47 protein-coding genes (2 of these 47 only partly in view) are annotated in these 57,222 nt (G+C 69.3%); 29 read left to right on the top strand and 18 right to left on the bottom strand.

What is annotated here, in order from left to right; translation table 11 throughout:
* The 10 genes in view from ACAD63_RS24530 to ACAD63_RS24485 are tightly spaced (at most 13 nt apart) and all read left to right on the top strand, a layout consistent with a single transcriptional unit that may run on beyond the window.
* Positions 1-435, top strand: partial view of a hypothetical protein gene (locus tag ACAD63_RS24530; RefSeq protein WP_434034480.1) — the 3' portion only. The gene continues 2,052 nt to the left of window position 1, outside the view; the window shows 435 of its 2,487 coding nt (coding positions 2,053-2,487); its start codon lies beyond the left edge, outside the window; it ends in the stop codon at positions 433-435.
* Positions 436-448: 13 nt separating this feature from the next.
* A complete protein-coding gene (locus tag ACAD63_RS24525; protein WP_434034479.1) occupies positions 449-2,437 on the top strand; it encodes a hypothetical protein in 1,989 nt (662 codons plus the stop codon).
* Positions 2,438-2,449: 12 nt separating this feature from the next.
* Positions 2,450-4,714 (top strand): hypothetical protein, encoded by a 2,265-nt coding sequence (locus tag ACAD63_RS24520; RefSeq protein WP_434034478.1) that lies wholly within the window; start codon positions 2,450-2,452, stop codon positions 4,712-4,714.
* A gap of 11 nt (positions 4,715-4,725) precedes the next feature.
* Positions 4,726-4,974 carry a hypothetical protein gene (locus ACAD63_RS24515; protein WP_434034477.1) on the top strand — a complete coding sequence of 83 codons (249 nt, stop codon included), beginning with the start codon at positions 4,726-4,728 and terminating at the stop codon, positions 4,972-4,974.
* A gap of 2 nt (positions 4,975-4,976) precedes the next feature.
* Positions 4,977-6,725, top strand: coding sequence for a hypothetical protein (locus ACAD63_RS24510; RefSeq protein ID WP_434034476.1), 1,749 nt, complete (start codon positions 4,977-4,979; stop codon positions 6,723-6,725).
* A gap of 4 nt (positions 6,726-6,729) precedes the next feature.
* A complete protein-coding gene (locus tag ACAD63_RS24505) occupies positions 6,730-8,865 on the top strand; it encodes an ATP-binding protein (protein ID WP_135703033.1) in 2,136 nt (711 codons plus the stop codon).
* A gap of 11 nt (positions 8,866-8,876) precedes the next feature.
* Positions 8,877-10,883, top strand: coding sequence for an eCIS core domain-containing protein (locus ACAD63_RS24500; RefSeq protein ID WP_434034475.1), 2,007 nt, complete (start codon positions 8,877-8,879; stop codon positions 10,881-10,883).
* Complete coding sequence (locus ACAD63_RS24495; protein WP_434034474.1) at positions 10,771-12,480, top strand: hypothetical protein; 1,710 nt, start codon at positions 10,771-10,773, stop codon at positions 12,478-12,480. Before ACAD63_RS24500 ends, ACAD63_RS24495 begins: the two co-directional genes overlap by 113 nt.
* Positions 12,477-15,302 carry an eCIS core domain-containing protein gene (locus ACAD63_RS24490; RefSeq protein WP_434034473.1) on the top strand — a complete coding sequence of 942 codons (2,826 nt, stop codon included), beginning with the start codon at positions 12,477-12,479 and terminating at the stop codon, positions 15,300-15,302. Before ACAD63_RS24495 ends, ACAD63_RS24490 begins: the two co-directional genes overlap by 4 nt.
* A complete protein-coding gene (locus ACAD63_RS24485; protein ID WP_133095701.1) occupies positions 15,299-15,763 on the top strand; it encodes a hypothetical protein in 465 nt (154 codons plus the stop codon). Before ACAD63_RS24490 ends, ACAD63_RS24485 begins: the two co-directional genes overlap by 4 nt.
* A 47-nt stretch (positions 15,764-15,810) precedes the next feature.
* Here ACAD63_RS24485 and ACAD63_RS24480 read toward each other — a convergent pair whose 3' ends face one another.
* A complete protein-coding gene (locus ACAD63_RS24480; RefSeq protein WP_434034472.1) occupies positions 15,811-16,854 on the bottom strand; it encodes a sigma-54 interaction domain-containing protein in 1,044 nt (347 codons plus the stop codon).
* Positions 16,855-17,159: 305 nt separating this feature from the next.
* Between ACAD63_RS24480 and ACAD63_RS24475 the strand changes: the two genes are divergently transcribed.
* The 4 genes from ACAD63_RS24475 to ACAD63_RS24460 all read left to right on the top strand — a co-directional run bounded on the left by ACAD63_RS24475 (position 17,160) and on the right by ACAD63_RS24460 (position 22,970).
* Complete coding sequence (locus tag ACAD63_RS24475; RefSeq protein WP_434034471.1) at positions 17,160-19,646, top strand: GcvT family protein; 2,487 nt, start codon at positions 17,160-17,162, stop codon at positions 19,644-19,646.
* A gap of 249 nt (positions 19,647-19,895) precedes the next feature.
* Positions 19,896-21,416, top strand: a complete 1,521-nt coding sequence (gene adh, locus ACAD63_RS24470) for an aldehyde dehydrogenase (RefSeq protein ID WP_135703037.1) — start codon at positions 19,896-19,898, stop codon at positions 21,414-21,416.
* A gap of 115 nt (positions 21,417-21,531) precedes the next feature.
* The gene (gene adhP, locus ACAD63_RS24465; protein WP_135703038.1) at positions 21,532-22,560 is read left to right on the top strand and encodes an alcohol dehydrogenase AdhP; all 1,029 of its coding nucleotides are present in this window, start codon (positions 21,532-21,534) and stop codon (positions 22,558-22,560) included.
* A 14-nt stretch (positions 22,561-22,574) separates the two neighbouring features.
* Positions 22,575-22,970 carry a DUF779 domain-containing protein gene (locus ACAD63_RS24460; RefSeq protein WP_434034470.1) on the top strand — a complete coding sequence of 132 codons (396 nt, stop codon included), beginning with the start codon at positions 22,575-22,577 and terminating at the stop codon, positions 22,968-22,970.
* A 6-nt stretch (positions 22,971-22,976) separates the two neighbouring features.
* Here the strand turns inward: ACAD63_RS24460 and ACAD63_RS24455 are convergent, their stop codons facing one another.
* Positions 22,977-24,938 carry a sigma-54-dependent Fis family transcriptional regulator gene (locus ACAD63_RS24455; RefSeq protein ID WP_195426946.1) on the bottom strand — a complete coding sequence of 654 codons (1,962 nt, stop codon included), beginning with the start codon at positions 24,936-24,938 and terminating at the stop codon, positions 22,977-22,979.
* A 179-nt stretch (positions 24,939-25,117) separates the two neighbouring features.
* Positions 25,118-25,360 (bottom strand): hypothetical protein, encoded by a 243-nt coding sequence (locus ACAD63_RS24450; protein ID WP_133095706.1) that lies wholly within the window; start codon positions 25,358-25,360, stop codon positions 25,118-25,120.
* Between the two features lie 206 nt (positions 25,361-25,566).
* On the opposite strand from ACAD63_RS24450, the gene ACAD63_RS24445 reads away from it, so the two are divergent.
* Genes ACAD63_RS24445 through ACAD63_RS24435 form a run of 3 tightly spaced genes read left to right on the top strand, consistent with a single transcriptional unit; the run spans position 25,567 to position 30,052 of the window.
* Positions 25,567-26,541 (top strand): alpha/beta hydrolase, encoded by a 975-nt coding sequence (locus ACAD63_RS24445; RefSeq protein ID WP_434034469.1) that lies wholly within the window; start codon positions 25,567-25,569, stop codon positions 26,539-26,541.
* 55 nt (positions 26,542-26,596) lie between these two features.
* Positions 26,597-28,753 carry a penicillin-binding protein 1A gene (locus ACAD63_RS24440; RefSeq protein ID WP_434034468.1) on the top strand — a complete coding sequence of 719 codons (2,157 nt, stop codon included), beginning with the start codon at positions 26,597-26,599 and terminating at the stop codon, positions 28,751-28,753.
* A 45-nt stretch (positions 28,754-28,798) separates the two neighbouring features.
* Positions 28,799-30,052 carry an arsenic transporter gene (locus ACAD63_RS24435; protein ID WP_133095709.1) on the top strand — a complete coding sequence of 418 codons (1,254 nt, stop codon included), beginning with the start codon at positions 28,799-28,801 and terminating at the stop codon, positions 30,050-30,052.
* 44 nt (positions 30,053-30,096) lie between these two features.
* Here the strand turns inward: ACAD63_RS24435 and ACAD63_RS24430 are convergent, their stop codons facing one another.
* Complete coding sequence (locus ACAD63_RS24430; RefSeq protein ID WP_240745822.1) at positions 30,097-30,294, bottom strand: arsenite efflux pump ArsB; 198 nt, start codon at positions 30,292-30,294, stop codon at positions 30,097-30,099.
* Between the two features lie 323 nt (positions 30,295-30,617).
* Here ACAD63_RS24430 and folE point away from each other — a divergent pair, with 323 nt between their 5' ends.
* Both folE and ACAD63_RS24420 read left to right on the top strand, forming a co-directional pair.
* A complete protein-coding gene (folE, locus tag ACAD63_RS24425; protein ID WP_133095710.1) occupies positions 30,618-31,367 on the top strand; it encodes a GTP cyclohydrolase I in 750 nt (249 codons plus the stop codon).
* Between the two features lie 56 nt (positions 31,368-31,423).
* The gene (locus tag ACAD63_RS24420; RefSeq protein ID WP_133095711.1) at positions 31,424-31,867 is read left to right on the top strand and encodes a BLUF domain-containing protein; all 444 of its coding nucleotides are present in this window, start codon (positions 31,424-31,426) and stop codon (positions 31,865-31,867) included.
* A 57-nt stretch (positions 31,868-31,924) separates the two neighbouring features.
* Here ACAD63_RS24420 and ACAD63_RS24415 read toward each other — a convergent pair whose 3' ends face one another.
* Both ACAD63_RS24415 and ACAD63_RS24410 read right to left on the bottom strand, forming a co-directional pair.
* Positions 31,925-32,176 (bottom strand): hypothetical protein, encoded by a 252-nt coding sequence (locus ACAD63_RS24415; protein WP_135703042.1) that lies wholly within the window; start codon positions 32,174-32,176, stop codon positions 31,925-31,927.
* A gap of 181 nt (positions 32,177-32,357) precedes the next feature.
* Positions 32,358-32,615, bottom strand: a complete 258-nt coding sequence (locus ACAD63_RS24410) for an FmdB family zinc ribbon protein (RefSeq protein ID WP_371704464.1) — start codon at positions 32,613-32,615, stop codon at positions 32,358-32,360.
* 375 nt (positions 32,616-32,990) lie between these two features.
* On the opposite strand from ACAD63_RS24410, the gene ACAD63_RS24405 reads away from it, so the two are divergent.
* The 3 genes from ACAD63_RS24405 (at position 32,991) to ACAD63_RS24395 (ending at position 38,672) form a co-directional block, all read left to right on the top strand.
* Positions 32,991-33,638 (top strand): response regulator transcription factor, encoded by a 648-nt coding sequence (locus tag ACAD63_RS24405; RefSeq protein WP_133095713.1) that lies wholly within the window; start codon positions 32,991-32,993, stop codon positions 33,636-33,638.
* A gap of 26 nt (positions 33,639-33,664) precedes the next feature.
* Positions 33,665-37,132 (top strand): ATP-binding protein, encoded by a 3,468-nt coding sequence (locus ACAD63_RS24400; RefSeq protein ID WP_434034467.1) that lies wholly within the window; start codon positions 33,665-33,667, stop codon positions 37,130-37,132.
* Positions 37,133-37,280: 148 nt separating this feature from the next.
* Entirely contained in the window at positions 37,281-38,672 is a 1,392-nt protein-coding gene (locus ACAD63_RS24395; protein WP_133096023.1) for an MFS transporter, read from the top strand.
* Between the two features lie 23 nt (positions 38,673-38,695).
* Here ACAD63_RS24395 and ACAD63_RS24390 read toward each other — a convergent pair whose 3' ends face one another.
* The 3 genes from ACAD63_RS24390 to ACAD63_RS24380 all read right to left on the bottom strand — a co-directional run bounded on the left by ACAD63_RS24390 (position 38,696) and on the right by ACAD63_RS24380 (position 41,701).
* Positions 38,696-39,508 carry an SDR family oxidoreductase gene (locus ACAD63_RS24390; RefSeq protein ID WP_133095715.1) on the bottom strand — a complete coding sequence of 271 codons (813 nt, stop codon included), beginning with the start codon at positions 39,506-39,508 and terminating at the stop codon, positions 38,696-38,698.
* Positions 39,509-39,553: 45 nt separating this feature from the next.
* The gene (locus ACAD63_RS24385; protein ID WP_240745823.1) at positions 39,554-40,486 is read right to left on the bottom strand and encodes an IclR family transcriptional regulator; all 933 of its coding nucleotides are present in this window, start codon (positions 40,484-40,486) and stop codon (positions 39,554-39,556) included.
* A 186-nt stretch (positions 40,487-40,672) separates the two neighbouring features.
* Positions 40,673-41,701, bottom strand: coding sequence for a YeiH family protein (locus ACAD63_RS24380; protein ID WP_135703045.1), 1,029 nt, complete (start codon positions 41,699-41,701; stop codon positions 40,673-40,675).
* A gap of 459 nt (positions 41,702-42,160) precedes the next feature.
* Here ACAD63_RS24380 and ACAD63_RS24375 point away from each other — a divergent pair, with 459 nt between their 5' ends.
* Entirely contained in the window at positions 42,161-42,838 is a 678-nt protein-coding gene (locus ACAD63_RS24375) for a hypothetical protein (RefSeq protein WP_135703046.1), read from the top strand.
* Positions 42,839-42,855: 17 nt separating this feature from the next.
* Entirely contained in the window at positions 42,856-43,521 is a 666-nt protein-coding gene (locus ACAD63_RS24370; protein ID WP_255519635.1) for a hypothetical protein, read from the top strand.
* A 60-nt stretch (positions 43,522-43,581) separates the two neighbouring features.
* On the opposite strand, the gene ACAD63_RS24365 is transcribed toward ACAD63_RS24370, so the two are convergent.
* The 6 genes from ACAD63_RS24365 to ACAD63_RS24340 form a co-directional block, all read right to left on the bottom strand.
* Entirely contained in the window at positions 43,582-44,118 is a 537-nt protein-coding gene (locus ACAD63_RS24365; protein WP_195426937.1) for a GNAT family N-acetyltransferase, read from the bottom strand.
* A 62-nt stretch (positions 44,119-44,180) separates the two neighbouring features.
* The gene (locus ACAD63_RS24360; RefSeq protein ID WP_133095719.1) at positions 44,181-44,447 is read right to left on the bottom strand and encodes a hypothetical protein; all 267 of its coding nucleotides are present in this window, start codon (positions 44,445-44,447) and stop codon (positions 44,181-44,183) included.
* A gap of 93 nt (positions 44,448-44,540) precedes the next feature.
* Positions 44,541-45,743 (bottom strand): acetate/propionate family kinase, encoded by a 1,203-nt coding sequence (locus ACAD63_RS24355; RefSeq protein ID WP_434034466.1) that lies wholly within the window; start codon positions 45,741-45,743, stop codon positions 44,541-44,543.
* A 4-nt stretch (positions 45,744-45,747) separates the two neighbouring features.
* Positions 45,748-46,710 (bottom strand): phosphate acetyltransferase, encoded by a 963-nt coding sequence (locus ACAD63_RS24350; RefSeq protein WP_218959454.1) that lies wholly within the window; start codon positions 46,708-46,710, stop codon positions 45,748-45,750.
* Between the two features lie 36 nt (positions 46,711-46,746).
* Positions 46,747-49,068 (bottom strand): DUF3141 domain-containing protein, encoded by a 2,322-nt coding sequence (locus ACAD63_RS24345; protein ID WP_434034465.1) that lies wholly within the window; start codon positions 49,066-49,068, stop codon positions 46,747-46,749.
* Positions 49,069-49,224: 156 nt separating this feature from the next.
* Positions 49,225-49,812 (bottom strand): hypothetical protein, encoded by a 588-nt coding sequence (locus tag ACAD63_RS24340; RefSeq protein ID WP_135703050.1) that lies wholly within the window; start codon positions 49,810-49,812, stop codon positions 49,225-49,227.
* A 421-nt stretch (positions 49,813-50,233) separates the two neighbouring features.
* Here ACAD63_RS24340 and ACAD63_RS24335 point away from each other — a divergent pair, with 421 nt between their 5' ends.
* A complete protein-coding gene (locus ACAD63_RS24335) occupies positions 50,234-50,755 on the top strand; it encodes a hypothetical protein (protein ID WP_133095724.1) in 522 nt (173 codons plus the stop codon).
* Between the two features lie 107 nt (positions 50,756-50,862).
* On the opposite strand, the gene ACAD63_RS24330 is transcribed toward ACAD63_RS24335, so the two are convergent.
* Positions 50,863-51,546 (bottom strand): nitroreductase, encoded by a 684-nt coding sequence (locus ACAD63_RS24330; RefSeq protein WP_133096025.1) that lies wholly within the window; start codon positions 51,544-51,546, stop codon positions 50,863-50,865.
* Between the two features lie 257 nt (positions 51,547-51,803).
* Here ACAD63_RS24330 and ACAD63_RS24325 point away from each other — a divergent pair, with 257 nt between their 5' ends.
* From ACAD63_RS24325 to ACAD63_RS24310, 4 genes are all read left to right on the top strand, one after another.
* On the top strand, positions 51,804-52,949 hold the full coding sequence (locus ACAD63_RS24325) for an iron-containing alcohol dehydrogenase (RefSeq protein WP_434034464.1): 1,146 nt from the start codon (positions 51,804-51,806) through the stop codon (positions 52,947-52,949).
* Positions 52,949-54,370 (top strand): amidase, encoded by a 1,422-nt coding sequence (locus ACAD63_RS24320; RefSeq protein WP_434034463.1) that lies wholly within the window; start codon positions 52,949-52,951, stop codon positions 54,368-54,370. Before ACAD63_RS24325 ends, ACAD63_RS24320 begins: the two co-directional genes overlap by 1 nt.
* Complete coding sequence (locus ACAD63_RS24315) at positions 54,367-55,275, top strand: tryptophan 2,3-dioxygenase (RefSeq protein WP_135703053.1); 909 nt, start codon at positions 54,367-54,369, stop codon at positions 55,273-55,275. Before ACAD63_RS24320 ends, ACAD63_RS24315 begins: the two co-directional genes overlap by 4 nt.
* 104 nt (positions 55,276-55,379) lie before the next feature.
* On the top strand, positions 55,380-56,351 hold the full coding sequence (locus tag ACAD63_RS24310) for a glutathione S-transferase family protein (protein WP_368671090.1): 972 nt from the start codon (positions 55,380-55,382) through the stop codon (positions 56,349-56,351).
* Positions 56,352-56,442: 91 nt separating this feature from the next.
* Here ACAD63_RS24310 and wrbA read toward each other — a convergent pair whose 3' ends face one another.
* Together wrbA and ACAD63_RS24300 are read right to left on the bottom strand one after the other, a co-directional pair.
* On the bottom strand, positions 56,443-57,069 hold the full coding sequence (gene wrbA / locus ACAD63_RS24305; RefSeq protein ID WP_135703055.1) for an NAD(P)H:quinone oxidoreductase: 627 nt from the start codon (positions 57,067-57,069) through the stop codon (positions 56,443-56,445).
* A gap of 17 nt (positions 57,070-57,086) precedes the next feature.
* On the bottom strand, positions 57,087-57,222 hold the end of the coding sequence (locus ACAD63_RS24300) for a ring-cleaving dioxygenase (protein ID WP_135703056.1). Its footprint extends 815 nt past the window's final position; 136 of the gene's 951 nt are visible here — the last part of the coding sequence; the start codon falls outside the window, past its right edge; it ends in the stop codon at positions 57,087-57,089.

The following is a 57,222-nucleotide window of genomic DNA, read 5'->3' as shown; positions in this document are numbered from 1 at the left end:
GGCCGCCTGGTCGAACTGCCACTGCAATGCTGGTGCGACCTGCCACTGTCGCGCGAAGACCTGGAACCCGGCCGGCTGGAACGCGACTGCGATGCGCAGACCCAGTTCGACCCCGGCGTCGACGCCAACGGCATGGCCACCGCGGTGCGCATCGGCCAGCAGGTCCTGCCAAAGCTGTTTGGGGCCATGCAGGGCAAGCCGGTCAAGCTGCGGCTGCTGGTCAACGGAGACTTTATCCGCGGGCTGCACCATGACACCAAGCAGCTGCGCGCGCTCGACGCCGACCACATCCCCAAGCTGGTCCCGCCGTCGCCGCCCAATCCGCCGCAGCCCGGCGCAGTGCCGGAGTGGCTGCAGCCTCAGGACGAACGCGTCAGCGGCGACGGCATCGAGGGCGGCACCTTCGAAAGCTGGTTCACCATAGAGCAACGATAGGGAGCACCAGGCCATGAACACCGTGAACGACCTCTATCGCAAACGGCAGGGGCAGAGCCCCACCGCCTGCCCGCCCGAACCCTGCGTCTGCGGCACTTGCGGCATGCTGGAATGCCTGTGCCGGCCGCGCTTCTTCGCCGGCCAGGTGCTGACCGCCGACGACCTCAACCGGCTCGACGGCTATATCCGCGGCAAGCACCGGCTGCACAACCGGCAGCTGCACGGCTGGGGCGTGGTCAACGGGCTGGAAGTCACCTGCAACCCGTGCGGCGACGGCGTCGCGGTCGGCTGCGGCTATGCGCTCACCCCCTGCGGCGACGACATCGTGGTGTGCGAGGCGGTCAGCGTCGATGTGTGCGAGCTGATCCGCCGCTGCAAGGACGCGGAGCACCGCTGGCAGCAGTGCGAGCCGATGAAGCATCCGCCGCCGCAGCAGTGCGATGCCGGCGAGGAGGAGTGGATCCTGGCGATCCGCTACGCCGAGGCGCCGGCGCGCGGGGTCAAGCCGCTGCGCCCGGCGCCGGACTGCACCGCCAACAGCTGTGCCTGCGGCGGCAATGGCGGCAAGTGCGGCTGTGGCGGTGCCTGCGGCGGCATGAAGTGCGGCTGCAACGGCGCCACGCTGGCCAGGCCGCGCGGCGCGCCGGTGCAGTGCGAGCCCACCGTGATCTGCGAGGGCTTTGCCTTCGAGGTCTACCGCAAGCCGCCCGACAAGGCCCCGGACCCGGTCGGGACCAGCGACAGCACCGTCGGGGGCGCGGCTGGCAACAACCAGGCCTTCAACCCGGACTCCGAACTGATGCAGCGCTTCCGCTGCTGCGTCGAGCTGCTGGTCACGCAGATGCCCAAGCTGCCCGGCGCGCTCAAGGTCCCCGCCACCGCTGCCGAAGCGCTGGCGTGGTACCAGTGGCTCGGCGCGGCGCGCATGCAGCTGCGGCGCTATTTCGGCAGCCACGGCAGCTACAACTGCGACCTGATGGCACAGTTCAATGCCATCTCCTACCCCGCCGCGGGCACGCTCGCCAATGCGGGCGCCATCTACCTGGCGGTGGTGCTGCTGATGATCGTGTGGCTGGACGCCATGCTCGCCTGCTTCTGCTCGGCGCTGCTGCCGCCGTGCCCGGCGCCGACGCGCGAGGTGCGCGTGCCGCTGGCGTCGCTGCATGTCGCCGGCGGCTGCGGGGCCCAGTCCTGCCGCGTGCTGCGCGTGTGCAACTGGACCGTGCACCGCAAGTTCGCCACCACCTTCCCGTCGCTGCAGTACTGGCTCGGCATCCTGCCATTCGGGAAGCAGTTGCGGCAGTTGCTGGAGAACCTGTGCTGCTTCGATATCGGCGGCATCCTGCCCGACAACCGCCTGCAGGACAGCGCGGCGGGCGCGCAGCCCGGGCTCTTCGCGATGCGCGCGGAGGTGGTGCCCGATATAGCCCCGAACATGGCGCCTGACAACGCGGCCGGGAATGGCAACGGCAATGGCAACGGCAGCGGCAGCGCCGACATCAAGCTGGCCGATGCGGCCTACCAGCGCGCCAACGACCTGCTGAACCCGGCCGTGGCCGAACCCGAACGCATCGCCGGCGCCACCGGGCTGCTGCGCGCCGCGCTGGCGCGCACCGGCAAGACGCTGGAGTTCAGCACGCTGGCCGAGAGCATGATGGGGCCCGGCAGCCCCGGCAATGGCCGGGACCGGCTGTCCCCCGCGGAGACGGCCAACCTGCCCCAGTTCGTGATCGCCAACCAACTGATGCGTCCGAGCGTCGCGGCCGCGATCGCACCGCTGCTCGACGCCGCGCTGGGCCTGTCGCTGCGCGCCACGGCCTTTGCCGGGGCAGCGCCGGAGACGGCCGCCCCCGATGCCATGGCCATCCTGCGCGCCGACATGGACGCGTTGCGCGACAGCGTCAAGGCGCAGGCCGCCGAGATCGAACGGCTCAAGGCAGCGGCCAGACCTGCGCCCAAGCCCGCGCCTGCCACCAAGCGCGGCGGCCGCAAACCCGGCTAGGAGGAGTGCGCCATGACCACCGAATTTGCCGAGCGTCCGCGCTTCTTCGAGGGCCAGTATCTCGGCGCCGAGGACCTGCAGGCGCTGCTGCGCTACTTCAGCACACAGCTGGCGCGCCACCACCTGGGCAGCCACAGCTGGGGCATCGCCTCCGGCATCGAGCTGGTCTACCAGGATTCGCCGCAGGGCGCGGTCGAGGCTTACCTGACGCCGGGGCTGGCCACCGACGGCTATGGCCGCGCCATCGTGGTGGCCGAGCCCTTCCCGCTCGACGCCGGCCTGTTCGCGGGGCAGCCGGCCGGGCTGGTCAACGTATGGATCCGCTATGACGAGGCCGCCGGCCAGGGCGTGCGCCCCGGCTTCGAGGTATGCGGCGCCACCGATGCCTATGCCCGCGTGGTGGAGTCCTTCCTGGTCGAGGTCGGCGAGCGCAAGACCATCGAAACCCGCCAGGGCGGCGTGGCGCTGGGCGACGACAGCTACGGCGACGCGCGCGAGGCGCCGGGTGCGCTGCTGCCGCTGCAGCCGCTCGCGCCGGATGGTTCGGTGCCGGCGCAGCGCTTTCCCGGCGACGACGATCCCAGCCTGTGGCTGATCCCGGTCGGGCGCGTGCTGTGGCAAGGCGGCACGCTACAGAAACCGACGCCCGCCAGCGCCACCCAGTCGCGCCTGTTCCGCCGGCATTCCGGCTGGATCGGCGAGGCGCTGCACGGCACCGGCGGCCTGCTGCGGCTGCGCGGCCGCTGGATCCCGCGCGCGGGCGCCACGCCGGTCGAGCAACTGTGCGAGGCCGACCAGCCCGCCGCCGCCGACCTGGTGTTCTGCGCCAGCGACCCCGACACGCCGCACTTCCGCGAACCGGTCTGGCTCGACGCCGACACGCGCGCGCGCGGCCACCTGCGCTACTACGGCACGCGCGCCGAGTGGGTCGATGCCGGCGGCACCGACTACCTGGCACAGGGCACCGTCACCGCGCTCCAGCGCGCCGCGCCCAGTGCCGTCGACGGGGTCGACCTGCGGGTGCTGCTGGGCCAGCCGCAAGGCAGCGCCGGCCCGACCCGGCTCACCCTCGGCGCCGCCACCCCGACCGGCACCGATCCCTGCGCGATCGGATTCAGCTATACCGCCGGCGTGGCGATCCAGCACGACGGCCGTGTCGGCATCGGCAGCACCGACAAGGCGCTGGCCTTGCCGCTGACAATACGCGCGCTCGCGGCCAATGGCGGCCTGGTCGGGCTGGAAGGCACCGGCGGCGCGCTGGCGTGGCAGATCAACATGGGCCCGGCAAAGAACGGCCTGAACCTGACCCAGTCGGATCCGACGCTGAGCAACCTGTTTATCGAGGCGGCCAGCGGCAACGTCGGCATCGGCACGCTGACGCCGGGCGCACGGCTCGACATCCAGGGCGTGCCGTCGCCGCAGGGCAATGCGGTGGGCAACGGCAAGTGGCTGCAGATGGGCAGCAGCACCGCCCCCGATGCCGGCCAGGCCTGGTTCCAGTACGGCCCGCAACTGGCGCCGCTGCTGGTGCTGAGCGACTTCGACGATCCGCCCCGGGTGCAGTTCCAGCAGGTCGGCAACGGTAACGAGGCGGCCGCGCAATTCTCCAGCTGGATCGGCCAGGCCCGTGGCAACTCGTCCGACCTGGCATTGTTCGGCGGCAGCGTCGGCATCGGCACGCTGACGCCGTCGCGCACGCTGCACGTGCTCGGCAGCGAGATCCACAGCGGCGGCGGCGGCGCCGGGTTTTCGTTCGAGAACCGCGAGACCGGCGCCTTTATCGGCAACCCCGGCAACGGCGAGCGCTGGGTCTGGTACGCCAGCGGCGGCAATGCGCGGCTGTGGAGCAACGGCGACAAGCTGACCGTGACCCCGGCCGGGCGCATGGGCCTGGGCACCGCTGCGCCCGCCAGCACGCTGGAAGTGCGCGGCGCGATCCGGCTCGGCGACAACGGCGACTACTTCGCGGTAGGCGGCCTGGCCGAGATGCGCATTGTAGCCGGGCAGGCCAGCGCGGGTGGCGGCTCCGCCGGCACAGGGTGGAGCGCGACGCGCACCGGCACAGGCCAGTACACCGTGAGCTTCGCGCCGGCCTTCACCGCGACGCCGGTCATCGTCGCCAGCCTGGTCGACTCGGCCAACGACGACCAGGTCTGCACCGTGCGCAACGTCGGCCCCGGCGGCTTCACGCTGATCGCCCGCGACGTCACGCCGCCGTCGGAAGGCAGCTTCGTCGACAACGCCTTCCACTTCGTCGCCTACGGGCCCCGCACCTGAAAGGAGCCGCCATGGACCACCCCACCGCCAATGCGCCCGCGGCATCCGCCGCGCCCATCGAACGCAGCCTGCTGCAGGCGCGCCTGGCCACGCTGCGCGGCGAATACAGCGCGGGCCAGCGCCTGCTGGCCGAGGCCGAGGCGCGCGCCGCCACGTTGCGCGAGCAGCTGCTGCGCATCGGCGGCGCCGCGCAGGTGCTGGAAGAACTGCTGGCCGTCGATGCGCAGCCGCCTGCAGCGGCCGTCACTGCGCAGGCTTAGCCATGGCCCACCTGCGCATCCGCCAGTGGCACAACGCATATGCGGTGCCTGCCGCGCACCCCGCGCCGGCCGCGCTCGGCCACCAGCTCGACGCGCTGGCGCCGCAGCTGGCGCAGGCGCTGGCGGATCAGCTCGACGCACTCGGGCTGGATGACGACGCCGTGGTGCTGCTGCCGCGGCTGGAGATCGCCTGCGAGATCGATACCGCGTGCCCCGCCGGGCAGATCGTGCGGCACTGGTCGCGCCAGCTGGCGCTGGCCTTTGCGCGCGCGCTGGCGGATCCAGCCGGCGACGCCATCAGGATGCCCTCGCGCGCGGCTTACCATGCGCGCTTTATCGAACGGCTGCTGCGCGGCGACGGCTGGGACAGCTGGCTCTTCCACCGCTTCGCCGGCCTGCGCATGCTGCCGGCGGGCGCTGCCATCCGCACCCTGCTGACGGAAGACGCCGCCACGGGACGCGCCACGCTGGCGCTGCTGGACAGGGCAAGCTGGCCCATGCTGCTGGCGGCGCTGGGCGAGCGCGAGGCGGTGCGCATCCTGTCCCGCTGGCACGAACAGGAGAGCGAGGCCACCGACGTGGGCCCGTTGGAGCCTGCCGCCAGCGCATGGCGGCAGGCGTCGCCCGGCCGCGTCGCGCCCGCGCTGCTGGCACTGTGGCTGCTCGCGCATGGCGGCGCGGCGCAGCCGGCTGGCATCGGCGCGCTGTGCTGGCTGGCGGCGTTGCTGTCGATGCCTGAGGACATGCCTGCCACCGTGCTGGCGCGTCTTGCCGCGCACGGCGTCATCGATGGCAAACCTGCCTGCGCCACGGATCCCGACTGGCTGGTGCTGCTCGCCACCACGCCGCAGCCTGTGCGTGCGGCAATGGCATCGCTGGCGGCACAGGCCAGGCAGGTGCAGCAAGAGCGCGCGCCATCCACACCCGATGCCGCTGCGGAACCGCTTGACGCGCCATTCGGCGGCCTCGCGTGGCTGCTGCCTGCCCTGCATGACCTGTTCGACGGCGGCTGGGCCAGCGCACTGCCCGCGCCGTCGGCCGGGGCCGGCAGCGCGCGCGACGTTGCCGCGCTGCTGGCGCTGGCGATCGCCGCCGGCCATCGTGGCGAACGGGTGTGGCGCGACCCGTTCTGGCGCACCTTCCTGCAGGTGGCGCCAGCCTTTTCACTGCCAGCGCTGCACGACTGGCTGGCCGCCACGGACGCCGAAGCGCCGGCCCTGGCACTCGCCGCCTCGTTGCGCCGCTGCGCCTTCACCGGCGTCGCGCGGCTGCGGGTGCCAGCCGGGGCGATCCGCACCGAGGTATGGATCGAACCCGGCAGCGCCTGCCGCCTGCATGCCACGACGCCACCGGCTGGCCTGGCCGAGTCCGCGCCGCTGCCGTTCGCCATGCGGCTGCGCCTGACACGGTTGCTGCGCCAGGATCTTGCGCTGCTGGGTGCCAGCCCGGTGCTGGCGGCGCTGCCGCCGGCCTGGCGGGACATCTTCGCCACGCTGGCGCAGGCCGCGCTGCGGCGCATCGCCTTCCGCATTCCGGGCGCGGCCTGTTGCACCTTGCCGTACCTGTTCGCCAACGTGCTCGATACACGCGGCGAGGCCCACCGCGGCGGTGCCGGCGCCGCAACCGGGACCGCCTGGACCCTCTCGCTGCGGCGCCCGCCGCTGCACGTGCTGCTGAGCCTGAACGGCATGGCGCGGCTGCGCGTGGCCTGGCCGGGCCGGCGCGAGCTGAGCCTGCACTGCACGGAGTGAACGCATGCGCCGCGATCTCGACCCGCTCATCGCCGGTGGCCGGCAAGCACCGATGCCGGCGCCATGGCCGCAGGCGCATCCCTTCGGCAACGAACGGCTGTGGCTGGACTGCCTGGTCGAGCGCGAGATCCTGCGCCTGCGCGCACGCTACGAACTGTCGCTCGACGAACTGCGCGGCCTCTACATCTCCGACCGCCAGGTCGATGCGCTGCTGCGCCAGCAGGCCGGGCAGCTCGGCCAACCCGATGCCGATCCCGCCGGCGCGCTGACGCGCCAGGCCGCGCAGTGGCGCGAGCATTTCAACGCGGGCTCGCCGCTGGCGCTGCTGGGCGAGCGGCTGGCGCTGGCGCCGGACGATCTGGAGTTGCTGTTCGTGGTGCTCGCGCCTGAACTCGACCTGCGCTACGAAACGCTCTACGCCTACCTGAACAACGACATCGCGCGCAAGGTCGCCACCGTCGACATGGTGTGCCGGCTGCTCGGCGCCGACGTGGTCCCGCATGACGCCGCCGCGCTGCGCGGCCGCGTCCGCGCGCTGGCCGCGGCCGGCATCCTGGTGCTGGCCGACAGTGACGAACAACGCAGCACGCTCGGGCAAAGCCTGGCGCTGGCGCCGCCGGTCGCGCAATTCCTGCTCGGCATCCCGCCCGCCGCGCAGGAGACGGCAGACGCGGACGAACCCTGGCTGGAAGCCGTAGCCGACGCCGTCGGCGCGCCAACCGCCTGCAGCGAGTTGATCGCCTGCCGCAGCGACGACCCCGAACGCCAGGCCGGCTGGGCGCGCCGCCTGCTGGCCCGCCGCGGCCGCCACGCGCTGCACCTGGCGCCGCACGCCCTGCTGGCCGGCACATCGCCGCTGCTGGCCGCCCGGCTCGCGCACGCCGCGCTGGTGCTGCATGATGCCGCCGGCACCAGCCGCGACGCCGCCGCGGACGAACGCCTGGCCGCCGCGCTGCGGCGCACGCTCGACGGCGGCCTCGACGTGCTGTGGCTGGTGCCGCCGAACTGGCGCCCCCTGCCCGCGCTGTCGCGCCTGCCGCTGACCACCTTCACGCTGCCGGCCGCCACCGGCGCCGAGCGCGCACGGGAATGGGCCGATGCCATCCGCGACGCCCGGCTGGCCGATGCGGGACAGCCGGCCGCGAGCCTGGCCGACACGCTCGCCGCCCGCTTCTCGCTGTCCGGCACCCGCATCCGGCAGGCGGTGCGCGCCGCGCAGGCATTGTGGGCGGCCGACCCGGCCATCGCCAGCGGCCACGAGGCCCTCGACCGCGCCGCGCGCCAGCTCGCCGCGCAGGGGCTGGCACAGGTGGCCGAGCTGGCCACGCGCCCGCACCGCTGGCCGCAACTGGTGCTGCCCGCCACCACGCTGCAGCTGCTGCATGAAATCGGCGCCGCCATCGCCTGCCGCGAGCAGGTGTTCCGCGACTGGAACATGCAGGGCCGCACCGGCCGCAGCGCGGGACTGATGCTGCTGTTCGCCGGCGCCTCCGGCACCGGCAAGACCATGGCCGCCTCGGTGCTGGCCAACCACGCCGGGCTGGACCTGTTCCGCGTCGACCTGGCCAGCGTGGTGTCGAAGTACATCGGCGAGACCGAGAAAAACCTGGAGCGCATCTTCAGCGCGGCGCAGGATGCCGACGCGATCCTGCTGTTCGACGAGGCCGACGCCCTGCTCGGCAAGCGCGCCGAGGTCAGGGACGCGCACGACCGCTACGCCAATATCGAGGTGGCCTACCTGCTGCAGCGCATGGAAACGCACGACGGCGTGGTGATCCTGGCCAGCAACCTGCCCAAGAACCTCGACCCTGCCTTTGCGCGGCGCATGCACTACACGGTGGAGTTCGGCCGCCCCAACGCAGTGTTGCGCGAGCAGCTCTGGCGCGGCATGTTCCCGGCCGAGGTGCCGCTGGCGGGCGATATTGACTATGCCTTTATCGCCGAGCAGTTCGAGCTGACCGGCGGGGACATCCAGGCCATTGCGCTGGAAGCCGCGTTCCTGGCGGCCGGCGAAGGCAGTGCGGTGGGCATGGCGCAGCTGATGCGGGCGCTGTCGCGGCGGCAGACCAAGCATGGCGACGCGGGCACGGCAGCGCGTTTTCGCGCGCACCAGGACGCCGCCGAACACAGGCGTGCCTGACGGTGGTAGCCATGAAGACACGCAACAGCCGCAAGGCCGCGCCGCATCCCGACGCCAGCCGGACCAGGCAGCCGGACGGTAGCGCAGGTGCGGGCAAGGGTGCAGGCCATCACGGCCCGGCCTCGCTGGCGGTGCTCGGCAACCAGGCAGTGCAACACTTGCTGGCCCCGCCGCCAGTCAGCGCCACCGTCAGCGCGACCGCCATCCCCGCAGCCAGCGCGGCCCGGCCGGATGACGGGCTCGAGGCCGCCGCGGCACAGGCATCAACGGTATCCGGCCAGTCGCTGCCTGCAGCGATGCGCAATGCCGCCGAGGGAACGCTGGGACTGTCGCTCGGCCATGTCCGCCTGCATCACGGCAGCGCCGCCGCCGAACTGACGGCGGGCAGCCGCGCGGATGCGCTGACCTGGCGCAATCACGTCTTTGTCCGGCCCGAACAGTGGGCACCGGATACCCGGGCCGGCCGCGCCCTGCTCGGGCACGAGCTGGTGCATGTCGCGCAAAACCAGGCGTTCGGCCCTGGGCGCCTGCGCAGCCTGAGCCGCCACGACGATGCCGCCGAACGCGAGGCGCATGCGCTGGGCCCGCGCGTCCTGGACGGTGCGCGCGGCGCGGCGCGCCCGGCCAGCGGTCAGGTCGCCGCCATCGGCCGGCAGGAGACCAGCACGCCGGACACGCCGTCCAGCATGCCGCCGCCAGCATTCTGCTCATCCGACGACGCAAGCGGGGGGACGGTCGCCACGTCCTCGTCCTCGTCCTCGTCCTCGTCATCGTCATCGTCATCGACCTCGCCGGCATCCTCCGCGGTCCCGTCGGCGCCTGCCGCGTTCGATCCGGCCAATGCCGATGTGCGCACGCTGACCAATGCCGACCTGATCGCTCGCGATCTGGAGGCGTCCACGTTCCTCGCGCAAGCCACCGCCACCAGCCCGCGAACCGCCGGCTGGCAACGGCTGCAGCGCGCGATCGCGGCGGAGCGGACACGGCGCATCGCGCGCGGCTTTGTGTTCCTGGCTGAACGGACCGACACCACGCCTGCGGCGCTCTACCAGATGCGCGGCAGCGCGGCGCCCGGCATCATCGAGATTGTCACTACCAACGCCGCGGCGGCGATGGGCGCTGCGGATGTCACGCTGGGCGGCGCAATCATGACGCAGCGGCAAGTGCGCGCCTACGTGGCGACCCTGGGCTACCGCACCATCAGCGGTCCGCAGGCTGACGGGATGATCGCCAACCGCGCCGACCTGATCCAGCGCGCGATCGCCGCCGAGCGGCAACGTGGCCTGTCGCTGCCGACGCAGGGCGGGATCGGCCGTACGCCGTTTCTCGACTACCGCCTGGCAGGGGGGTTTCATCCCTATGGCCCGGGCACGGCCCCGGGACAGCTGCCGCTGGGCCTGGCCGACGCCAATTTCCGCGGGCGCATCGGCGAGATCGGCATGGGCAGCGACTGGCGCACCGGCTGGGGCACCGGCCTGCAGGACCTGAACCGCGTATCCTGGGTCGATGTGACCGGCCGCACGCAGACCGGCAACTTCCCCGTGGTGGATTTCGGTCCGGGCGAGGGACGGGTACCGCGCATCCTGGATATCCAGCCGATCTCCGTGACCACCAGCGGTGCCGCGGACTATGACACGCGGCAGCAGCAATACACCATGAAGATCGAGGCGCTGCTGGACGTGGCAGGCCGGCGCGCGACCTCGCCCGCCAGCACGGACCTGGTGCTGCGCCACCTTCAGCAGGCGAGCGGCGATGCCACGCTGGCGCCCGGCACGGCCGCGTACCAGCAGGCGCAGGCGCGCTTCCTGTCTGACACCATGTTTGCCGTGCCCGACGCCGACCTGGCCAGCCTGCGCAGCGCCATTGCCAACCCCAACGCCGCGCCGCCCGGGGGGGGCCAACCGGATGATCGCGCGCCCCGGCGGCTTGCGCGCGCTGTACACCGACGCGCTGCGCGCTGCGCCGGTCCGGCTCACGCTGCGCGATGGCAGCACGGTGATGTGCAGCAGCCTGGCTGAACTGGCGGCACGCGCGCCGGCGGCATCCAGCTTTAGCGTGGCGGGATCAAGCCTGTCCTACCCGCCGAACCAGCGTATCTCCACCGCCGAGTTCAACCGGGCCATGGCCGAGCTGGGCCGCACCGCCGCCAGCCGCATCGTGCCGATCGGCAGCGCGCCGGCCATGGCTGCCGCCGCGGACGCGGCACGCCCGCCCCCCGTCGGCCCCACCATTGCCACGCCGACTCGCATCCTGGAGATCGACAGCCACGATCTTGGCTACATCGGCGAGCGCATCGGCCAGGGCCTGGCGGACGCGCGCACGGCCGGCGCGCCAGGCAGCGGCGGCGCCCGCTGGACCACCGCGGCGCAAGCCGACCCGGTGCTTTCGGCCGTGCGTGCCATGACCGGCAATCCGTCCCTGCAGCGCGGCACGCCGGAATTCGACGCGGCGCGCCAGCAGGTCCTCGGCAACGCCCTGCTGGCGATCAATGCCGACGATGTGCGCGCCTTCCAGGCGACGCTGCACAGCGACGCGGCCTGGGACGGCCGGCTGCGCACCAGCTTCGGCGCCGCCATGGCGGACAGTCCCGTCACCGTCACGACCGCTTCCGGCCCGCGCACGTTCCACTCCCCCGCGGAACTGGACGCGGCGCGCGCGTCCATGACGCCGGAGCAGTACAACCAGGCGCGCGCGCAGGCGCAGGGCCTGGTCGCCGGCCGCGTCACCGGCAGCGGCGTGACCACCGCCCAGCTCAACCGGCTGGAGGGATTCCGCGACGTCGCAACCGTGGCGCTGGGCGACCAGGCCGGCACGGTGCTGCAGCCGGATGTGCTGTCCCACGTCCGGCTCGGCTCTGCCCGGGCTACCGCCGAGAGCTTTGGCCGGGGCGGCCTCGGCGGCATGATCGTCGGTGTGGTGACCACCGCCGGCACGATCTACGTCGACACCCAGGAACACCCTGACTGGGCGCAGGAACTGGCGCTGGCCGGCGGCCGCGATTTTGCGCTGTCGGGCACCCAGTCGGCACTGGAGAGCCGGCTGACGTACTACATGGCACAGCGCGCCATCGCCACTGGCGCACCGCTGAGCGGGCTGGCCCGCTTTGGCGCGCGCGCCGGGCCTACTGCGCTGTTCTCGGGCGGCATCGAGATCTACAACATCAGCCAGGAACAGCGCCCGCATAGCGGGCTCGAGGTCACCACGCGGGTCGGCCGCGCGGTGGGCATCGCCATCGTCTCGATGGAAATCGGGGCGGCGGCAGGCTCTGTCGTGCCGGGCGCCGGCACCGCGGCCGGTGCGGTGGTGGGCTTCATCGTCGGCGCGATTGCGGGCGGCGTCTCCGCCTACATCCTCGACCAGGTGGTGCCGGGCAGCGCGGAATCCTGGAATGCCGACGCCGCGGCCGCCGAGGCGCGCCGCGCACGGGAAGCCGAAGCGCTGCGGCAAGCCATGGCGCCGCGCGTGGTCGCCACCATCGGCGAAACCACCACGCTCGAGCCGATGATGTCATCGTCGGAGATCTCCACGGAAGAGCAGCAGGCCATCGCCCGCTGGGTCACGCTGCTGACCATGGCGCGGCGCGAGCCTCCGCCCGCGGCCGGGAGCGGGCCATGAGCCCGACCTCACGCAAGCCGCCCGCGCCGGTCCGTGACGCCGACTGCCCCGATGCGCCTGCCAGGGGAAGCGGCCGCGCGCACGGGGGGCGCGAGCCGCAACGGCAAGCGGGGAATCTGGCGATGCAGGCGCTTTGCGCGCGCGGTGCGATCCGTGCCAAGCCGGTGCTTGGCGTCGCGTCCGACACCGCCGAGCTGCAGGCCGACCAGATGGCCGAAGCCGCCGTCAGCGGCGCGCAGCCTGTCCCCGCAGGCTGTACCTGCACATCGGGCGAGCCCCCCTGTTCCGCGTGCCAGGCCAGCGCCGGCGCCACCTTGCGGCGCAAGCCGCGCGGCCGGGACTGGCTGGCCGAGACCCCGGACCTCGCGCCGGGTCCCGGGCGTGCGCTGGATGACGGCACGCGCCGCTTCTTCGAGAGCCGCTACCAGGCAGACTTGTCGGCAGTGCGCGTTCATGACACTGCGCAGGCGGCCGCCAGCGCTGCACGGCTGGATGCGCACGCGTTCGCCATCGGCTCGAGCATCGTCTTTGGTGCCGGCGAGTACCAGCCACACACCAGCGCAGGCAAACGGCTGATCGGGCACGAACTGGCCCATGTACTGCAGGACGACGCGCAAGCCGGGCCCACGCTGCGGCGCGATCCCCTGTCTTCATCCACATCGTCCGCATCCACCGGTTCCGCGTCCTCCCTGCTAAGCCTGGCCCCCGCCGACGACGCGTCCCAGGTCTGCAGGGCCGAGGAGCCGGCCGAGCCGCAGATGTGCATGGCGGCGCCGGATCCTGCCAACCCGACCGTCCTAGACCTCACCGGCTCGCTGGACGAGCGTGTCGCGTCGTTCAAGGAGCTCGTAAAGACCACGGCAATCCACCGGCTGCTGTCGAACAAACGCAATCTCGGCATGTGGGCAGTCCTGGTCGAGGACATGATCCCCAGCGAGGACATCGCCGCGCTGGGCATGACGCAATCCGGCGCGTCGCGGCCCTACTTCGAGCTTCAGGACATGCGCGACCCGCAGATGCGGGAGCTGCGCGCGCGGCAGGCCTTTGGCCAGTTCCGCGCCTGCACCGGTTGCCATCTGGAAACCCAGATTTCCGCGTCGCGCACCGAACGCGAGGCACTGAGCCCCTATGGCTGGGCCACGCCCAACGAAATGCGCGCCGGTATCCGCCCGCCTTCGCGCTTCGAAACACTGGCCCGCTTCAGCAGCCCGCCGGACCTGGCCGGGCCCTATGGGCTTGCGCCGGCGGCGCATCCGGCCATGGAACTCGCGCGGCCGGGCCTGTACCGGCCGCCGGCCGGCACTGCCGAAGCCGAGCTGCACCAGCTGTTCCCCGATCCCGAGGCAACCCGGCAGGCGCTGGCACGGGTCGGGCCGATCATCGGCGCGCTTGGACCATCGGGCTACAAGGTGCTGCCCGAAGGGATGCTCAACACGTTGCGCACCGGCACCGCGCAGGATATCCGCGGGCAGATCCTGTCGGCGATCACCACGCGCAAGGGCAACTACGACGAACTGATGGCCAAGATCCGGGCCAACGAAGTTGGCTATGAGCACTTCGGCCCGGTCATCAGAAGCCTGTTGCCTCTCGCCGACGAGACGGTCCGTACCGCCATCCAGGACGAGATGGACAGCAACGCGTTCTGGGACAAGGTTGAATCCGTGGTGGTCGCGGCGCTGTCGGCGCTGGCATTGCTGCTGACCATCTTCCCGCCCACCTCCGCCGCGGGCATTGCGTTCTTTGCCGCGCTGGAGATCTCGCTTGGCTACTACAGCGTGCAAAAGGGCCAGGAAGCCATGCGCATTGGTTCCGCCTACCGGCTGGGTATCGGCGCACACGATGTCTTCACGCCTGAGCAACAGCAGGCTGGCGACGCGATGGTGCTCAACGGCTTCGTCAGCGTGGCCACCGGTTACCTGGGCATGTTCAGCGGTGCCCTGCGCGCCGGCACCGCCATGCCGCGCGCGGCGCCGCTGACACAGGGTGGACTGGCGCTGTCGGGCCGTGGCGCCACCGCCGCACGCACCCTCGAACACGGCGAGTATGTCATCACCATCGGCGAGGACGGCGCCATGTTCGTGACCGTTGCCTCGCGTCCGGACCTGGTGATCATGGTGCGGGGAGAAACCGCAACCTTGTACCAACTGCTCGAAGGCGGCGGCATGCGGGTGGCCGCCAGTGCCACCGTGCCATCGCGCGGCGCCGGCAGTGCGCCGTTGATGCTGGAGGCCGGCAGCGGCACCGGGGCGGCAAGCACGGCGCTGGTCCCGGTGGGCCCGCAAGCGCTGGTGCCGTTCTCGCCCACGGCGCCGGGGTCGACGCTGGCGCCGCTGTCGACGGGCAGCCAGCCGGCGCGTGTGCTGATCACGCCGCCGCCGCGCGAGCCGCTGATGCTCGGGCCGGGCAATGCCACCACGTACACCTGGGACGAAATCAGCCGCATGCGCCAGCCCATGCTGTGGCAAGAGCGCGAGACATACCTGCAGCAAGTGTACGGCGCGCCGGGACAACAGCACTTCCCGGTGCCGAATACCGGCGGGCGCTACGTGGACGTACCCGTGCCGCAGGCCGGCGGCGGCGTGCTGGCGGGCGAGGCAAAATCGTACACGCGCTGGATCGGCGTGCCCGGACAGCGCGGCGGGATTCCGAACCAGGTCGAACTCACCGACCGCATCCGCGAACAGATCCAGCGCGATGTCTGGCTGCGCAACAACGTCCCGGGCTATGATCCACGCTGGATGTTCACCGACGCCCCACCCTCTGCAGCGTTGCGGCAGGCGCTGCGGGACGAGGGCATCGTCTTTATCGAGTACAGCTTTTGACCGAGCCCGCCCAACCCCTCCCTTCGCTGGCCGCCCGCCGCGCCTGGCTGGACACGCTCAAGGCGCGCCAGCGCGACATGCTGGACGAACTCGCGCAGGTCGCCGGCATCGTGCCCCACAGCGCCCTGTCGGACGACCCGCAGGGCCAGTTCGCGCGGCTCGCGGCCTTTGTCGATCGCACCGACCTGCAGGCGGCGACGGACGACGCGCGCACCTGGCTGCTGAACCGGCTCGGCCTTTACCTGGCGCACTACGTGATGGCCCGCCACGGCGGCCAGCTCACGGTGCAGGACAATCCGCAGCAGCGCTTCTATCTTGCCTTTGTGGTCACCGGCATGGACGCGCCGGTGCCGGCCGGGGCCAGGCTTGACCCGTTCGCGCTCGCATACGACGCGATCCACGCACTGCCGCGCATCCCGCTCGGCACGCTGCTTGCCACCGCCGAACACGAGCTGGCCTGAATCGGCCCCCTGAATCGGCCCGTATCGCAAGCGCGCCTGCAAGCCGGCTAGGAGAACTCGGCCCGATCGATGCCGTGCTTCTTCAGCAACCTTCCGAAGACCCGTCGCTCCTTGCCCGCCTCACGCGCCGCCGCTGACACGTTGCCGTGGCTGCGCGCCAGCGCCGAGCGCAGGTAGGCCGCCTCGAATGCCGCCAGGGCCTGGTCGCGCGCCTCCTTGAATGGCTGAATGCCGGGCGCAGCCTCGCTGGCCAGGTCGACCGTGCAGGGCGTCGCCGGGCAGCCTTCGGCATGCACCACGCGCCCGTCGCACGACAGCAGGCAGCGCTGCACGAAGTTCTCCAGCTCACGCACGTTGCCCCGCCACGGCTGTGCCAGCATCCACGCCAGCGAGGCCTGGTCGAACCGGCAGCCGGGCCAGCCATAGCGGGCACAGAAGCGCGACGCAAACAGCTCGACCAGCGGCGGGATGTCTTCGGGACGCTCCCTCAGGCTGGGCATGCGCACGTTGGCCACGTTGAGCCGATAGAGCAGGTCTTCGCGGAACCAGCCATCCTGGGCGCCCTGCTTCAGCTCGCGGTTGGTGGCGGCGACGATGCGCACGTCGGCCTTGCGGCTGTGCGGGGCACCCAGCGGCCGGTAGCGGAAGTCCTGCAGGAAGCGCAGCAGCGACGCCTGGCTGCGCAGGGACAGCGCATGGATTTCGTCGAAGAAGAGCGTGCCCCCTTCTGCCTGCGCGACCAGGCCGGCGGCATCGCGGCGCGCATCGGTATAGGCGCCGCGCACGTGGCCGAAGAGTTCGCCTTCGAACAGCGTTTCGGGCAACGCGCCGCAATCCACGGGGACGAAGGGCCGGTCGCGGCGCCCGCCGCGATAGTGCAGGCTGCGCGCCACCAGCTCCTTGCCGGTGCCGGTCTCGCCCAGGATCAGCACGGGCACGTCGACGCGGGCCAGCCGGGCCACCACCGCCATCGCCTCCCGGAACACCTGGCTGGATCCCAGCAACCCGCCGGGGTCCTCGCCGTCCGGCATGACGCCGTCCTCCCCTGCCTGCGCGATGCCGGCAGGCGCGAATTCTTGCTTCGGAGACATCTTTCCCTCCCCCGGCGCCCGGCAGCGCAGCGACAAGCATCGCGCGTCACGGGCCCAAATGCCTCACCCGGCGCCTTTGTGCAGGGCAGCAGCAAGCGGCGGGATGGCTACACACTAGCCCATGGCGGCCGAAACGCAATTAAGTTTGCCGCAGATCAGCTTTCACACGGCATTTGCAGCTTGTATTCAAGGATTTAGGCGTTTCGCAGGGCGACGCGAAAGCGCATTTTTGTTGCATTTTGTGTTGTTTATTGGCATTTTGTGGAATAACATCAAGCCTCGATCCGCGCCCCTCGAGTCCCGCCATGCCTATCCCCCTCCCCGCCCAAACCCGCGTCGTCATCATCGGCGGCGGCATCATCGGCTGCAGCGTCGCCTACCACCTGACGAAGCTGGGCTGGAAGGATGTGGTGCTGCTCGAGCAGGGCCAGCTGTCGTGCGGCACCACCTGGCACGCCGCCGGGCTGGTCGGCCAGCTGCGCTCGCAGGAAAGCATGACGAAGCTGATCCGCTACTCCACGCAGCTCTACAGCGAACTGGAAGCGGAAACCGGCCTCGGCACCGGCTGGAAACAATGCGGCTCCCTGTCCGTGGCGCGCACCGCCGAGCGCATGACGCAGCTGCGCCGCACCGCGGCGGTGGCGCGCGCCTATGGCGTGGCGTGCGAGGTCATCTCCCCTTCGCAGGCCGGCGAGCTGTGGCCGGCGATGCGTACCGACGACCTGCGCGGCGCGGTCTGGCTGCCCGGCGACGGCAAGGCCAATCCCACCGACCTGACGCAGGCGCTGGCGCGCGGCGCGCGCAGCCGCGCCGCCATCATCGCGCAGGACACGAAGATCACCGCGATCCATAGCGCCGACGGCCGCGCCACCGGCGTCAGCTGGCGCAACAAGAACGGGGACGAGGGGCGGCTGCAGGCCGAGATCGTGGTCAACTGCGCCGGCCAGTGGGCGCGGCAGGTAGGCCTGATGTGCGGCGTGACCGTGCCGCTGCATTCGGCCGAGCACTACTACATCGTCACCGAGCGCATCGCCGGCGTGCACCCCGACCTGCCGGTGATGCGCGACCCGGACGGCTTCATCTACTTCAAGGAGGAAGTCGGCGGGCTGGTGATGGGCGGCTTCGAGCCTGACGCCAAGCCTTGGGGCATGCAGGGCATTCCCGAGCCGTTCGAGTTCCAGCTGCTGCCCGACGACTGGGACCAGTTCCAGGTCCTGATGGAAAACGCGCTGGTGCGCGTGCCCGCGCTCGAAACGGCGCAGGTCAAGCAGTTCTACAACGGCCCGGAATCCTTCACGCCGGACAACAACTTCATCCTCGGCGAGGCGCCGGAGCTGCGCAATTTCTACGTCGGCGCGGGCTTCAACTCGATGGGCATCGCCTCCGCCGGCGGCGCCGGCATGGCGCTGGCGGAATGGATCGTGGCGGGCGAACCCACCATGGACCTGTGGCCCGTCGATATCCGCCGCTTCGCCGGCTTCAACGGCAACCAGAACTGGCTGCACGACCGCGTCAAGGAAACGCTCGGCCTGCACTACGCGATGCCGTGGCCGAACCGTGAGCTGGAGACCGCGCGCCCGTTCCGCCGCTCGCCGCTGTACGCGCACCTGCGCGATGCCGGCGCGAGTTTCGGCAGCAAGATGGGCTGGGAGCGGCCCAGCTTCTTCGCGCCGCCGGGCGCATCGCCGCGGATCGAATATGCCTTCGGCCGGCAGAACTGGCTGCCGTGGAGCGGTGCCGAGCACCGTGCCTGCCGCGAAGGCGTGGCGCTGTTCGACATGAGCTCGTTCTCCAAGTACCTGGTCAAGGGTGCCGATGCCGAAGCGGTGCTGCAGTACGTGATGAGCAACGAGGTGGCGGTGCCGCCGGGGCAGGCCGTCTATACCGCGATGCTCAACCAACGCGGCACCTATGAGTCCGACCTGACCGTGACGCGGCTGGCACACGACCAGTACCTGGTGGTGACCGGGTCGGCGCAGGCCACGCGCGACTTCAGCTATATCGAGCGGCTGATCCCCTCCGAGAAGCGCTGCGTGATCGTCGACATCACCGGCCAGTACGCGGTGCTGGCGGTGATGGGGCCACGCTCGCGCGAGCTGCTGCAGCAGGTGTCGCGCGCGGACTTCTCCAACGAAGGCTTTCCCTTCGGCAGTTCGCGCGAGATCGATCTCGGCTATGCCTCCGTGCGCGCGACCCGCCTGACCTACGTGGGCGAGCTGGGCTGGGAACTGTACGTGCCGGTGGAATTCGCCGTGGGCGTCTACGAGACCCTGCACGAAGCCGGGCGCACCCTCGGGCTCATCAATGCCGGCTACTACGCGATTGAATCGCTGCGGCTGGAAAAGGGCTACCGCGCCTGGGGCCGCGAGCTGTCGCCGTCGGTCAACCCGTTCGAGGCGGGACTGTCGTTCGCCTGCAAGCTGGCCAGCGGCATCGACTTCCGCGGCCGGCAAGCCCTGCTGCAACTGCGGCAGGCGGGCGCGCCCACGCGGCGCATGGTGGTCGTGACGATGGATGGCGCGAGCGACGCCATGCTGTGGGGCGCAGAGGCCGTGCTGCGCACCGGCCCCGACGGCAGCGTGCGCGCAGTGGGATCGCTCAGTTCTGCCGCATTCGGCCACACGCTGGGCTGCCCGGTCGGCATGGCCTTGCTGGCGCGCGAGGATGGGCCGGCCGATGCGGCGTGGCTTGAAGCCGGCACGTACCACGTCGACCTGGCCGGCGAACTGCTGCCCGCACGCGTACACCTGCGCGCGCCCTACGATCCGGCATCCGCGCGCCCGAAGGCTTGAACAGGGCCGGGGGAACAAGGGCGACCTGCTGCGACGAGAATAGGTGTTCCAATCTGGAACAACCGCTGTCACGCGCTGGCACACCGCCGCCGGCGCGTGACACATTCCTGGCTCATTTCCGCGGATATTCCTCCCAATTCCCCCGCGTTTCCGTCTTATCGCGCCCCGGCACACCTCTTGCGATCTGCTCCCGTGCGCACGGTCCCACGCCGTGACGACACGACACAAATCCTTCGAACGGAGCGAGACATGAACATGGCGGAAATCGCCCAGCTGGGCGTCAGCAACCCCTACAAGCAGCAGTACGAGAACTACATCGGCGGCCAGTGGGTGCCGCCCGCCGGCGGCGAGTACTTCGAGTCGGTCACGCCGATCACCGGCAAGCCGTTCACGCGCGTGCCGCGCTCCAACCAGCAGGACGTCGATGCCGCGCTCGACGCCGCGCACGCCGCCAAGGCCGCATGGGCACGCACCTCAACCACCGAGCGCGCCAACATCCTGAACCGCATCGCCGACCGCATCGAGGCCAACCTGACGCTGCTGGCGGTGGCCGAGACCATCGACAACGGCAAGCCCGTGCGCGAGACCACCGCCGCCGACCTCCCGCTGGCGGTCGACCACTTCCGCTACTTTGCCGGCTGCATCCGCTCGCAGGAAGGCGGCATCTCCGAGATCGACGGCGACACTATCGCCTACCACTTCCATGAGCCGCTGGGCGTGGTCGGCCAGATCATCCCGTGGAACTTCCCGCTGCTGATGGCCACCTGGAAGCTGGCGCCGGCGCTGGCCGCCGGCAACTGCGTGGTGCTCAAGCCGGCCGAGCAGACGCCCGCGTCGATCCTGGTGCTGATGGAGGTGATCGGCGACCTGCTGCCGCCGGGCGTGGTCAACGTGATCAACGGCTTCGGGCTGGAGGCGGGCAAGCCGCTGGCGTCGAGCCCGCGCATCAGCAAGGTGGCCTTCACCGGCGAAACCACCACCGGCCGGCTGATCATGCAATACGCGTCGCAGAACCTCATCCCGGTGACGCTGGAGCTGGGCGGCAAGTCGCCCAACATCTTCTTCGAAGACGTGCTGGCCGCCGACGACGCTTACTTCGACAAGGCGCTCGAAGGCTTTGCCATGTTCGCGCTGAACCAGGGCGAGGTCTGCACCTGCCCGTCGCGCGCGCTGATCCAGGAATCGATCTACGAGCGCTTCATGGAACGCGCGCTCAAGCGCGTGGCGGCGATCCGCCAGGGCCATCCTCTCGACAAGGGCACCATGATCGGTGCGCAGGCATCGGCGGAACAGCTCGAGAAGATCCTGTCGTACATCGACCTGGGCCGCAAGGAAGGCGCGCAGTGCCTGGCGGGCGGAGAGCGCAATGCGCTGGACGGCGACCTGGCGGGTGGCTACTACGTCAAGCCGACCGTGTTCGCGGGGCACAACAAGATGCGCATCTTCCAGGAAGAGATCTTCGGGCCGGTGGTGTCGGTCACTACCTTCAAGGATGAGGAAGAGGCGCTCGCCATCGCCAACGACACGCTCTACGGCCTCGGCGCCGGCGTGTGGACGCGTGACGGCGCGCGCGCATTCCGCATGGGCCGCGGCATCCAGGCGGGCCGCGTGTGGACCAACTGCTACCACGCTTATCCCGCGCATGCCGCATTCGGGGGATACAAGCAGTCCGGCATCGGCCGCGAGAACCATCGCATGATGCTTGACCACTACCAGCAGACCAAGAACCTGCTGGTCAGCTACAGCCCCAACGCACTCGGGTTTTTCTGACGACGCTCAAGGCATGGCGCAATGGCCGCCTATTGCGGCCCTGCCCGTGCCATGATCCGGTTGTGCCCCGCGGACGCGGGGCCATCCCGGACAAGGAGTCATTGAAGGAGTCGAGATGCCTGCAACCATGAAAGCTGCCGTGGTGCGCGAATTCGGCGCGCCGCTCACGATCGACGAAGTTCCTGTTCCCCAACCCGGCCCCGGCCAGATCCAGGTAAAGATCGAGGCCTCCGGTGTCTGCCATACCGACCTGCACGCCGCCGACGGCGACTGGCCGGTCAAACCCACCCTGCCCTTTATCCCCGGCCACGAAGGCGTCGGCTACGTTTCCGCCGTGGGCAGCGGCGTGACCCGCGTGAAAGAAGGCGACCGCGTCGGCGTGCCCTGGCTCTACAGCGCCTGCGGCTATTGCGAACACTGCCTGCAAGGCTGGGAAACGCTGTGCGAGAAGCAGCAGAACACCGGCTATTCCGTCAACGGCGGCTACGGCGAATATGTCGTCGCCAATCCCAACTACGTGGGCCTGCTGCCCGACAAGGTCGGCTTTGTAGAGATTGCGCCGATCCTGTGCGCGGGCGTGACGGTCTACAAGGGTCTGAAGGTGACCGATACGCGGCCGGGCCAGTGGGTGGTGATTTCCGGCATCGGCGGCCTCGGCCACGTGGCCGTGCAGTACGCGCGTGCCATGGGTCTGCGCGTGGCCGCGGTCGATATCGATGACGGCAAGCTCGCGCTGGCGCGCAAGCTCGGCGCAGAAGCCACCGTCAACGCACGCACCACCGATCCCGCCGCGTGGCTGCAGAAGGAAATCGGCGGCGCGCATGGCGTGCTGGTCACCGCGGTGTCGCCGATTGCATTTTCGCAGGCGATCGGCATGGTGCGCCGCGGCGGCACCATCGCGCTCAACGGGCTGCCGCCGGGCGAGTTCGGCACGCCGATCTTCGACGTGGTGCTCAAGGGCATCACCATCCGCGGCTCGATCGTCGGCACGCGCAGCGACCTGCAGGAATCGCTGGACTTTGCCGCGCATGGCGACGTGAAGGCGACGGTGTCCACCGCGAAGCTCGACGACATCAACAATGTGTTCGGGCGCCTGCGCGACGGCAAGATCGAAGGCCGGGTCGTGCTGGACTTCAACGCCTGACGAGGAGTGGGGTCATGCCGGCTTCCGCATCTGCCGTCCCGTCCGTCGCCCGCGTGGTGGCAACGCCCGCCGCGCTGGCGCTGATCGCGCAGCTGGCCGCGCGGCATGGCCCGCTGATGTTCCACCAGTCCGGCGGCTGCTGCGACGGCAGCGCGCCGATGTGCTACCCCGACGGCGAGCTGCTGGTCGGCCCGGCCGATGTCCGGCTGGGCGAGATCGGCGGCGCGGCGTTCTACATGACGCGCGCGCAGTTCGAGTACTGGCAGCACACGCGGCTGGTGATCGACGTGGTGCCGGGCGCGGGCGGGATGTTTTCGCTGGAGGGGCGGACGGGTCAGCGGTTCCTGACGCGGTCGGAGTTGTTCAGCGATGAAGAGGCGGCGTGGCTGGCGGCGCAGCCGGCTCCGTGATGCGTCTCAGGTATCGCCCAGGTCTTTCAAGCGCCTGTAGATCGTGTTGCGCGACACACCCAGTTCGCGCGCAGCGTGGCTGACATTGCCCTTGTGCCGTGCCAGCGCCTCGCGGATGACCCCGACCTCCCAGCCACGCAAGTCGCGACCATGGCTTTCACGTGAGGCAGGTGCTGCCGCGGCGGTCGCGGACGGCGCCCCTTCCACCGGCCCGCCGCACTCCTGCTCAAACCCCTCCGGCAGGTGCTCGCACCCGATCTCCGCCTCGCCCTCGGCCAGTATCGCCGCCGTGCGCAACACATTGGCGAGCTGCCGGATATTCCCCGGCCACGGATGGCTGCGCAGCAACGCCAGCACCTGCGCGCTGACCTGGACCGGTGATCCGGGCCCGGCCTCTTCCCGCTGCCGTTGCAGGATCCGCTCCACCAGCACCGGCAGGTCGCTGCGCTCGCACAGCGCCGGCAGCGTCACCACCAGTGCATTGATGCGGTAATACAGGTCTTCGCGGAAGGTGCCGTCGGCGATCATGGCGCGCAGGTCGCGGTGGGTGGCGCAGACCACGCGCACATCGACCGGCACCGCGTGCGACGCGCCCAGCGGCGTCACCGCGCGCTCCTGCAGCACGCGCATCAGCCGCACCTGCTGCGCCAGCGGCATGTCGCCGATTTCATCGAGGAACAGCGTGCCGCCATGCGCCTGCGCCAGCTTGCCGGCGCAGCCGCGGCGGCGCGCGCCGGTGAAGGCGCCTTCTTCATAGCCGAACAGCTCGGCTTCGATCAGCGTTTCGGGGATGGCCGCGCAATTGACGGCGACAAAGGGACCCCTGGCGCGCGGCGAAGCGGCGTGGATGGCGCGTGCGAGCCACTCCTTGCCCGCGCCGGTGCGGCCCTGGACCAGGATCGGGATATCGCGGCCGCTGACCTTGCGCACGCGGCGCAATACGGCCGCCACGGCGGCGTCGCCGGTGTCGAGCGCGGCCAGCGCGGGCGGCAGCGGCTCGTCCGGCAGCGGCTGGCGCACGCTGACCGGCACGGCGCGGTATTCGATGCGCGCGAACACCTGCACGCGGCTGGGCAGCGTCAGCACGTGCAGCGTTCCGGCCGCGCGCGCCTGCATCGCCATGCGCACCGGCTGGCCGAACAGCTCGGCAAAGCCTGACAGCGCCAGCGCGTGCGGCGCCAGCCCGAGCTGGAACAGCCCGCTGCGGTTGGCGGCCAGGAAGGCGCCGTCGGGCGTGAATGCCGCCATGCCCTCGAACAGCGTGCCGACGAATTCCGGCCGCGCATGGAAGCGCACCAGCACGGCTTCGGGGAAATGGTTGGCGAACAGGTGGTTCTCGATCATCTGCGCCGACATCCGCACCAGCGCCATGGTGTGGCGATGGAAGCCGCGGTGGTCGCCGCTGACGTCGAGCGCGCCCAGGATCTCGCCGGTGGGGCCGGCAATCGGCGCGCACGAGCAGGTGAGCTGGTGGTTGGCCTGCAGGAAGTGCTCGCCGGCGTGGACGATGGTGGGGCGCGCCTCGGCCAGCGCGGTGCCGATGGCGTTGGTGCCCTTGCTGGGTTCTGACCATGACACGCCCGGCGCCAGCGCCACGCGGCGGGCGCGCGCGACGAAATCGCCGTCGCCCAGGCTGTGCAGGATCACGCCGCTGCTGTCGGTCAGCAGCACCATGCTGTCGGTGTTGGCGATCTGCGCGTGCAGGGTTTCCATCACCGGCAGCGCGTGGCGGTACAGGTCGCGGCTGGCGTCGACCAGCTCTCCCAGGGCGCGTGCGGCAAGGGCCTCGTAGCCCGGCGCGTGGCCGGCATCGAGCCCGAAGCCGGCCGAGCGCGCATGCGCGCGCGCGATCAGCGCGGCGCGATCGGTGTCATCCGGATTTGCGCCTGCTTCGGCGCCGTGGCGCTGGACGCCGGAAAGCGCTAGGTCTGCGGCGGGATCTGCAGCGGGATGGGCGGCACGGTGCATGACGGCGGGTCTCCAGTGGCGGCTGGCGGCTCGCGTGGCGGCCGCTGCCTTGCCGTCCCCTTGCACACATCGTGCAGGCCGCGCAGGCGGACGCTGCGGTAGGCCGGGCGGCTGTTGTCCGGCAACCTTATCACAGCGGACTGGCCGTGTACGGGATCCGCGCCGCCCAGGGCGCCGGGTCAGCGTTTTTCGTCGAGCAGGTCGTTCAGGATCTCGTCGAACGCCGCCTGGGCGTCTTCCAGCGCCTGCAGCGCCGCATCGAAGGTCTGCAGCGCGAGCTTGGATGGCTTGCCGCTGCCTTGCGGCGGATAGTGACCCTGCAGCGCGGTGAATGCCACCTGTACCTGGCGCGTGGCCGCGACCACGCGCTCCATGGCCTGCGCCTCTTCGGCGCGGAACTGCTCGTCTTTCTGCTCGCTCATGTGGTTTGCTCCCTGGGCGCGCCGTCGGCCGGGATGCCGGTGGGGGTGGGCGCGCGTGTGCGTGTATGAGGCATATCGTACAAGAACTGCGCGGCCCGGCTTGCGCCGCGCGGCCGCGCCTGTCAAAAATGAGGTAGGCTGCGCAGCTTGGGCGGCATGGCCGGCGCCCCCCGGCGCCACGCCCGCCGCGCACCTGAAGACTTGCCATGCGATTCAAGACCCGCCACGCGCTGGCCGCCGCGCTGATGACTGCCAGCGGCTTCGCCTGCTACTGGACCTACCTGACGCTGAACCAGGACCGCCTGCTGTTCGACGCGCGCCGGCGTCCGCCGCGCGACCTGCCGGACGGCATCATCGGGTATTCGCACAGGATTCCCGGCGGGGTGGTGCGTGGCTACATCTACCAGGCGCCCGGCGACAGCGTGGGCGACCTGCTGTTCTATCTGCCCGGACGTGGCGAGGATGTGCTGAAAACGCTGCAATTCGCACGCTGGCTGCCGGCAGGCATGGCCTTCGCCACCTATGACTACCGCGGGCTGGGCCATTCCGACGGCCGTCCGTCCGAGGCAGGGGCCGTCGCCGATGCCAGCCAGTTCCTGCTGCATGTCCGGCGCGTGTTTCCCGACACCCGCGTGCACGTGGTCGGGCGCAGCCTCGGCACCGGCGTCGCGATCCAGCTGGCCGACCTGCAGGAATTCGAGAGCCTGCAGCTGATCACGCCCTACGACTCAATGCTGGAACTGGTGCGCAAGCGCTTCCCGCTGGTGCCGCTGCGGCAGCTGATGCGCCACCATTTCGATTCGATCTTGCACTGCAAAAAGGTCGTGCAGAGCACCAAGGTGCTGCTGGCGGAGTCGGACGAGGTCGTGCCGCATGCCTGCTCGGAGCGGCTGATGGCAGCATGGCCCGGGCCGGTCGCGCTGCAGACCATGCCCGGCACGGACCACTTCACCATCATCGAACAGCAGCAGACCTGGCTGTCGCTGTTCGAGTTCGCGCGCCAGCACAGCGAGGCCCGGCTGCGCATGGCCGAAGCCGCGCCGGCGCAGCCGGAACCGGACAACGCCGCCGCTACCGCGCCGGCGCTCCATGCCGTGCCCGACGCCATGCCGGACGCCATCGCCCCGCCCGCCGAGCGGGACGACGACGGCAGCCCGCTGCCGCTGGCAGCCACCCGATGACCGCCCCGCCGGTTCGGCGACCCGGAGCAGGTAGCGGAGCAGGTAGAATGCGCGCATGAAAAAAATCGCAGTCAAGGCAGGCGGCGCCATACTGGCGCTGGCTGCGGCCGCCAGCCTGCTCGCCGGCTTTGCCGCGGTGCTGAGCCTGCGGCAGCTTCCACCGGTCGACGCCCTGCGCGACTATCGCCCCGATGTCCCGCTGCGGATCTACACCAGCGACAACGTGCAGATCGGCGAATTCGGCAGCGAGCACCGCGAATTCATCCCCTTCGAGCAGATTCCCCCGCGCATGGTCCAGGCCCTGCTGGCGGCCGAGGACGACCAGTTCTACCAGCACGAGGGCGTCGACATCCCCGGGCTGTTCCGCGCCGCGCTGGCCAACCTCGGCCAGGGCTACGCACAGGGCGCGTCGACCATCACCATGCAGGTCGCGCGCAATTTCTACCTGTCGCGCGAGAAGACGCTGGCGCGCAAGTGGTATGAAATGCTGCTGGCATGGCGCATCGACCAGTCGCTGCCCAAGGACCGCATCCTCGAGCTGTACATGAACCAGGTCTACCTGGGCGAGCATGCCTATGGCTTCGGCAGCGCGGCGCATGCGTATTTCGGCAAGCCGCTGGCGGCGCTGTCGCTGGCCGAGAGCGCGATGCTGGCGGGGCTGCCCAAGGCGCCGTCGACCATGAACCCGGTGGCCAACCTGCCGCGCGCCAAGCGCCGCCAGGAATACGTGCTGGGCCGCATGCTGGCGCTGGGCATGATCAGCCAGGACGACTACCGCGCGGCCCGCGCCGAGCGCCTGGCCATCTCCGGCGAAACGCCGGGCAGCTTCGCCGGCCATGCCGAATACGTGGCCGAACTGGCGCGCCAGCTGGCGCGCGAGCGCTTTGGCGACGAGGCCTACACGCGCGGACTGAACGTCTACACCACGGTGTCGTCGGTGCGGCAGACGCTGGCCCACGATGCCGTGAGCGGCGGACTGCAGCGCTATGCGCGCCGCCACCGCAAGGCCGTGCCTGAGCTGGCGCAGGGGCCGCAGGCGGCGCTGGTGTCGCTCGACGCCAGTACCGGCGCGATCGAGGCGATGGTGGGTGGCGCGGACTTCGGGACCAGCCGCTTCAACCACGCCACGCAGGCGCTGCGGCAGCCGGGCTCGACCTTCAAGCCCTTCGTTTATGCCGCCGCGCTGGAACGCGGCGTGTCGCCGGGCACGGTCATCAACGATACGCCGCTGGCCAATTCGTCGCGCTGGCAGCCGACCAACGACGACGGCCGCTTTGTCGGCCCCGTCACCGTGCGCCAGGCGCTGGCCGAATCGCGCAACCTGCCGGCAATCCGCACGCTGCAGGCGATCGGCATCCCCTATGCGGTGGAGTTCGCCAGCCGCTTCGGCTTCTCGCCCAGGCGGCTGCCGCGCTACCTGCCGCTGGCGCTGGGCACCGGCACCACCTCGCCGCTGCGCCTGGCCGCGGCCTACGGCGTGTTCGCCAACGGCGGCCATCGCGTGGAGCCCTACCTGATCGAGCGCATCACCGACAGCGAGGGCAACGTGCTGTTTGAAGCAAGCCACACCAGCGCCAATGGCGCCGCGGCGCCGACGCGCGTGATCAGCGCGCGCAATGCCTTCGTAATGGACAGCCTGCTGCGCAGCGTGGTCGACGAAGGCACCGGCGCGGGCGTGCGCCGCTACCTGCGCCGCGACGACGTGGCCGGCAAGACCGGCACCACCAACGAAGCCATGGACGGCTGGTTCGCCGGCTACGCCGGCGGCGTGGTCACGGTGGCGTGGATGGGCTACGACGACAACCGCAGCCTGGGCGAGCATGAGTTCGGCGCCACCACGGCGCTGCCGGTGTGGGCAGCGTACATGGAAGGGCGGCTGGCCGGCGTCCCCGAGGCGCAGCCGGATGCCCCGGCCGGCCTGGTGCGCGCGAACAACGACTGGGTGTATGCGGAATATGCGGACGGCAGCCGTGGCATCGCCTCGCTCGGCTTCCCGCTGCCGCCGGCGGATGCGCCGGTGACGCCGGCAGCCGATCCGGTCGTGGCGCCGGTGGCAAGCAACGCCGCCAGCCCGGCCACCCCGGCCACCCCGGCCAGCCCCGCCACATCCCCGGCGCCGCCGGCCGCGGGCACGCAGCTTCCCGCCACCGCCATGCCGGCGCCCGCCGCCGTGGCCGCGCCCGGCGTTTCCATCAGCCGGGACGGCCTGTAGACTCCTCGCTTTCCCGCCGCCTCACCCCACTTCGAGCCCATCCCGATGTCCAGCCACAGCCCGCTGCTGATCTGGTCGGTCGCCGCGCTGACCACCGCCGGCGTCCTGTTCCGCCCCTTCCGCCTGCCCGAGGCATTCTGGGCCGCCGCCGGCGCCCTGCTGCTGTGCGCCACCGGACTGCTGGCGCTGCCCGACGCATTCGCCGCGGTCATGCGTGGCTACGACGTCTACCTGTTCCTGGCCGGCATGATGCTGATCTCCGAACTGGCCCGCAAGACCGGCCTGTTCGACCACGTCGCCGCGCTGGCGGTGCGCCAGGCGCGCGGCTCGGCGCTGCGGCTGTTCCTGCTGGTGTATGGCTTCGGCACGCTGGTTACGGCATTCATGTCGAACGATGCCACCGCGGTGGTGCTCACGCCCGCGGTGCTGGCCGCCACGCGTGCGGCGCGCGTGCGCCATCCGCTGCCCTACCTGTACGCGTGCGCGTTCATCGCCAACGCGGCCAGCTTCGTGCTGCCGATCTCGAATCCTGCCAACCTGGTGATCTTCGGCGAGCGCATGCCGCCGCTGGCGGGATGGCTGGCGAGCTTCGCGCTGCCGTCGCTGGCCGCGATACTGGCGACGCTGGCCGCGCTGTGGTGGACCCAGCGCCATGCGTTGGCCGAGCCGATCGGCAGCGACGTCCCGGTGCCGCCGCTGTCGCTGCAGGCCTGGCTGACCGCGCTGGGCATCGTGCTGACCGGCATCACGCTGCTGGTGGCGTCGCTGCGCGGCAGTGAGCTGGGCTGGCCCACCTGCGCCGCGGGCGTGGCCACGCTGCTGCTGGTCTGCGCCACCCGGCGCGACCTGCTGCTGCCGGCGCTGGGCGAAGTCTCGTGGAGCGTGCTGCCGATGGTGGCCGGCCTGTTCGTGCTGGTGGCCGCGCTGGAACAGACGTCGGTGATCGGCTACCTGGCCGATGCGGTCGCGGCCGCCTCGCGCGATGGCGGTGCGCTGGCGCTGCTGGCGGTGGGCGGGCTGGTGACGCTGGCGGGCAATATCGCCAACAACCTGCCGGCGGGGCTGATCGCGGCGTCGGCGCTGTCCGCGGGCGATGCGTCGCACGCGGTCACCGGCGCGGTGCTGATCGGCATCGACCTGGGCCCGAACCTGTCGGTGACCGGCTCGCTGGCCACGCTGCTGTGGCTCACCGCGCTGCGCCGCGAGGGGCATATGGTCAGCGCCGGCCAGTTCCTGCGCCTGGGCGCGATCGTCATGCCGGCCGCGATGGTCCCGGCGCTGGCGCTGCTGCTCTGGTAGGTGTTGCGGGGCGCCTGAACGGGTCCGGCACGCTGCCGCGCGCCTCAGCCGGTGGTGGTACGCCCGCCGGTCGGCACGCGTGCGCCCACGGCGATCGGCCGCCGCAAGCCGGGCTTGCCCGCACGGGCCGCGCTGGCGTGATGCTCCGCCACACCCGTTTCCACCGGCGTTGCCGGCAGCGGTACCGTCACGACATGGATCAGCATCAGGCTGCTGCACGGAAAGGCGATCGGCAAGGTCACGTTGTTCCCGACAAAAAGTAAGGCCGCAACTTGCGGTACGCCCGCCATCGAGGTGGCGGGCGGCCCATGTTTGCGGACATTATGTGCGTTTGTCGGCGTCGCGCGGGACGACGTTGAGCGTTGTCACGAACTATTCACGGAGGCACGCGGGAGTGTGCGCTATGCGGCGCGTCCGGCAGTGGGCAACGGTCCTCGGGACGCGCGGCAGCGTAGGTTGTCGGGCCACCGCATCTGCCATATAGTGAATCCGGCACACCCGCCGGCGCCCATGCCGGAACACTCCGGGACCACTCCGGAATCCATCCGCAACCACCACGCTACCCATGAACAGCAAGGACGCGGCACGCCGCGCGCATGATCTCCACCCGGCCGACGCGGCGGCCGGCGACCCGGCCTCCTCCGTCTCGGAGCGGATCCGCGCGCGCCTGCTGGCGGCGCAGGAACGCTACCACGCCAACGACAATATCGCCCGCTATATCGAGCCGGGCGAGCTGGAGCAGCTGCAGGCCGAGGTCCAGTCCCGCATCGAAGGCGTGCTGCGCGCACTGGTAATCGACGTCGACAACGACCACAACACGCAGGAAACCGCGCGGCGCGTGGCCAAGATGTACCTGAAGGAAATCTTCGCCGGCCGCTACGCGAAGCCCCCGGCAGTGACCGAGTTTCCCAACGTCGGCCAGCTCAACGAGCTGATGATCGTGGGCCCGCTGCGCGTGCGCAGTGCCTGCTCGCACCACTTGTGCCCGATCCTCGGCAAGCTGTGGATCGGGGTCATGCCCAACCAGCATTCCAACCTGATCGGCCTGTCCAAGTACGCGCGGCTGGCGGAGTGGATCATGTGCCGGCCGCAGATCCAGGAAGAAGCCGTGGCGCAGGTGGCCGACCTGCTGCAGGAAAAGATGAATCCCGACGGCCTTGCCATCGTGATGGAGGCCGAGCACTTCTGCATGCACTGGCGCGGCGTGCGCGACACCGACGCCAAGATGACCAACAGCGTGATGCGCGGCTCCTTCCTGAAGGACGACAGCCTGCGGCGCGAATTCCTCACGCTGCTGAACAACAACCGCGGCTAGGTGCCCCGTCTCCGCACCAGCCTCCGCCCCTTCCCCATTACGGAACCGCCACGACCATGCTAGTCCGCCTGATCTATGCCAGCCGTGCCCGCCAGGCCATCGACACGGCCCTGCTCGATGCGATCCTGGCCACCAGCCTGGAACGCAACCCGCGCCACGGCATCACCGGCGTGCTGTGCCACGGCAACGGCATCTTCCTGCAGGCGCTCGAAGGCGACCGGCAGGAGGTCTCGCAGCTGTTCCAGTCGATCACGCGCGATCCGCGCCACCAGGACGTGACGCTGCTGCATTTCGAGGAGACCTGCACGCGCGACTTTGCCGGCTGGGCCATGGGGCAGGTCAACGCGGCGCGCATCAACACCGCGACGCTGCTGAAGTTCTCGGCACACGCCGAACTCGATCCGTTCCGGACCAGCGGCGCGGCCTCGCTGGCACTGCTCAAGGAACTGATTGCCGGCGCCTCGGTAGTGTCGCGCCTGGGCGAGCGCGGCCGGCACTGAGCCGCGCTGCCAGCGGTGTCTTGCGCCCCTCGGCGCTCTTCTCCCGGCGCTCCCGCGCTACGCCGCCACGCGCCCGAACAGGCCGCATTCGAGATCGCTCTCGAATTCCTCGACCCAGGCCGAACCCGGCCCGGCCTCATAGACGCTGACCGCGTCCGTGCCCAGCCGCTTCACGCTGACGCGGCGTCCCTCGCCGCCGCCCTCGTCCGTGATCTGGAACGCCTCGGTTGCAATCCCGACATGCATGCAAACCTGCGTTACCTGTTGCTGCTCGTCGGCGGGAAACTGGGAAAACGGTCTCGTGGCCATGGCATCCTCCGTCAAGGTTGAGATCGCCGCTTGCGCGCAGCGCGAACGCGCGTGGCGGTGCATGCGCCACGCATAAAAAACCACTCGGCATCCCGCCGGCTTTGTCCGGCGGCATGCACGCCAGCGCCCCGCTGCGGCCTCGCGGCGGAGCGCAAATCTCCTGGGACGTTGCTGTTACGGCTCAGCTCTTGCGCTGGGTCACTGCCACGAACGGGGCCGGCGCGTGCTGGACGGACTGGCTGCCGCATTTCGGGCAATTCGGATGGGCAGAGACATGTTCCGCGAGATGCTCGGTTTTCTCGAACACATGACCGCACTTCTCGCAGCGGTATTGATAGACGGGCATGGCAAATTCCCCCACGCGGCACGCGCCGCAAGCGCCACCCGGCGCGAGCCGGGCCTGCGCGGCATGATGGCCGCGGGCGCGTGTCAGGTTCATTCTAGGACAGCGTGCGCGGGCCAACGTGAAAGTTCGATGGCTGCTGCTGCCGGCGCGCCGGCATATGTCGCCGGCAATCCACTTCCTCGGTAAGGACACTGCTGCGCCATGCGTTGATGTCCCGCAAATGCCATTGCGCGCGATCCGCGGAAAAATCGCGCAGCCTTCGCGCAGTTCGCCGTCAATGCATGTGGGGTTCAGGCCGTACCCTTGTATTCCACCTGCCCGTCCGTACGACCGCAGTGACCGCGAACTAGCCGAATTGCGATTCAGGGGCGCCGGGAACATAGCCAGAATGCGGATTTTGGGTGACGCCGCGGCGCCTGCAGGGGCCCCGGCCAGGCAAGCGCCAAGAACCCGGAGGACTAGAAAACGATGTACGACCGAATCATCCGTGTCGCCCTGGCGGACGACCATCCGCTGGTCATGGTCGCGCTGCGGGACTGCCTGCAGCGCACGCCCAACTTCCAGGTCACCAGCAACTGCGGCAACGGCACGGAACTGCTGGCCGCGCTCGACCGCGAGCCCGCCGACATTGCCATCACCGACTTCTGCATGGGCCGGGGCGATGCCTCGTCGGACGGCTTCAACCTGCTGAACCGGCTCGCGCGCCGCCATCCGCTGACCCGCATCGTAGTGGTCAGTGCCCAGGCCAATGCCGCCATCATCCGCCGCGCCATGAAGCTGGGCGCGCGCGCCTACGTCAGCAAGGAAGACCCGATCGATGAAGTGGTGCGGGCCTGCCTCCAGGTTGTCGCCTGCGATGGTCGCTACCACTCGCCTGCGGCGCAGGCCATCCTTGACAGCGCCGCGCTCGCCGCGGCGCCGGCGACCGAACTGACGCTGCGCGAACTGGAGGTGGTCAGGCTTTATGCGCAGGGGATCCAGCTCGCGGACATCGCCGGCAAGCTCGGGCGCTCGGTCAGCACCATTTCCAGCCAGAAGACTGTTGCCATGCGCAAGCTCGGGGTGCAGACCAACACCGGCCTGATCCGCTACGCGTATGAAAACGGCCTTATCTGAACCCCTGGCAACGTAGACCCGCGCCGATGCAGCCATCCCTGGAACGCACGCGCGAATCGCTGGCCAGCGCCTTTGACGCCCTGGCCGAGCAATCCCGCCGGCAGCAGCAGCGCTATGCGGCCACCATCGCCGTACTGGTCGCCATGGTGGTGTTCTCGGGCCTGCTGCTGGCCGGGCTGGCTGCCGCCAGGCACCTCGACTACCGGCGCGGCCACGCGGCGCAATACGTCGCGTCGCTGACGCAGCTGCTGCAGAACGAGTCCTCGTTCCTGCGCCGCAGCGTGCTGACGCTGCGCTACCAGCGCGATACGCCAGCCCCGGATCCGGTCCGCGATCCCGCGTTCGAGTCGTTTCTGCGCACCGGCGCGGCCAGCGTCCATGTCGAGGCGGTGCACAAGGACTACCACCTGCTCGCTGCCGAGGCCACGCGCCAGGCCTGGGGAGCCAGGCTGCCTTCGGAGTTCGCCCGCCAGCGCCAGCTGGCCATGGCGACCATGGCCACACAGCAGGCGTTCAACCTCGACCACGACGCCTTCGCAGTGTCGCTGGACGAGGACAGTGCCGTCGTCATCCGCCAGCCGGAATCCGGGGCGCGCGCACCGATGGCGCTCGACCCCACCCTGATCCCGCTGCTGCGCACGCGCCTGAACGAAGCCTTGCTGGACCGCACTGGCCATGCCGTCCCGGCCCCCGACCGGCAGGTGTGGCTGGGGCCGCTGCGGCATCCGGTCGACGACAGCGCGATCATGGCGCTGGCCAGCGCCGCCTACGCGGGCGATATCCCCACCACGCTGGTCGCTGCCTGCATCCCGGCCCAGGGATTTCTCGCGGCACTGCAACGGCCATCCGACCCGGCGCTGCTGGTGCTGCTCAACGAATCCGACGACATTATCGACATCTCGCCGCGCGACGGCATGATCCCCGCGGAGACCTTGCACAGCCTGACCGGGCGCGCTCGCGACCGGCCACAGGATTCGCTGCAATACACCGGCTCGGGCGTGCTGCTGGTGCAACCGCTGCAGGCCGGCCTTGGCCGGCTGGTCTATTTCCTGCCGTACCGGTTGCTGGCGGACGCATTGGCCCCCGAGCTGGCCGGCATTGTCGCCGCCATCCTGGTGCTGGTGGGCGGCATTGTCCTCACCGCGCGCTACTGGAGCCGGAACCTGCTGCGGCGCATGCATGCCGATGCGTCGCGCGCGCTGGAAAGCGAGCTGATGAACCACATTCTCGTCAGTGCCACGCCGGTTGGCCTGTGCATCGTGCGGCGGCGCGACTACGCCGTGCTGATGTCAAACCAGCAGGCCGATACCTTGCTGCAGCGGCAACCGTGCGGGCCCATGCCGCAGCCGCTGGTGGAGGCCTTCGGCAGGCAGCCGCGCGATGGCGGCAAGAGGCCGGACGCGATCGCCAGCTTCACGGTCGCAATGCCAGCGATGGCACCGTCCGCCGATGCCGGGCGCTTCCTGCAGGTCACCTATGCGCCTGCACGCTACCGCGACGACGACGTGCTGTTCTGCGCAGTGCACGACTGCACCGCGCAACAGGCGCTGCAGGACCAGTTGCGCTCGGCGCAGCAGGCAACCGAGTCGATGATGCGCGCGCGCTCGACCTTCTTCGCCGCCATGAGCCACGAGATCCGCACGCCGCTCAATGCGCTGCTGGGCAACCTGGAACTGCTTGCGCGCAGCCCCGGGCTGGAGCCGCATGCGCCCAGGCTGAAGGTCCTCGACACGGCGGCCGAAGCGCTGCGGCGCATCGTCAACGACGTGCTGGATTTTTCCAAGATCGATGCCGGCAAGCTCGAACTGGTCGAGGAACCGTTCCGCCCCGTCGACGCGCTGGAGAGCGTGGCGCTGGCCTATGCGCCGATGACGGCCGGGCGCCCGCTGCACTTGAGCCTGCACCTGTCGCCGTCGCTCGACGTGGACATCACCGGCGACCGTACACGCCTGGTGCAGGTGATCAACAACCTCCTCAGCAACGCCTTCAAGTTCACCACCAGCGGCCGCATCGCCCTCAGCGGCGAGCTGGTGGCGAATGAACACGGCGTGCCGCAATTGGTCTGCCGCGTCAGCGATTCGGGCATCGGCATGCCGCCCGCGCTGATGGAGCGGGCATTCCAGCCGTTCGTGCAGGGCGATGGCGCCGGTGCCAGCCGCTACGGCGGCACCGGCCTCGGGCTGTCGATCTGCGCGCGCCTGTGCGAACTGATGGGCGGCAGCATCGCGGTGGCCAGCGTGCCTGACGTGGGCAGCGCCTTCACGGTGACCATCCCGGCCCGCGGCGTGCAGGCGGTACCGGCGGCGGCCGGGGCTGCAGCGCGGCGCGGAAACGGGCGCGGAAACGGGCGCGGAAACGGGCGCGGGAACGGGCCCGGACACGGGCGCGGCCACGTCATGGTGCTGTGCCAGGACGCGCGCACCGCCGCAAGCCTGGACGCGTGGCTGCAGTCTGCCGGCTGGCACACCAGCGTGCTGGCGTCGGTCGAGGCAGCCCGGGAATATCAGGCCTTCACGCCGGTCCGGGCCATCGTGGCCAGCGACGAATTCACGCTGGCATCACTGGACGCGCTGCGCGAAACGGTGCCCGCCACCGTGGCGTGGGTCACGCCGGACGGCCCCCATCGGCCGCAACAGCGGGCGCCCGGCATCCTGGAAGTCACCGCGTTCAGCCACCGCGCGCTGCTGGCGTGCGTAGCCGAGGCTTGCGAGAACGCTGCCGCGGGCGTGGCATTGCATGCCGGCGAAGGCGGCAACGCGGCCGGGGCAGCAACGCCTTCCGCTGACGCGGCCGCAACCGTGCCGACCATCCTGGTGGCAGAAGACAATGCGCTGAACCAGGCCCTGATCGCCGAACAGCTGCAGGCGCTCGGCTGCCAGCCGATCGTCGTAAGCCACGGCAGGCAGGCGCTGGCCGTGCTGGAGACCACGCCGGTCGACGCCGTGCTGACCGACATCCGGATGCCCGGCATGGATGGCTATAAACTGCTCGAAGCGGTACGCGCCCGGCATGCCGGCGTGCCGGTGCTGGCGTTCAGCGCGTTCGCGCGCAGCGAGTGGTTGGCCGACTGGCGCCAGCGCGGGTTCGCCGGCTATGTGTCCAAGCCGGCGTCGCTGCAGGACCTGCAGGCATGCCTGCGCAACCTGCCCGGTCGCGGCCGGGCACAAGCCGCCCCACCCGCCGGCGCCGGCACGGATCCCGCCGCCGCCGACCGCGAGCGCTATGAAGCCATGCTGCGCTCCCAGCTGCGGCAGGACCTGCCCGAGCTGGAACGCATCATCGCGCAGTGCGAGCTGCCTGCGCTGCGTTGCTGGACGCACTCCGTGGCCGGCGCCTTCATGATCGTGCGGCGTAACTCGATCGTGCGCGAGTGCCGGGCACTGGAAGCGCTGTGCGCCGCGGCCGGAGGCTGGACACCCGCGATCGCCGCGGCGGCGGCGGCGCTGCGCGAAAGGCTGCGCGGCTATATGCAGGACACCGCCGTGGCAGCCTGAGCGTTGCGCGCGGGACGCCTACCACAATTCGCGGATTTGCGAGGACCGCGACGCCGGACGATAATGGGCGAGGCCGCGCCAGCGGCCAGCCATCCGGGTCTTCATGCGGTTTTTCCGCGGCCCGGCATTGTCTCCAATGTCTTTCCCGATGCAGCCAGAACAAGGCCTCCCCCAGCCGCAACGCACCTGGGCGATCCTCACCGTTTTCTTTGGCCTGATCATGGCCGTGCTCGATGGCTCGATCGCTAACATCGCCCTGCCCTCCATCTCGCGCGAACTGCACGCGGAGCCGTCGAGCACCATCTGGGTCGTCAACGCGTACCAGCTCACGGTGACCGTGTGCCTGCTGCCGCTGTCGTCGCTGGGCGACATCCTCGGCTACAAGCGTGTGTACCGTGCCGGGCTCGCAACCTTCCTGGTCGGCTCGCTGCTGTGCGCGCTCTCGGTCAACCTGCCGATGCTGGTGGCGGCGCGCGTGCTGCAGGGCATCGGCGGCGCCGGCATCATGAGCGTCAATACCGCGCTGGTGCGCTTTATCTACCCGCCCACGAAGCTGGGCCGCGGCATCGGGCTGAACGCGCTGGTGGTGGGCGTGACCATTGCGGTGGCGCCTTCGCTGGGGGCGATCATCCTGGCGGTAGCCAGCTGGCAGTGGCTGTTCGCGGTGAACGTGCCGGTGGCCATCCTGGCGCTGGTGCTGAGCCGGCGCGCGCTGCCGGCAACGCCGCCGCAGCCGCGCGAGTTCGACTATCCCAGCGCGCTGCTGTCGGCACTGGTGTTCGGGCTGTTTATCCTGGGCGTGGACGGGCTCGGCCATGCAGCCTGGCGCGCGGCCGGCGTCGCGGGGCTTGCCGCGGCGATCGTGCTGGGATGGCTGCTGGTGCGGCGCCAGCGCGGCCGCGCCGCGCCGCTGGTGCCGGTGGACCTGTTTGCCAGCCGGGCCTTCGCGCTGGCGGTGGGCACCTCGTTCTGCTCGTTCATGACGCAGATGCTGTCCTTCGTGGCGCTGCCCTTCTACCTCGAATACCAGCTTGGCCGCTCGCTGCAGGAGACCGGGCTGCTGATCACGCCGTGGCCGACGATGGTGGCGGTGATGGCGGCGCTGTCGGGGCGGCTGTCGGACCGCTACCCGGCCAGCATCCTCGCCGGCCTCGGGCTGGCCATGCTGGCCGGCGGGCTGGTAGGGCTGGCAACGCTGGGAGCGGATGCAAGCAGCCTCGACATAGCGTGGCGCATGGCGCTGTGCGGTATGGGCTTCGGCTTCTTCCAGTCACCTAACAACCGCGCCATGATCGGCGCCACGCCGCCGGCCCGCAGCGGCGGCGCCAGCGGCGCGCAGGCGACCACGCGGCTGCTGGGCCAGACCACCGGCACGGCGCTGGTGGCACTGCTGTTCAGCCTGGCGCCGGACGGCGCCGCGCGCATCGCGCTGTATGTGGCGGCGGCGGTCGCAACCGTCGGCGCCCTCATCAGCCTGAGCCGGCTGCGCGATCCCAGCGGCGAAGGCAATGCGCAGGCGGCGGCGGAGCCGGACGCCTGAAGCGGGCCGCCGGGCCCGCGCGCTTACACCGCGATGCCGCCGAACTCCTGCATCACCTTGTCATGCAGGCGCCGCATGCCGCGCAGCCAGCGGTCGTAGTCCTGGCCCTTGCGGCGGTAGTACTCCAGCACTTCCGGGTGCGGCAGGATCAGGAAGCGCTCGTGGGCCACGCCTTCCAGGGTCGCCGCGGCCACGTGCTCGGCGGTAACCGAGCCCTCCTGCAGGAAGCCCTTGCGCTCACCGTTCTCGCCGAACAGCATATTGGTCTGCACGCCCTGCGGGCAGATGCAGCTGACCTTGATGCCGCGGTCGCCATAGGTGATCGACAGCCATTCGGCAAACCCGATCGCCGCGTGCTTGGTCACCGCGTAGGGGGCTGAGCCGATCTGCGACAGCAGCCCTGCCGCCGATACCGTATTGACGAAATAGCCGTCGCCGCGCTCGAGCATCTGCGGCAGCACCGCGCGCGCCGCGTGGATATGCGCCATCACGTTGATTTCCCAGATGCGCTGCCATTCGTCGGCACCCGCGTCGAGGCCCTTGCGCAGGATGATGCCGGCGTTGGAGCAGAACACATCGACCTGTCCGAAGCGGCGCGTGGCCTCGTCGGCCAGTGCCTGCACCGCGGCGGCATCGGCAACGTCCACCGCTTGCGCGAACACCTGGCACGACGGCACTGCCTGCTGGACTTCGCCGGCGACCTTGGCGGCGCCGGCCTCGTTCAGGTCGGCCACGGCCACGCCACGTGCACCGGCCTGGGCAAACGCCAGCGCCAGCGCGCGGCCAATGCCGGTGGCCGCGCCGGTCACCACTACGGTCTTGTTACGTATGTCCATGCGCTATCTCCTCATCGATCCTTGTTGATATGGTCTGCCACCGCGTCATTCGTTGGCGGCTCGCTGGCCGGCGGGACATGCGCCCGCCTCGGGCCCATCCGCTGGCAGGCGCATCGAAGCGCGCGCGCCGCCGGGCTGCCACAGGCGCGCCTGCAACGTCTCGGCCAGGTCGCGGATGCGCGGGCCGAGATTGCCTTCCAGGATCTCCGGCGACAGCCGCGCCGCGGAGCCGCCGATATTCATCGCCAGCACTTCGCTGCTGCCCGCGAGCCGCAGCGGCGCCGCGGCGCCGCTGACGGTGCGGTCCCATTCCGCGTGCGCCACGCAGAAGCCGCGGCGGGCGTAGTCGTGCAGCGCGCGCTCGATGCCGCTGCGCATGGCAGCCCAGCGCGCGCCGTAGTGGCGCGCCAGCTCGGCCAGTGCCGCTTCGCGCTGGCCGGGGTCGAGCCCTGCCAGCCAGGCGCGCCCGATCGCCGAGGTGGCCATCGGCAGGCGCGCACCCGGCGCCAGCCGGATCACCAGCGCGCCGCGCGGCTGGCAGCTTTCCAGGTAGACCATGGCGTGCCGGTCCGGCATCGCCAGCGCCACGGTGCAGTCGGTGGCAAAGGACAGCGACTGCATCAGCGGCTGCGCGATCTCGCGGATGCCCGCGCCCGCGATGTAGCGATGGCCGAGCACCATCGCGCCCTGCCCCAGCCGGTATTTCTCCGTGCCCTCGATATAGGTCAGGTAGCCGAGCGTGGCGAGCGTGTAAGTCAGCCGCGACACGGTCGGCCGCGGGATGCCGGTGCGGCGCGACAATTCGGCATTGCCGAGGTAATCGTCCTGCGGCCCGAAGGCCCGCAGCAGTTCCATGCCGCGCGCCAGCGCCGTGACGAAATTGCGGTCCTCGCAACCGGAGTTCGCCTGCGCGTCGACCGGCGCAAGCGCGTGGGCGGCATCGGGCGGCGGAGTCGGGATGGTGGTGGAGCGCTTCATCGGGCAGGCGGCTACGGCGTGCGGCAACGGCAAAGGACTCTTGATAGCAGTTCCCGGCCGAAGCTGGCATCGGTATGTAGCGAAATCATGTGCGCGAGAGACGGCGTTCATGGGCACGAATCCGCACGTTCGCGCGACCATTGCCGTTGACCGCGGGAGCAAAAGCCTGCCGAGCCGCCGGACAAACTAGGACCGCGCCAACACCAGCATGCCGTAGAACAGCATGGCCAGGAACAGCGTTTCCAGGACCATCAGCGCCACGGGCTTCCACCCTACGGACAGAATGTCCTTGAGGTGAGTCTTCATGCCGATTGCGACCATGGCCATGACCAGGCACCACTGCGACGCGAACTGCCCCGCCTTAACCAGTCCCGCAGGCAGCCAGCCGGTGCTGTTGATCGCCACCAGTACCGCAAACGCCACGGCAAACCACGGCAGCAGCGGCGGACGCGGCCCCTTTCCGGCTTCTCCCTGCGCCCGCTGATGCCGCTGCGACAACCACGCGGCCAGCGCGATCACCGGCAGCAGCATGGCCACCCGCATCAGCTTGACCAGCGTGGCCGCATCGCCGGCTTCGTGCGAGATGCTGTAACCGGCCCCAACCACCTGGGCCACGTCATGGATGGTCCCGCCGATAAAGGCTCCGGCCTGCAGGGAAGGCAAGGCCAGCAGTTGCGCGATCATCGGATACACCACCATCGCCATCGTCGACAGCGCGCTGACGGAGATCACCGTGAACAGCGTCGCGCGCTCCTTTAGCGGATGCTGGGGCATGGCCGCCGACAGGGCCAACGCCGCGGAAGCCCCGCAGATTGCCACGGCGCCGCCGGTGAGCAAGCCGAAGAAGGTCTGGAATCCCATCAACCGGGCCAGCACGATGCCGCACAGTATGGTCAGCGCCACCGCCAGTATGACCATGGCAACCGAGTGCCAACCCAGTGCCGCCACCTGCGACGCCGTGATGCGCAACCCCAGCAAGGCCACGCCCAGCCGAAGCACCTGCTTGGCGCTGAAGTCGATGCCTGCGGCGCCGGAGGATTCCCGGGACAGGAAGTTCAGCGCCATGCCTAACAGCAGGGCGAACAGCATTACCGGCGCCTGGTAATGCGCGGCGAGCGACATGGCTGCCACGGTTACCACCGCGCTGATGACCATGCCGGGCAGGTAGCCGCGGAAGGTGCCCAGCCAGCCCGGATTCAGAAATCTTTCGGACATGAATGTCTCTCCGATGTCCGCCATCGTTGCAAACCGGAAAACGCACGCGGACACACTCTGCAATTTCCCATCCGGCAAGCATGGTGCAGCGAACCGGTTTCCGCCATGCAAAGGATGCCAGCGGCTTTGCATTACATGCCACCGTTACTGGTGAGCGTTCCCTGCAGCACCTCGCTTCGGGCTGATGGCGGCGCAGATGCCGAAGGTACCGCAGGCTGCCGCCATACCTCCGGGTGTAATTTCCGCACCATGCGCCGCTATCGTCGGTGTGGATCTTTGCCTACAGTAGATGCGGCGGCAGTTGGCGAGTGCCGGCGGCGCCGCCTTCGCCGTCAGGTCGCGCCCCCGGGATGCCTGCCCGCCCGGGAGCCGCAGGCTCGATGCTGTCGCACCCGGCACGGGGGGCGGGGGCTTCGTCGCAGACCTTCGCCGCGGGCAGTTGCAGCCGGGTGCAAGCCAGTGTTGACTACTTCCCTCGACCCCCACGCCGCCGAAGTGCGGCCGCGCCTGCTCGATACCGTCGACCGCGTATGCGAGATGTGCTTCGGCCTGTTCATGGCCCTGACCTTCGTTGGCGCGGTGTCGGCCGTCGGCGCGCCGGCGGATGCCCCACGCACGATGTTCTTCACTGCGCTGGGCTGCAACCTGGCCTGGGGGCTGGCCGATGCCGTGATGTACCTGGTGCGCACGCTGACCGAGCGCGGGCGCAGGCTGTCGCTGGTCAAGGCGGTTCGCAATGCCGGCGACCCGGGCGACGCCATCGCGCGCCTGCGTGATGCGCTTTCGCCCGCCTTGCGCACGCTGGTCGACGATGCCGAGCTGGAAGCGATGCGGGGCCGCATCGCCCGCACCGTCGATCTGCCCGCGCGCCCGGCGTTGGGCACACAGGATCTGCTGGCAGCTGCCGGGATCTTCCTGCTGGTCGTGCTTGCCACCTTCCCGGTGGCCCTGCCGTTTATCGTGTTTGCGGACGTCTCCACGGCGCTGCTGGTATCGCGCGTGCTGACCATCCTGATGCTGTTCGGGGCCGGCATCGCGCTTGGGCGCTATGCCGGCTTCGGCGGATGGATAGCGGGTGCGGCGATGACGCTGGTCGGCGTTGCACTGACCGTGGCCATCATCGCGCTTGGAGGCTGACCATGGAGGCCGGGGGTATGGCTGCACCACCCGCAACACGACCCGCAACACGACTGGCCGCACGCTGGCTGGTGCTGGCCGCGGCAACCGCGCCGCTGCCCTTGCATGCCGCCGAAGACAGCGTCGCGCCCGCGACCGCGGAGGCGCCGGCGTGGAGCGGCGGAGTCTCGGCTTACCTCAATCTGCCGCGCGGCAGCGAAGCCTATGTCACGGGCATCGCCATCGCCAAGCGCGGCGCCTTGCACCTGGAGGCGCGCAGCAACTACGAAGGCATGGATGCGTACTCGTTCTTCGTCGGCTACAACCTTGGCTGGGGTGACGCCTTGCGGCTGGATTTCACGCCGATCCTGGGTGTGGTCACCGGCAGCACGCACAGCGTCGTGGGCGGGTTCGAGGCCACGCTGACCGGCCGCTATGCCGATGCCTATATCGAGTTCGAGTACGTGCCGGACGCCGAGCCGTCCGGGTACGCCTATGCATGGAGCGAGCTAGCCTGGCGCCCTCGGGACTGGCTGCGGCTGGGCCTGGCGGCCCAGCGCACGCGTGTGCCTGACAATGGCCGCAATTTGCAGCGCGGCGTGTTTGCGCAAGTGAAGGGCAAGCATGTCTCCGGTGCGGTCTACTGGTTCAACCCCGCCGCGCACGACCAGATCGCCGTGGTCTCGATCGGGCTGAGCTTCTGACGCTGGCGAGCGCAGCACGTACGTTTGAGTACGGTTTGATCCGGATGCGTGCGCTTGGACTTACAGCGCAAGCGTCACCACGCGCAGCGTGGCATCGTCCGGACAGGCCACGTCGGCAAAGCCAAATTGCCTGGCCAGTCGCCGCATGCCGGTATTCGACGACAAGACATAGCCTTCCATGCTCCGATAGCCGCGGCTCCGGGCAATGTCGATCAGGGTGCCCAGCAGCCGGCTGGCCAGCCCAAGCCTGTGCCAGTCATCGGCGACCGTTACCGCGAACTCGCAGGTATTGCTGCCCGGTGCCGCAGCGTAGCGCGCGCCACCCACGATGGACGACGCCTTGCCTTCCGTGGCAAGCGCCACCAGCGCAAACTCGCGCTCGACCGAGGGGTGCGTCGCATGTTCGAGCATCGCTTCCGGCAGCTGCTGCATGGCAGCCATGAATCTGGCGTAGCGCGCATCGGCCGACAGCCTGTTGAATGCCGCCAGCAGCCCGACCTTGTCGTCTTCGGTTATCTCCCGCACAAGCACTTGCCGTCCATCGCGCAGCGGCACGTTGAAGGGCACGAAGCTTGTCGCTGCAGGCTTGTCTTGCATGGCAACGTTGTGGGTGGAAAAGAAAGCGGGTTCGCTGGACGGCAGCTCCGAATTGCCATGCATCAATACTTGATGTCCCTGGCTGTCTCGCGGCCTTGCTGCTTTGTCTGCCGCTTGTCCTGCCGGCAACCGGCATTGCTTTGCTGGTCCGCGGCACGACAGTCTTGCTTGGTCTGCCTGGAGTCCTGACGTGTTTCCTGGCGAACGTCACGACCGGCACGGCGCTGTTGCGCTTGCTCGGTCGCCCATGCAACGCTGGCAAACGCAACATTGGCAAGGACCAGCGATGCCGCCAGGGAAGCCAGCCGCAGCGGGTAGGAATGGAACATGGCGCCTCCTTGATGGATCGGCCTTGTGTCGTCAATCCACTTTAGTTTCCGCAGGAGAGCTTGGCTAGCTGGCGCGGTCTGGCATCGCCCCCGTCATCCGTCCGACCGGCGTGCGGGCACTGCGAGGACCTCCCTGGTATGCCTGGCAATCATCAGTTCCTCGTTGGTCGGGATGACCCAGACCGGAACCTTTCCGGACGCCGGGCTGATGCGCGGTCCGTCGCCCGCGTTCGCCGCGGCATCTACGCTCACGCCGAGCCATGCCGCGAGCTGGCATACGCGCTCGCGGATCGGCGCAGCATGCTCGCCGATGCCTGCGGTGAACACCAGCGCGTCCAGCCCCTGCGCGGCGGCGGCCAGCGAGCCAAGCTCCCGGGCGATGCGGTAGGTGTACAACTCGACGGCAAAGCGGGCCTGCGCATCGTCGCTGGCGAGCAGCGCGCGCATGTCGCTCGACAAGCCGGAGACGCCAAGCAGGCCGGACTTGCGGTAAATCAGGTCCTCGATGGCGTGGGCATCCATGCCGAGTTCGCTGATCAGGTACAGGATCACGCCCGGATCGAGGCTGCCGCAGCGGGTTCCCATCGGCAGCCCGTCCACCGCGGTAAAGCCCATGGTGCTGGCCACGCTGCGCCCTCCGACCAGCGCGCACATGCTGCTGCCGTTGCCGAGGTGCGCCACAACCGTGCGGCCCGCGGCGGCGCGCGCATCGACACTCGGCAGGACGCTTGCGATGTACTCGTAGGACAGCCCGTGAAAGCCGTAGCGCCTGACGCCCCTGTCGGTAATCTCCGCCGGCAACGCGAAGGCCTGTGCCACTTCCGGCTGCGCCCGGTGGAAGGCGGTATCGAAGCAGGCGACCTGCGGCAGTTCCGGACGCCGCTCGGCGAGGATGCGGATCGGCTTGAGGTTGTGGGGCTGGTGCAAGGGGGCAAGCGGGCAAAGCGTATCCAGCTCGGCCAGCAGCGCATCGGTCACCCTGGCCGGCTGGGTGAAGCGCACGCCGCCATGCACCACCCGGTGCCCCACCGCGCTCAGCGCATGCCCTTCGCCGTGGCTGCGCAGGAAGTCCGCCAGGAAGGCGATGGCACCCTCGTGCCCGAGCTTGGTGCCGGCCTCCCAGCGCTTTGCCTCGATCTCGGCCCCTGCCGCGTCGGTGGCGCGGAATGCCGGCGCCGTATAGAGGCCTTCGAGGCTGCCGCGCAAGACAAGTCTCAGGGCATCGTCATGGGTATCGTAGGCGCAGTACTTGATGCTCGACGAACCCGCATTCAGGACCAGGATCAGTTCGGCCATGGCATCACCCCGCCACCTGGCCGGACTCGCGGCGCGCCCTGGCCACCAGCGCGGCCACCGCGCACGACGCCAGCCGGGTCGTGACGGAGTCGGCGCGGCTGGTCAGGATGATGGGCACGCGCGCGCCCAGCACGATGCCCGCGGCGTCGGCGCCGGCCAGGAAGGTCAGGCTCTTGGCCAGCATGTTGCCGGCGTCCAGGTCCGGCACCAGCAGCACATTGGCGCGCCCGGCCACCGGTGAGTCGATCTTCTTGATCCGCGCGGCATCCAGGTTGATGGCGTTGTCCAGGGCGAGCGGCCCGTCGACGACGGCACCGGTGATCTGGTGGCGGTCGACCATCTTGCATAACGCGGCCGCATCCAGCGTGGACGGCACCTTGGGGTTGACCGTCTCCATGGCCGAAAGAATCGCCACGCGCACCTCCTCGACCCGCAAGGCATGGGCCAGGTCGATCGCGTTCTGCAGGATGTCGGCCTTCTCGGCCAGCGTGGGGGCGATGTTGACGGCCGCGTCGGTGACGATCAGCGCGTCCTCGTGCCCGGGCACGTCCATCACAAAGCAGTGGCTGATACGCCGCGCGGTGCGCAAGCCGGTGTCGCCCTTGACCACGGCTCCCATCAGCTCGTCGGTGTGCAGGCTGCCCTTCATCAGGGCCTCGGCCTTGCTCTCGCGCACCAGCTGCACGGCGGCAGCCGCCGCCGCATGGCTGTGCGCGGCATCGACGATCGGGTACTCGCGGATGTCGATGCCGGCTTCACGGGCGGCGTCCTCGATGCGGGCGCGCGGGCCGACCAGGATCGGCGCGATCAGACCCAGCCGGGCGGCCTCCACGGCGCCTTCCAGCGAAGACTTGTCGCACGGATGCGCCACTGCGGTCGGCGTGGGCGGCATGGTCTTGCAGTAGTCGATCAGACGCTGGTACTTCTCATGCTTGGCATTCACGGTTTGCTCCTGCGTCGGGTTCATCGGTTTCAGTCGCCTGCGATGCAGCTCCACGGCGCGCTAGGAAGCGCGCTTGATCGGAACGGCCGCGCCGCGCGCGCGTTCTGGCCGGCTGCCGAGCACGGTGCGGATCCGCTCAAGCATTGCCGCCTGCTCGTCGGTGGGCGTGGCGCCAAGCACGCGCTCATCGGTACGCAGTTTGTCCGCCAGCGCCTGCAGCCGCTGGCGGTCGGCCTGATGCCTGAGCAAGGCGGGCAGCGTCGCGAGCGCCTCCTCGGGCGCGTAGCGCGTGATCAGTTCCTGCCGGCCGCGGATCTTGCGCCAGGCGTCCGGCTCCAGTTCCGGTAGCAGATCCGCATAGTCCGTGACCAGTTCCTTGCGCAACTCCAGCCTGGACAGCGGCAGGGGCTCGCCCCTGCGGCTCAGCAGGCAGGCCAGCCGGGCGATGGCTTCGGCGTACCCGCCTTGCCCGGCCGCGGCTAGCGCCGCCTTGACTTCCGGCAGCTCCCGCGGGTCGGTCGCCGCCGGTGTGCCCGCGTGCGCATCGGGCTCGCTCCTTGGCTGGAACGGGAACAGGTTGGCATACACATTGAAGAAGGTGTACTCGGTCATCGCATCGCGCACGGCGCGGTATGCGTCCAGTCCGGCGCTGAGCAATTCCGCGCCTGCCTGTTCCTGCCGCCGCAGCGGATGGTCCGGTTCCAGCGCCTGCCGGTTGGCCTTGATCGCCTCGGCGGCAGGCTTCAGCCATGCCATCCACGGGTTCAGGTCCGAGAACAGCCAGTTCTGCATGCGCAGCGGATGGAATTCGCGCAGCACCCGCGCTGTCATCTCGTTGGACACCGCCTGGACATAAGGCTGCGCAAACAGCTCGTAGGCGCGCTGCGTAAAGTCCGACAGGTTGGCGACGGTCTGGAATGGCCGCTCGTCGACGCGCTCAAAGCGGTTGAGCCGGCTGGCGATGTCCTCGAGCGAATGCTCCTCGAACTCGACCTCGTACTCCACGCCATCGCTGCCCTTGCGCTCATGGATGACCATGCCGTAGAGCCCCGGCGGCAGCAGTTCGATACTCTTGAGCACCGAGACGATCTGCGCGTGCTCCTTCTGCGCCACCTTGCCGGAAACGAAGATGCCGAGATGGCCGACGCTCCGGTGCATCATGCCAACGATCACCTGGCCGCGGCTCTTGATCTCCTCGGTACTGCCGTAGATGTCCACCACCCAGTTGAATGCCTGCTGCGGCGGAGTGATGTTGTCGCCCATCGACGCAAACAGCACGATGGGCGAGCGGATTTCGCGCAGGTCGAACGCCTTGCCGCCGGCGTTCTTGACGTCACCGCTCCAGAGCTTGTTGCCGACGAACAGATTGCGCGTGATCCATTCGATCTCCTCGCGGTTCATCAGGTAGTAGCCGCCCCACCAGCGTTCGAACTCCAGGAAGCGCGGCGGCTCGGTATCGGCCTTCCGGTACAGGTTGTAGTACTTGTCCCAGAGACTGTTGGCAGGATTCAGGTTCTCGAAATTCTGGACCAGCCAGGCGCCATCGAACTTGCCGTTGCCAAGGTCCGCCGTGAACGAGGCCAGCCAGGTGCCGCCAAGGAGCCCGCCGGAATAGCGCATCGGGTTGTCGCCTTCGCCCTCGCTCCAGGCACCGCTCCAGTACGACATCGGCGCGCCGTTGATGACGATCGGCCCGGTGTCGTCGGGATCCGAGGCGCCCAGCATCATCGCGGCCCAGCCCCCCTGGCAATTGCCGATGATGGCCGGCTTGGGGCTGTCCGGATGCAGCGCGCGCACCTTCCTGATGAACTGCTGCTCGGCCTCGCACACATCCAGCAGGGTCTGTCCCGGCTCGGGATCGCGGAAGAAGATGACGAAATACACGGGATGGCCGGCACGCATCGCCACGCCGACCTGCGAGTCGTCCTTGAAGCCGCCGATGCCCGGCCCATGGCCGGCGCGCGGATCAATGATGACGTAGGGCCGGCGGCTGTCATCGATCGTCACGCCATCGGGCGCCGTTATCTTCAGCAGCGCATAGTTGACGGGCCGCTCGAACTGGCGCCCGTCCATGATGGTCTCGTAGCCGAAATGCAGGACCGGCTTGAGGCCCTGCATGGTATTTTCGACAAAGTTGTTGCCCCGTTGCCTGAGCGTGTCCCAGAACAGGATGGCACGCTGCATGCTGTCGACGGCATAGGCATAGCCGCCCATCGGATCCATGTCGGCCATCGGCGTGGACGGAGCGCTCCCCGGAGCTCCAACGGCTTGCTGCACGCGGCCGCTATAGGCCTCCTGCGCATTCTTCAGACGCTTTTGCAGCACCATGCCGGTCTTGAGGCCAACTTCACGCGCGTGAACCAGTTGCTTTGCTGCATCCATGCCGTTCTCCACCAGACATTCTGTGACAGGGAGGCCAGGGGGCGGGGGTCGGTCCACCGTGGCGGTACGCCCCGACCGCCCCGACCGCGGACGCCAGGAAACGGCCCGCATGACCGGCGGGCCTGTCCTGGAGCAATTCGGTGCTTTTCGGTACTGCTACTTGGCTGCGGCCGGTTGCACGGACACAGCAATGGCCTCGGTATAGACCGCTTCGACCCGGTCACCCTTCTTGATGCCCTTGAGACGTTCCGGATCCTCGACCAGCAGGTCCACGGTGCGTCCCTTCGGCCCCTTCAGGGTGACGGTCTTGGCGCTGGTATTGACCGCCACAACGTCGGCGGTGACGGTCACTTCGCGGCCGACTGTGCCGCCCGGCTTGGCGCCCGGCGCCGCACGGTCCGAGATCTCGCGCTCGGTCATGGCAAGCGGCCCCTTGCCCTTCTTGAGGCTCATGGTCAGGGCTTCCTTGTACTCGATCGCGACGGTATCGCCGACCTTGAGCTGCTCGAAGTTCCGCGCCTCCGGCCCCACCACCAGATCCGTGACCTTGCCGTCGGCGGATTTCAGCGAGACCGTTCGCGTCGGCGCATCGATCTTGACGATCGTGGCATTGAGCTTCGCCGTGCCGGTCGCGGTCGCCTGTCCGGGCGACTGCGTGACATCCACGCGGGTTTCGGGCTGCGCCCAGACAGAAGCGGTCGCCGCGACCATGACCGCCGCAGCCAGTAGAGTCATTCGTTTCATGCTATCCCCTCTGATCAGACTTGCCTTGCGCCCATTCGGGCTTCCTATGCCGCCTTTCGCCTCGGTTGAAGCGCTCACTCACTACCAGGGCGGAAATCCTGTGACTGTTGGAGAACATGCCGTGGAGGCGCCTCGCAACCTGTACTTGCAGCTTGACAGGGCGTCACTGTCCGGCCCGGGATCCCGCCCGAAGGCGTGCCCGTCGTGGGTGACGATGAAAAGGCTTTTGATGCGGGTATCCGTGGATAAGGTCGCTCCGAACTCTAACGTCAGTCGTGGTCGCAACTGAACTGAATCTTTTCGGAAGACGACATGAGAAAAATTTCGGTCACGGGCGGCCGGATGCATGAACACTCCTGCGCTGCGTGCGCTATGCTGAACTGGCGCGGCGCGTGCCCCGCCGCCTCCCAGGAGAACGATCATGGGTTATCGCCTCCCCACCTGCGTGGCCGCCGCCGTGGCGAGCCTGGTGCTGGGCGCCTGCGCCTCCCTCCAGCCCCTCCAGACGGCAGAACGCATGCTCGGCGCTCCGCAGAATGCCGTGCGCGATACGTTCGGCACTCCCACCGAAACCTACCAGCTCGCCGACGGCACCACCCGCTGGATCTATTCGAAGCAGCCGCTCGGCTTCGAGGTCTACGCGGCAGACTTTGACGGAAACGGCAAGCTGACAAGGTTCAGGCAGATGCTCACCGAGAAGGAAATCTACGAAGCGCGCCCGGGCGTCTGGACCAAGCAGGATATTGCCGAGCGCTTTGGCCATCCGCGCGAGCCCATCCAGTTCTACCCGCTGATGAAGCGGGAAGCCTGGTCCTACCGGCTCTACGCAGGTGCCTACATGCCGGCACATTTCAGCGCCTACTTTGACGAACGCGGCGTTCTCGACCGGACCATGATCATCCTCGACGCGATCGGCGGCGACGCGCGCGACAGCAGCAAATAGGCCGGCCGCGGGCAGGCCGCCTGCGCGCAGGCCCATGGCGTCGCACCACACTCGCCGATGACAATTGCGCCGGACAGGTCGGGGCGCGGCCTGTCCGGTTCCGCATGTCAGCCATCGACGAACGAGACGAACTCGTCCAGCTCCAGCTTGCAAAGCTCCATGTTGTTTTCGGGGATGCTGTTGTCCGCATAGCCGAGTGACATCCCGGCCACGACCATCTCCCCGTCGGGAATGGCGAGTCCTTCACGAAGCACCGGCGATTGCAGCGACCAGATCTGCTGCGGGCAGGTGTCCAGCCCCCGCGCGCGAGCGGCCAGCATGAGGTTCTGCAGGAAACAGCCGTAGCAGATGAAGCTGGCCCATTCCAGGCGCCGGTCCATGGTGAAGATCAGTCCCACTGGCGCATCGAAGAACCGGAACTGCCGTTCGACGTCGCGCCGGCGCCCGGCGATATCGCTCCTGTGCACGCCCTGCGCATCGCCCAGCATCCCGCGAAACGTGTTGAAGCGCGACGCAAATGGCGCCGGCAATTCCTTTGGGAAGAAAGGGTAATCGGGCACCAGTCCCTCGGGATCGGCGCGATACGCCTCGACCGCGGCACCGGCGATTTTCTCGCGCGCCTTTCCGGTCAGCACATAGCAGCGCCAGGGCTGCGTGTTGCTCGAACTCGGCGCGTATTTCGCGACCGACAGGATGTCCCTGACAGTCTCCATCGGCACCGGCCGGTCAAGGAAGCCGCGCTTGCTGTGGCGTCCGCGGATCAGCGCTTCCGTCATCTGCATTGTCTCCATCTTCATGTCTCCGTTCTTGTGGTGGGGGTCGCTACGGTGGAAAAGATCATAGACACGTCCCCTGCCTTGTGAAGATGGCAATGCTTGAATGCTTCGTTCGGCAGCAGCGAACGACGGCGCGCGACCGCGCAGGCCCGGCGTCCAAATTCCTGAACGCTTCGTTCCCCGATCCCGCGCGCACGCGCGCACGCGATTCGCCTATCTTCCTACACGGGATCGGAGCCCCGATCGCATATGAAAACATGGGGAGACGTGGAATGAACCAGTTGAAATGCCTGCCGCAGGAAGAGATTGCCTGGGGACACGACGTGCTGAAGACCGTCGCTGCCTCCATGGAGAACTACGGCATCCGCCGTCCGATCACGTTCACGGTCGAATTCCTTGAGGCATTGAACCGCGAGCACCTGCAGCCTGTCATCGGCGACGGCGTGGGCACCTTCACCGGCCTGCCGCCGCATGTGCCCGATTTCGCCGTACGCGACGGCCTGCGTGCCTGCATCGAGGCCGATGCGGCATCGATCATCGCCCTCGGCGGCGGCTCCGTGCTCGACGCCGCAAAGGCAGTCTCGTACCAGCATTTCCAGCAGACGGGCCGCTACCTGCCGATTGCGGCGATTCCGACGACCTTGTCGGGCTCGGAGTTCTCCCACTACTTCGGCGTGACGGAAACGGACGGCCCGCAGAAGTTCAAGCGCAGCTATGCGGTGCGCGAAACGACACCGCGGCTGGTGGTGCTCGATCCCCGCATGATCGTCGACACGCCACGCATGCTGCTGCTGAGTTCGGCCATCAAGGGGATCGACCATGCGGTGGAAGGCATGCGCCGGGTCGACGTGGATCACCCTCACGCCATCCTGGCCGCCAGGGGCGTGGAGCGTTTCCTTGCCGTGCTGGAGAAGTGGCCGCGCAAGCTCGAAACGCGCGAGGCCATCGCGGGCGGCCTCGTGTCGACCGACGACCTGCTGCAGCTTCAGCTCGCCGCGTGGCAGTGCTACTTCTATCCCGCTTCGGTCATCTACGGCCTGAGCCATCGCATCGGCCACATCCTCGGCGGGACCTTCGGGGTACCGCACAGCGTGACTTCGTGCATTGCGCTGGCGCCCGTCATCCGCGCCTGCGCCGGCGCCTATGGCCGCAAGCTCGAGATCTTCGCCACGGAACGCGGCAGCCGCCCGCCCGCCGCATTTCTCGCCGACCGCATCGAGGCAGCCGTGGATGCATTGCAATTGCCCAGCCGGCTCCGCGACCTCGATTTCGATCGGGCTAAGCTTCCCGAGATCGCGGCCCTGCTCAGGCAGAACTATCCTTCCGAAGTCGGCGACCTTGGCGACCTTGGCGACCTTGGCGACCTTGGCGACAATGCCGGCACCAGGCTGGATGCGCTGCTGGAGAGCCTGTGGTAATGACCGGCCAGCCATCCTACAGCTTCCCGCATCCCGCGGGCCTGCGCCACGCGCTTGCGGCCCTGGCCAGCCGGCGGATCACGGCGACGGGCCTGACCGAAGAGGCGCTCCTCCGCGCGCAAGCCAGCAAGCAATCGCTCAACGCGTTCGCCGCCATTGACCGGGACCGCGCGCTGCAGGCCGCGGCGGAGAGCGACCGCCGCTACGGCGAAGGCAGCCAGCGTCCGCTGGAAGGGCTGCCCATCGCCATCAAGGACCTGATCGACACGAAGGGCATCGAAACACTGTATGGATCTGCCGCCTACCGCGGCAATGTTCCCGCTGCCGATGCCGACATCGTGAAGACACTGACCGGATGCGGCGCCATCGTCATCGGCAAGACCACCACCCACGAATTTGCGTGGGGCGTGACGACCGCCAGCCCGAGCTTCGGCGACACCCTGAATCCCCTCGACCATTCCCGCATTCCCGGCGGCTCCAGCGGCGGCGCCGCGGCGGCGATCGCGCATGGCGCGGTCATGGCGGGCGTGGGCACCGATACCGGCGGCTCGGTCCGTATCCCGGCCGCGCTGTGCGGTGTCGTCGGCTTCAAGCCGACGCTCGGCACGCTGTCCACGCGCGGCGTGTTTCCGCTGGCGGCCACCTGCGACCACGTCGGCCTGCTGGGCGGACAGGTCGATGACGTGCTGGTGCTCGCCGATGCCGCTGGCATCGACATCCGCCGCAGCGATGCCACGCCTTCCGCCCGCCTCGGCATCGTCAGGCAGATCGCGCCGGTGCCGCTGAGTCCTGAGGTCGCCAGCGCATTCGACCAGGCGGTGGAACAACTGGCGCAGCGATTCAGCTGCGTCGACCTCGGCGAGACCCGCCGGTTCGACGCCATGTTCGATATGGTGTTCGATGCCTTTGCGGCCATCGTTCTTATCGAGGGCGGAATCGAGCATTTCCGACGCCACGACTGGGATCGCATCGCCACGCACTACAACCCGGAAACGGTCGACAGACTCAGGCGTGCACAGGCCATGGACCTGCGCGCCTATGCGTCGGCCCACCAGTCGAGGCGGCATTTCACGGCCCGGCTGCATGAAGCGATGTCGACACTCGACTATCTCGTGCTGCCGACCTGCCCCTGCACCGCCCCGCCCTGCGATGCCGGCACGGTCGACATCGGCAACTGGACCGGCACCGTCCGCGAGGCCCTGATGACCTACACCGCGCCGTTCAACGTCGCGGGATTTCCCGCCATCTCGATTCCGCTGCCGTCCCGCGTCGGCGGCCTTCCAGCCGCATTGCAGGTCGTCGGCAGGCCCGGCGGCGACGGCGCGCTGCTGCAGGTCGCGCAGCAGATCGAGTCGATGCTGGGGACCGTCTCCGTTGCACAAGACTTGCCTGACCACACCACCACGAGGAGACCAGAATGAAAGATTCCGTCAAGCCCGCATCCCGGGCACCGGCAGAAACGCCAGCCGGGCGCACGCCATACAGTGACTGGTTGCAGACAGACGTGCTCCACTCGCTGCAGCACCCGGTCAGCGATCATCCCGGCGAGCACGCCTGGATCGTATCGGCGCAGGTGTCCGAGCTCTACTGGATGCTGATCATCAGGGAAATCCAGGCCGCGCAGGCGCAATTGCGTGCCGATGACCTGGCCGGCGCATGCCGCACGCTGCGGCGCGTGGTTGCCCACCACGAGCCGCTCAATGCCACCTGGCGCTCCATCGCGTGGATGACGCCGGTCGACCTGCTGGCCATCCTGTCCTGCGTCGGGCCGAAGTTTGGCAAGGACACCGCACTGCAGGGCTGGACGTTCCGGCAGATGGTCTACCTGCTCGGCATCAAGCAGGGGGAGCACCTGCAGCACTTCCTGCCGCAGCCCCGGCGCTGGGAGCAGCTCAGCAAGGCGCTGGCAGAGCCGAGCCTGTATGACGACGTGCTCGCCCACCTGAGCCGCAAGGGCTTCGCCGTGCCGGCGCTGGCACTCGACCGCGATTTCAGCGTGCCCTACGCGCCGGACAAGGCGGTCGAAAACGTCTGGCGCGACGTCTACGCCGACCCGGACCAGCACCGCGAACTGCAGCAACTCGGCGAGACGCTGGCCGATATTGCGGAGGGATTCTCCGCATGGAAGCACCTGCACCTGATGGCCACGCGCCGGACCTTCGGCGCCCGGCCGGCCTACTTCGGCACCGAGGGCATTGCCTGGCTGCTGCCGACCATGAACGAGATCCCGTTCCCTGAACTCTGGTCCGCGCGCGGCTTCATCGGCGATCCGCCCGCGGTGTGTCCGCACGCGCGCGGACAGGCCGGCGCCCGGGCTGCGGAGTGACGTGACTAACCATCAGCTGGAAGAAACCCATGCGCAATGACTTGTTGAGAAACCTGGCAGCCGGTGCCCGCGCTGCCATCGCCGATCCTGCGCGGATCTCCATCGTGGGAAGCGATGCAAACCCGCGCTTTGAGCTGTTCCACGCGGCCAGTTCGCTGTGCTCGCAGAAGGTCCGCACGGTGCTGTCCGAGAAGCAGTTGCCATACCGGTCGAACGACATGATGATCCTGAGTTCGATGGGTCCGGACGGCGTCGTTCCCGCGGAGCACTATCACCCGCCCTATGTACGCCTGCGGCTGATGGCCGGACTGGAAATCGGGCGGGAGTTCGTCAGCGGCTATAGCGGGCGCCCTTCCGTGGATACCGACGGCTTCGATCCGTGCGCGGTGCCATTGCTCGTCGACTACGAAGCCTCCCGCGTGATCGCGGATTCCCGGCGGATCTGCTGCTATCTCGACGCGGCATCGCGCGCGCCTGTCCAGCTCTTGCCGGACGATGCCGAGGCGCGTGCCGCGGTGATGCGCCAGGTGAGCATCGTCGACCAGATGCCGAACGGCGCCCTGCTATATGGCTTTCATCCCGACACCGACCGGCGGCCAGACGCGCTCAAGACGGTCATGGAAACGGTCTACGACCACAAGATCGCAGCGCTCGAGGCCATGCTGGCCGGCAATGGCGACGACGCTGAACTCGTTGCCGCCTATCGCGCCAAGCTCGCGAAGGAGCGCGGTGGCCGGGCGGTCCGCCGCGATGCCGCATTCCAGCGTGCCGCGCACCATCACGTCGAAGGCGTGTTGAAGGAGCTGGACCGCACGCTGGGGGCCGCACCGGCCCTGTATGTTGCGGGACACGCGTTCTCCCTTGGAGATGTGCTGTGGGGTGTCAACCTGGTGCGGCTGGCGTACCTGGGGCTCGCGCCGATGTGGCACGACCTGCCCAACGTTGCCCGCTATGTCGAAACCCTGGTCAAGCGGCCTTCGCTCTGCAGGGAGGCGGTCCGCGCCACGATCGACTCGCTGCCGCCATCGCGACAGATGGATGCCTTGGGAACCTGCATGGAGACGGCGCCGGCCTGAGCGGTAGCCAGCTTGTCATCGGGCTGTGCCGATGAAGCAATCGGGCGGAGACTCCGAGTCTCCGCCTTTTTTTACGATCAGGCTTTTACTTTCAGGCTGCCACGGGCTCCGGCTGGACGTGCAGGGCACGGGCGACAGTCGTCACCCTGCGGCCCTGGTACCGTGCAACGTCGAGGTGATCGTCGTCGGGCTTCACGGTGTCACGGTGCGAGACGTGCGTCGCGCCGTAGGGGGTGCCGGCCTTGAACATCGCCGCGTCGGCATAGCCCAGCGGCACGATGATCAGGCCCAGGTGGGCCATGGGCGTGTAGGCCGCCAGCAGCGTGGCTTCATTGCCGCCGTGGCGCGAGGACGTCGTGCCGAACACCGAGCCCACCTTGCCGTTGAGCTTGCCCGCGAACCACAGGCCGCCGAGCCCGTCGATATAGGCCTTGAGTTCGGTCGAGATGGTCCCGAACCGCGTCGGCGTGCCGAACACGATGGCGTCGGCCCACTCGGCATCGGCTTCGGTCGGCGCGTCGTATTTCGCGTTCATCTCCGTGGCGTTCTCGAGCCAGCCCGGCGCCTGCCGCATGACGTCGGGGCCGACGACCTCCCGCGCGCGCCGCATGCGGACTTCGGCGCCGGTATCGAGGGCCCCCTCGGCGACAGCCTTGGCCAGCATCTCGGTGGAGCTGTTGCGTGAATAGAAAACGATCAGTACCTTTGGCTTGCGCATATCGATCCCCGGCAACGTCATGCGGAAATGGGCTCGAGCCGGCCCAGCAGCTCATCCTTGCGATCCACCAGCCAGGGCGGAAGCTGGAACTCCTCGCCAAAATGGCCGGGCTCTTCATCGATCGCGAAGCCGATGTCGGTGGTCGTGGCCTCG

This window comes from Cupriavidus sp. a3 (assembly GCF_051015765.1).
GTDB lineage: Bacteria > Pseudomonadota > Gammaproteobacteria > Burkholderiales > Burkholderiaceae > Cupriavidus > Cupriavidus oxalaticus_A.
The sequence above is the reverse complement of the archived record's forward strand: the minus strand, read 5'-3'. Positions and strand labels throughout refer to the sequence as shown.

Excerpts from the sequence above, each read along its gene's own strand:
- ACAD63_RS24525 (WP_434034479.1), top strand. The coding sequence starts at position 449 with ATGAACACCGTGAACGACCTCTATCGCAAACGGCAGGGGCAGAGCCCC.
- ACAD63_RS24520 (WP_434034478.1), top strand. The coding sequence starts at position 2,450 with ATGACCACCGAATTTGCCGAGCGTCCGCGCTTCTTCGAGGGCCAGTAT.
- ACAD63_RS24515 (WP_434034477.1), top strand. The coding sequence starts at position 4,726 with ATGGACCACCCCACCGCCAATGCGCCCGCGGCATCCGCCGCGCCCATC.
- ACAD63_RS24510 (WP_434034476.1), top strand. The coding sequence starts at position 4,977 with ATGGCCCACCTGCGCATCCGCCAGTGGCACAACGCATATGCGGTGCCT.
- ACAD63_RS24505 (WP_135703033.1), top strand. The coding sequence starts at position 6,730 with ATGCGCCGCGATCTCGACCCGCTCATCGCCGGTGGCCGGCAAGCACCG.
- ACAD63_RS24500 (WP_434034475.1), top strand. The coding sequence starts at position 8,877 with ATGAAGACACGCAACAGCCGCAAGGCCGCGCCGCATCCCGACGCCAGC.
- ACAD63_RS24495 (WP_434034474.1), top strand. The coding sequence starts at position 10,771 with ATGATCGCGCGCCCCGGCGGCTTGCGCGCGCTGTACACCGACGCGCTG.
- ACAD63_RS24490 (WP_434034473.1), top strand. The coding sequence starts at position 12,477 with ATGAGCCCGACCTCACGCAAGCCGCCCGCGCCGGTCCGTGACGCCGAC.
- ACAD63_RS24480 (WP_434034472.1), bottom strand. The coding sequence starts at position 16,854 with ATGTCTCCGAAGCAAGAATTCGCGCCTGCCGGCATCGCGCAGGCAGGG.
- ACAD63_RS24475 (WP_434034471.1), top strand. The coding sequence starts at position 17,160 with ATGCCTATCCCCCTCCCCGCCCAAACCCGCGTCGTCATCATCGGCGGC.
- adh (WP_135703037.1), top strand. The coding sequence starts at position 19,896 with ATGAACATGGCGGAAATCGCCCAGCTGGGCGTCAGCAACCCCTACAAG.
- adhP (WP_135703038.1), top strand. The coding sequence starts at position 21,532 with ATGCCTGCAACCATGAAAGCTGCCGTGGTGCGCGAATTCGGCGCGCCG.
- ACAD63_RS24460 (WP_434034470.1), top strand. The coding sequence starts at position 22,575 with ATGCCGGCTTCCGCATCTGCCGTCCCGTCCGTCGCCCGCGTGGTGGCA.
- ACAD63_RS24455 (WP_195426946.1), bottom strand. The coding sequence starts at position 24,938 with ATGCACCGTGCCGCCCATCCCGCTGCAGATCCCGCCGCAGACCTAGCG.
- ACAD63_RS24450 (WP_133095706.1), bottom strand. The coding sequence starts at position 25,360 with ATGAGCGAGCAGAAAGACGAGCAGTTCCGCGCCGAAGAGGCGCAGGCC.
- ACAD63_RS24445 (WP_434034469.1), top strand. The coding sequence starts at position 25,567 with ATGCGATTCAAGACCCGCCACGCGCTGGCCGCCGCGCTGATGACTGCC.
- ACAD63_RS24440 (WP_434034468.1), top strand. The coding sequence starts at position 26,597 with ATGAAAAAAATCGCAGTCAAGGCAGGCGGCGCCATACTGGCGCTGGCT.
- ACAD63_RS24435 (WP_133095709.1), top strand. The coding sequence starts at position 28,799 with ATGTCCAGCCACAGCCCGCTGCTGATCTGGTCGGTCGCCGCGCTGACC.
- folE (WP_133095710.1), top strand. The coding sequence starts at position 30,618 with ATGAACAGCAAGGACGCGGCACGCCGCGCGCATGATCTCCACCCGGCC.
- ACAD63_RS24420 (WP_133095711.1), top strand. The coding sequence starts at position 31,424 with ATGCTAGTCCGCCTGATCTATGCCAGCCGTGCCCGCCAGGCCATCGAC.
- ACAD63_RS24415 (WP_135703042.1), bottom strand. The coding sequence starts at position 32,176 with ATGGCCACGAGACCGTTTTCCCAGTTTCCCGCCGACGAGCAGCAACAG.
- ACAD63_RS24410 (WP_371704464.1), bottom strand. The coding sequence starts at position 32,615 with ATGAACCTGACACGCGCCCGCGGCCATCATGCCGCGCAGGCCCGGCTC.
- ACAD63_RS24405 (WP_133095713.1), top strand. The coding sequence starts at position 32,991 with ATGTACGACCGAATCATCCGTGTCGCCCTGGCGGACGACCATCCGCTG.
- ACAD63_RS24400 (WP_434034467.1), top strand. The coding sequence starts at position 33,665 with ATGCAGCCATCCCTGGAACGCACGCGCGAATCGCTGGCCAGCGCCTTT.
- ACAD63_RS24395 (WP_133096023.1), top strand. The coding sequence starts at position 37,281 with ATGCAGCCAGAACAAGGCCTCCCCCAGCCGCAACGCACCTGGGCGATC.
- ACAD63_RS24390 (WP_133095715.1), bottom strand. The coding sequence starts at position 39,508 with ATGGACATACGTAACAAGACCGTAGTGGTGACCGGCGCGGCCACCGGC.
- ACAD63_RS24385 (WP_240745823.1), bottom strand. The coding sequence starts at position 40,486 with ATGAAGCGCTCCACCACCATCCCGACTCCGCCGCCCGATGCCGCCCAC.
- ACAD63_RS24380 (WP_135703045.1), bottom strand. The coding sequence starts at position 41,701 with ATGTCCGAAAGATTTCTGAATCCGGGCTGGCTGGGCACCTTCCGCGGC.
- ACAD63_RS24370 (WP_255519635.1), top strand. The coding sequence starts at position 42,856 with ATGGCTGCACCACCCGCAACACGACCCGCAACACGACTGGCCGCACGC.
- ACAD63_RS24365 (WP_195426937.1), bottom strand. The coding sequence starts at position 44,118 with ATGCAAGACAAGCCTGCAGCGACAAGCTTCGTGCCCTTCAACGTGCCG.
- ACAD63_RS24360 (WP_133095719.1), bottom strand. The coding sequence starts at position 44,447 with ATGTTCCATTCCTACCCGCTGCGGCTGGCTTCCCTGGCGGCATCGCTG.
- ACAD63_RS24355 (WP_434034466.1), bottom strand. The coding sequence starts at position 45,743 with ATGGCCGAACTGATCCTGGTCCTGAATGCGGGTTCGTCGAGCATCAAG.
- ACAD63_RS24350 (WP_218959454.1), bottom strand. The coding sequence starts at position 46,710 with ATGAACCCGACGCAGGAGCAAACCGTGAATGCCAAGCATGAGAAGTAC.
- ACAD63_RS24345 (WP_434034465.1), bottom strand. The coding sequence starts at position 49,068 with ATGGATGCAGCAAAGCAACTGGTTCACGCGCGTGAAGTTGGCCTCAAG.
- ACAD63_RS24340 (WP_135703050.1), bottom strand. The coding sequence starts at position 49,812 with ATGAAACGAATGACTCTACTGGCTGCGGCGGTCATGGTCGCGGCGACC.
- ACAD63_RS24335 (WP_133095724.1), top strand. The coding sequence starts at position 50,234 with ATGGGTTATCGCCTCCCCACCTGCGTGGCCGCCGCCGTGGCGAGCCTG.
- ACAD63_RS24330 (WP_133096025.1), bottom strand. The coding sequence starts at position 51,546 with ATGGAGACAATGCAGATGACGGAAGCGCTGATCCGCGGACGCCACAGC.
- ACAD63_RS24325 (WP_434034464.1), top strand. The coding sequence starts at position 51,804 with ATGAACCAGTTGAAATGCCTGCCGCAGGAAGAGATTGCCTGGGGACAC.
- ACAD63_RS24320 (WP_434034463.1), top strand. The coding sequence starts at position 52,949 with ATGACCGGCCAGCCATCCTACAGCTTCCCGCATCCCGCGGGCCTGCGC.
- ACAD63_RS24315 (WP_135703053.1), top strand. The coding sequence starts at position 54,367 with ATGAAAGATTCCGTCAAGCCCGCATCCCGGGCACCGGCAGAAACGCCA.
- wrbA (WP_135703055.1), bottom strand. The coding sequence starts at position 57,069 with ATGCGCAAGCCAAAGGTACTGATCGTTTTCTATTCACGCAACAGCTCC.